At 73.7% G+C, this 57671-nt stretch carries 34 protein-coding genes (2 of these 34 cut by a window edge); 21 read left to right on the top strand and 13 right to left on the bottom strand.

The genetic code is table 11. The features are described from left to right. The 8 genes from AB0C21_RS26805 to AB0C21_RS26770 all read right to left on the bottom strand — a co-directional run. On the bottom strand, positions 1-24 hold the 5' portion of the coding sequence (locus AB0C21_RS26805) for a GMC oxidoreductase (protein ID WP_500207819.1). 2421 nt of this gene lie to the left of the window's left edge; 24 of the gene's 2445 nt are visible here — the first part of the coding sequence; the start codon lies at positions 22-24; its stop codon lies beyond the left edge, outside the window. A gap of 3 nt (positions 25-27) precedes the next feature. Then, positions 28-1122 (bottom strand): alpha/beta fold hydrolase, encoded by a 1095-nt coding sequence (locus AB0C21_RS26800; RefSeq protein ID WP_500207817.1) that lies wholly within the window; start codon positions 1120-1122, stop codon positions 28-30. Between the two features lie 133 nt (positions 1123-1255). After that, a complete protein-coding gene (locus AB0C21_RS26795) occupies positions 1256-4180 on the bottom strand; it encodes a helix-turn-helix transcriptional regulator (RefSeq protein ID WP_500207816.1) in 2925 nt (974 codons plus the stop codon). 265 nt (positions 4181-4445) lie between these two features. Next, on the bottom strand, positions 4446-5891 hold the full coding sequence (locus tag AB0C21_RS26790) for a rhamnulokinase (RefSeq protein ID WP_500207814.1): 1446 nt from the start codon (positions 5889-5891) through the stop codon (positions 4446-4448). 50 nt (positions 5892-5941) lie between these two features. Next, positions 5942-6562 carry a LutC/YkgG family protein gene (locus tag AB0C21_RS26785; RefSeq protein WP_500207813.1) on the bottom strand — a complete coding sequence of 207 codons (621 nt, stop codon included), beginning with the start codon at positions 6560-6562 and terminating at the stop codon, positions 5942-5944. Continuing rightward, positions 6559-7998, bottom strand: a complete 1440-nt coding sequence (locus AB0C21_RS26780) for a LutB/LldF family L-lactate oxidation iron-sulfur protein (protein WP_500207811.1) — start codon at positions 7996-7998, stop codon at positions 6559-6561. Before AB0C21_RS26780 ends, AB0C21_RS26785 begins: the two co-directional genes overlap by 4 nt. A 65-nt stretch (positions 7999-8063) precedes the next feature. Next, positions 8064-8777: a (Fe-S)-binding protein gene (locus AB0C21_RS26775; protein ID WP_500207810.1), complete on the bottom strand. Its 714-nt coding sequence runs from the start codon at positions 8775-8777 to the stop codon at positions 8064-8066. A gap of 50 nt (positions 8778-8827) precedes the next feature. Next, positions 8828-9892, bottom strand: a complete 1065-nt coding sequence (locus AB0C21_RS26770) for a LacI family DNA-binding transcriptional regulator (protein ID WP_500207808.1) — start codon at positions 9890-9892, stop codon at positions 8828-8830. A gap of 300 nt (positions 9893-10192) precedes the next feature. Here AB0C21_RS26770 and AB0C21_RS26765 point away from each other — a divergent pair, with 300 nt between their 5' ends. The 18 genes from AB0C21_RS26765 to AB0C21_RS26680 all read left to right on the top strand — a co-directional run bounded on the left by AB0C21_RS26765 (position 10193) and on the right by AB0C21_RS26680 (position 47210). Then, positions 10193-11731 (top strand): sugar ABC transporter ATP-binding protein, encoded by a 1539-nt coding sequence (locus AB0C21_RS26765; RefSeq protein WP_500207807.1) that lies wholly within the window; start codon positions 10193-10195, stop codon positions 11729-11731. A 4-nt stretch (positions 11732-11735) separates the two neighbouring features. Next, positions 11736-12839, top strand: coding sequence for an ABC transporter permease (locus AB0C21_RS26760; RefSeq protein WP_500207806.1), 1104 nt, complete (start codon positions 11736-11738; stop codon positions 12837-12839). Then, positions 12836-13825, top strand: a complete 990-nt coding sequence (locus AB0C21_RS26755; RefSeq protein WP_500207805.1) for an ABC transporter permease — start codon at positions 12836-12838, stop codon at positions 13823-13825. The genes AB0C21_RS26760 and AB0C21_RS26755 overlap by 4 nt, the downstream gene beginning before the upstream one ends. Before the next feature lie 103 nt (positions 13826-13928). Then, entirely contained in the window at positions 13929-15014 is a 1086-nt protein-coding gene (gene rhaS / locus AB0C21_RS26750) for a rhamnose ABC transporter substrate-binding protein (RefSeq protein ID WP_149263819.1), read from the top strand. 58 nt (positions 15015-15072) lie between these two features. Beyond that, on the top strand, positions 15073-15402 hold the full coding sequence (locus AB0C21_RS26745; RefSeq protein ID WP_141584541.1) for an L-rhamnose mutarotase: 330 nt from the start codon (positions 15073-15075) through the stop codon (positions 15400-15402). Positions 15403-15431: 29 nt separating this feature from the next. Next, on the top strand, positions 15432-16646 hold the full coding sequence (rhaI, locus tag AB0C21_RS26740; protein ID WP_500207802.1) for an L-rhamnose isomerase: 1215 nt from the start codon (positions 15432-15434) through the stop codon (positions 16644-16646). Between the two features lie 2 nt (positions 16647-16648). Next, positions 16649-19921 (top strand): family 78 glycoside hydrolase catalytic domain, encoded by a 3273-nt coding sequence (locus AB0C21_RS26735; protein WP_500207801.1) that lies wholly within the window; start codon positions 16649-16651, stop codon positions 19919-19921. A gap of 64 nt (positions 19922-19985) precedes the next feature. After that, complete coding sequence (locus tag AB0C21_RS26730; RefSeq protein ID WP_500207799.1) at positions 19986-22037, top strand: bifunctional aldolase/short-chain dehydrogenase; 2052 nt, start codon at positions 19986-19988, stop codon at positions 22035-22037. 54 nt (positions 22038-22091) lie between these two features. Continuing rightward, complete coding sequence (locus AB0C21_RS26725; RefSeq protein WP_500207797.1) at positions 22092-23507, top strand: arabinose isomerase; 1416 nt, start codon at positions 22092-22094, stop codon at positions 23505-23507. 63 nt (positions 23508-23570) lie between these two features. Further along, a complete protein-coding gene (locus AB0C21_RS26720) occupies positions 23571-27530 on the top strand; it encodes a family 78 glycoside hydrolase catalytic domain (protein ID WP_500207796.1) in 3960 nt (1319 codons plus the stop codon). Further along, positions 27527-31249 (top strand): glycosyl hydrolase, encoded by a 3723-nt coding sequence (locus AB0C21_RS26715; protein WP_500207795.1) that lies wholly within the window; start codon positions 27527-27529, stop codon positions 31247-31249. The genes AB0C21_RS26720 and AB0C21_RS26715 overlap by 4 nt, the downstream gene beginning before the upstream one ends. A 102-nt stretch (positions 31250-31351) precedes the next feature. Beyond that, complete coding sequence (locus AB0C21_RS26710; protein WP_500207793.1) at positions 31352-34066, top strand: family 78 glycoside hydrolase catalytic domain; 2715 nt, start codon at positions 31352-31354, stop codon at positions 34064-34066. 11 nt (positions 34067-34077) lie between these two features. After that, positions 34078-37263, top strand: coding sequence for a family 78 glycoside hydrolase catalytic domain (locus AB0C21_RS26705; protein ID WP_500207791.1), 3186 nt, complete (start codon positions 34078-34080; stop codon positions 37261-37263). 2 nt (positions 37264-37265) lie between these two features. After that, positions 37266-40220: a glycosyl hydrolase gene (locus AB0C21_RS26700; protein ID WP_500207790.1), complete on the top strand. Its 2955-nt coding sequence runs from the start codon at positions 37266-37268 to the stop codon at positions 40218-40220. Positions 40221-40312: 92 nt separating this feature from the next. Then, positions 40313-42367, top strand: a complete 2055-nt coding sequence (locus tag AB0C21_RS26695) for an alpha-L-rhamnosidase-related protein (protein WP_500207788.1) — start codon at positions 40313-40315, stop codon at positions 42365-42367. A 177-nt stretch (positions 42368-42544) separates the two neighbouring features. Beyond that, positions 42545-45739, top strand: a complete 3195-nt coding sequence (locus AB0C21_RS26690; protein WP_500207786.1) for a family 78 glycoside hydrolase catalytic domain — start codon at positions 42545-42547, stop codon at positions 45737-45739. Between the two features lie 88 nt (positions 45740-45827). Next, on the top strand, positions 45828-46280 hold the full coding sequence (locus AB0C21_RS26685) for a MarR family winged helix-turn-helix transcriptional regulator (RefSeq protein ID WP_500207785.1): 453 nt from the start codon (positions 45828-45830) through the stop codon (positions 46278-46280). Positions 46281-46418: 138 nt separating this feature from the next. Next, a complete protein-coding gene (locus AB0C21_RS26680; RefSeq protein WP_500207966.1) occupies positions 46419-47210 on the top strand; it encodes an aldo/keto reductase in 792 nt (263 codons plus the stop codon). A 1-nt stretch (position 47211) separates the two neighbouring features. Here AB0C21_RS26680 and AB0C21_RS26675 read toward each other — a convergent pair whose 3' ends face one another. Further along, positions 47212-48030 carry an SAM-dependent methyltransferase gene (locus AB0C21_RS26675; protein WP_500207783.1) on the bottom strand — a complete coding sequence of 273 codons (819 nt, stop codon included), beginning with the start codon at positions 48028-48030 and terminating at the stop codon, positions 47212-47214. A gap of 117 nt (positions 48031-48147) precedes the next feature. Between AB0C21_RS26675 and AB0C21_RS26670 the strand changes: the two genes are divergently transcribed. Together AB0C21_RS26670 and AB0C21_RS26665 are read left to right on the top strand one after the other, a co-directional pair. Continuing rightward, complete coding sequence (locus AB0C21_RS26670; RefSeq protein WP_149263828.1) at positions 48148-48366, top strand: hypothetical protein; 219 nt, start codon at positions 48148-48150, stop codon at positions 48364-48366. Positions 48367-48408: 42 nt separating this feature from the next. Then, positions 48409-49314: a ribokinase gene (locus AB0C21_RS26665; RefSeq protein ID WP_500207781.1), complete on the top strand. Its 906-nt coding sequence runs from the start codon at positions 48409-48411 to the stop codon at positions 49312-49314. A gap of 1 nt (position 49315) precedes the next feature. On the opposite strand, the gene AB0C21_RS26660 is transcribed toward AB0C21_RS26665, so the two are convergent. Continuing rightward, a complete protein-coding gene (locus AB0C21_RS26660) occupies positions 49316-49744 on the bottom strand; it encodes a PH domain-containing protein (protein ID WP_500207779.1) in 429 nt (142 codons plus the stop codon). A gap of 65 nt (positions 49745-49809) precedes the next feature. Between AB0C21_RS26660 and AB0C21_RS26655 the strand changes: the two genes are divergently transcribed. Beyond that, positions 49810-50736, top strand: a complete 927-nt coding sequence (locus AB0C21_RS26655; protein WP_500207778.1) for a Ppx/GppA family phosphatase — start codon at positions 49810-49812, stop codon at positions 50734-50736. 30 nt (positions 50737-50766) lie between these two features. Here the strand turns inward: AB0C21_RS26655 and AB0C21_RS26650 are convergent, their stop codons facing one another. The 3 genes from AB0C21_RS26650 to AB0C21_RS26640 form a co-directional block, all read right to left on the bottom strand. Continuing rightward, on the bottom strand, positions 50767-52791 hold the full coding sequence (locus tag AB0C21_RS26650; RefSeq protein WP_500207776.1) for a protein kinase domain-containing protein: 2025 nt from the start codon (positions 52789-52791) through the stop codon (positions 50767-50769). Positions 52792-52919: 128 nt separating this feature from the next. Then, positions 52920-56189 (bottom strand): error-prone DNA polymerase, encoded by a 3270-nt coding sequence (locus AB0C21_RS26645; RefSeq protein WP_500207775.1) that lies wholly within the window; start codon positions 56187-56189, stop codon positions 52920-52922. 45 nt (positions 56190-56234) lie between these two features. Further along, positions 56235-57671: the 3' portion of a DNA polymerase Y family protein gene (locus AB0C21_RS26640; protein WP_500207773.1), read on the bottom strand. It continues 78 nt past the right edge of the window; 1437 of the gene's 1515 nt are visible here — the last part of the coding sequence; its start codon lies beyond the right edge, outside the window — the gene reads right to left on this strand; its stop codon occupies positions 56235-56237.

The raw sequence follows: 57671 nt of genomic DNA, 5'->3' as shown, positions 1-57671 counted from the left end.
GACGGCGCCGTTGCCTTCGCTCATCGCTCAGCCCGCCTTCCGCTTGAGGAAGTCCACGACCTGCGGGAAGACCTCGGCGTCGGCGGCGGCGCCCATGAACGGGTCCTGGTGGCCGTAGCCGGGCAGGACCGCCAGCTCGTGCAGACCGGGAGTGATCTTCTCCAGGGTGCGGTGGCAGACGATGTTGGAGTCGGTGAACACGTGGTTGCGGTCTCCGGTGAGGAACAGGATCGGCGTGGTGACCGTGGCGGCGCGCGACAGGTAGTCGTCCGGCAGCGCGGCGAGGCGCGGGTCGCGCGGGCGGTGCTTCACCGCGCGGCCGGCCTTCACCATCGTGTGCAGGTGCCGGTAGTAGTTGACGTTGCAGGCCCCGAACAGGTCGGGCAGCCGGCCGTGCGTGACCGGCGACATCTTCTCGTGCGTGAAGATCGGTTTCCCGCCGCCCCACATGAAGCTGAGCATGTGGCAGGCGGGCTCGCCGCACTCGCGGTGGAACGGGGCGACCGCCTTGGCGAGCATCCAGCCGCGCGTCAGCACCGGGGCGTAGCCGTACCGGGGGTCGAGGTGGCAGGGCCCGAGCACGTACTCCATCAGGGCCGGGCCGTAGCCCAGCTTGATCTTCGACCAGGTCGGGGTGCGCGGGGTGACCGAGACGCTGTTGCAGACCAGGCTGGCGACGCCGGTGACGGTGCCGGCGAACAGCGCCATCGAGAACGAGATCGCGCCCACGCAGTGCGTGATCACGTGGACCCGCCGGTCCCCGATGTGGCGCCGCAGCTCGGCGAGCGCCGCCGGGTGGTCGAGGAGCGCGATGGTGTCCAGGTCGTGGCGCGCGGTCTCGGCGTTGTAGGGGAACCGGCCGCTGATCCGCAGGTCGACCGCCCACACGTCGCCGAACCCGGCGTCGTGCAGGTAGTTCACCATGTTGGTGTGCTCCGGCATGATGTACATGTCGCTGGACGTCGTCAGCCCGTGCACCAGGAGGACGACGTCGTCGCAGTCGTCCCGGCGGAACCGGGTCAGGGTCAGGCCGAGGCCGTCGTCGGTCGCGAAGGGGTGCACGGACACCTCGGCGTCGGCGACGCCCGCGTGCGTGAAGCGCGCGATCCGCTGCTGATCCATGGCCATCTCCTCCGCTTCCTGACGGTCCAACCCTGCCAAACGCGGATATCGGCGCGGCATCGTGGAGAACCCGTACTTACGGGTGCGAGTCACCCGCCGGGTGTACGGGACGTACGTGAACTGAGAGTCGTGTCTACTCGGAACGGTTCATCGCCGTCGCGACGCCGACCCGGGAGGGCACGCCGATCTTGGCGAAGACGCGGGACAGGTGGGTCTCGACCGTCCGGACGCTGAGGTACAGCCGCTCGGCGATCTGCTGGTTGCTGTTGCCCTCCGCGACCAGCAGCGCGATCTCGTGCTCGCGCGGGGACAGCCCGAACGGCAGGTCCTTCCTGCCCTTGGCGGGCGTACCGGCGGTGGGGACCCGGACGCCGAGCCGGCGCTGCTCGCGGACGACCTGTGCCAGCAGCCCCCTCATCCCGCACGCCTCGAAGACCTCCGCGGCGGCGCGCAGCCGGTCCCGGGCCCGGGCGCGGTCGCCGGCGGCGGCGTGCGCGAGCCCGGCGGCCAGTTCGGCCCGGCCCGCCTCGGGCCGCCGGCCCGCCTTGGCGAGCAGATCGGCGGCCTCCGCCGCCAGCGCCGCGGACCTGGCGGGGTCGGCGGCGCGGAGCGCGTGCGCGCGGGTCAGCCTGGCCAGGCCGGCGTCACCGGTCAGCAGCGGGTCGGCGATCGCGTCGGCGATGTCGGCCCAGTTCGCGGCGTCGGCGGCGTCCTCCTGAGCGGCGCGGACCGACGCCAGCGCCTCCGCGCAGACCACCAGGGTGCTGAAGTCCAGGCCGAGGGTGCCGTCGCCGCAGGCGGCGACCAGCGCGGCGGCGCCCTCCTCCAGCCTTCCCTCGTTGACCACCGCGATGGCGCGGGCGACGTGCGCCATGTGCGTCCACCACTCGCCCGACCCGGTGTCGTTGGCGACGGCCTCGTCCCCGGCGCGCAGCGCCCGCTCGTGGTCGCCCATCAGGTACGCGGTCAGGCACTGCTGGATCAGCCCGTAGGCCAGCACCTCCTGCGAGCGCAGGTCGCGGCCGACCGCGGTGGCCTCGTCGGCGACGGCGGCGGCCTCCTCCAGCCGCCCCAGCTGCGTCAGGACGCGCGACAGCCCGGACAGCATGTAGCCGAGGATGAACGTCTGCCCGGTCGTGCGGGTGATCGACACCAGCCGCTCGGCGTGCCGCAGCGCCTCGTCGTACATGCCGAGGAACGACTCGGCGAACACCAGCCAGGCGAAGCAGTCCAGGCAGTCGGCGAAGTCGTTGTCGGACGCCGAGGAGAACAGCCGGTCGGCGGTCTGGGCGCGCTCGATCGCCTCCGCGATCTCGCCGCGCCCGTAGGCGACCATCGGGCGCATCGCCGCGACCGCCGCCGTCAGCCCGGGGGTCCACCCGGGGGCGCTGTCGGGGATGGTCTCCAGGATGGCGTGCGAGCCGCGGGTGTCGATCCGCTGGATCCGGTCGGCGACGAGCCGGATCCGCAGCAGCACCGCCTCGGGGGTCTGCCGGTCGGTGATGCGGCGCAGCTCGTCCAGGACGAGGGCGCGGGCCTCGTGGATCCGGCCGAGCTGCCGCTCCATGATCGCGCACATGTGCACGGTGCGGGCGCGGCGGACCGTGTCGTCGGCGGGCAGCAGCCGCAGCAGCGTGCGGGCGGTCTCGCGGCCCTCCTCGGCGTGGCCGCTGAACGCCTGCACCTGGGCCAGCTCGACCAGCAGCTCCACCCGGTCGGGGTAGGCGTCGTCGGCGGTGCCGGGCATCAGTTCCAGCGCGGCCTGCAGCCAGTACGCGGCGGTGGCGGGCGCCTGCTGCGCGACGGCGCGGGCGGCCTCCACCAGCGTCCGGATGGCCTCGGCGTCGCCGAACCGCGCCGACCGCACCACGTGGTGGGCGCGCACGGCCGCCGGGGCGCCGAGGTCGGCCAGCCGCTCCGACACCCGCGAGTGCGCGGCGATCCGCCAGCCCGCCGCCGTCGAGGCGTAGGCGACGTGCCGCACCAGGGGATGCCGGAACCGGAACCGGCCGCCCGGCGCGGGGCGCACCACGTCGTGGCCGGTCAGCACGTCCAGGGCGGTGAGCGCGGCGTCCCGCTCCATCTCCGCCGCGACCGACGCGAGCGCGGGCTCGAACACGTCAGCGGCCACGGCGGCGCCCTGCGCCATCAGCAGCGCCTGCGGCGGCAGCGCGCTCAGCTCGACCTGCAGCGCCGCCCGCACCGCGGGGGGCACCTCGGTCAGGTTCGCGACGCCCTTCTCCCACTGCCGGTCCAGGCCGGGGCCGGCCTGGGGCGCGGCCCCGCCCGCCATCTTGGCCAGCGCTTCGAGGTAGAAGGGGTTGCCGCCGCTGGCCTTGAACAATGCCTCGCACCGCGCGTGGCCGACGTCCGGGCCGAGGAACTCGCGGACCTCGCTCTGGGAGAGCGGGTCGACCGTCACCCGCACGCCCTGCTGGCCCGCCGCGTCCACCAGCGCCGCCAGCCGCGGCGACGCCTGCGCCGGCCGGTAGGCGACCGCCAGCAGCACCCGGGCCCGGGGCGGATGCCGGACCAGGTGGTCCAGCAGCTCGATCGTCGCGTCGTCGGCCCAGTGCAGGTCGTCGAGGATCAGCACCAGCCCGGACGGCTCGGCCAGCGCCTCCAGCAGGTGCCGGACGGTGCGGTGCAGCTGGTAGCGCGCCACCCGCGACTCCGGCGAGGCGGCGGGCGGGTCGCCGGACAGGTCGGCGAGCGCCGGGAACACGGTGCCGAGCAGCCGCAGCGCGCCCGGCGGCAGGTCGAGGGCGTGCTCCTCGAGGCGGTCGTCGAGCGCGTCGACCACGGCGCCGAACGGCATCTCCTGCTCGAACTCGGCCGCGCGCCCGGCGACGTACGGCAGCTTGCGGGCGCTCGCGCCGTCGGCGAGCTCGTTCAGCAGCCGCGTCTTGCCGGCGCCGGGCTCGCCGACCAGCGCGACGAAGCCGTAGCCGTCCTCGACCGCGTCGAGAGCCCGGTCGATCCGCCGCAGCGCGTCCCGTCGCCCCACCAGCGGAGCATTGCCGGAACCTCCGGCGGCGCGGGCCGCACGACCCTCCATGTCCACACCCCAACAGCGACAGGCGGCCGAGACGCCGTGACCATGCTTCTTGTTGTGGTTCCTCTGAACGAGCGGGATTCACCCTATCGGGTGGAACGTCAATAAGGCAGGACAACACACCCTGCCTGCGTCTGGTCCACTCGCGGCGGCGTCCTCCTGACCGTATGTACATAGCCATGAACGGCCCTCGCCCGCCCCATGTCAACCTCGGGAGGGTAAACCGTCCCGCGACCGTGACATCCCGACGCCCGGACGACCCGCCGGGTCAGGACTCCAGGCCGAGGCGGGCGGCGGCCTCCCGCCAGCGGGCCTCGTCGCCGGACGGCTCGTAGCGGCAGAGGTCCTGGGTGGCGGCGACCAGGGCGCGGGCCTCGGCCAGGCCGGCGACGACCCCGTGCGCACGCGCCTGGGTCAGGACGTTGCCGAGCGCCGTCGCCTCGACCGGCCCGGCCACGACCGGCAGGCCGCTGGCGTCGGCGGTCAGCCGGCACAGCAGGTCATTGCGGCTGCCGCCGCCCACCAGGTGGACGACCTCGATCTCGCGCCCGGACAGCCGGGACGCCTGGCGGAGGGTGACGCGGTGCGCGAGGGCGAGGCTGTCCACGACGCAGCGGACGGTCTCGGCGCGCGTGGCGGGCTCGGGGAACCCGCGGCGGCGGCAGTGCGCGGCGATGCGGGCGGGCATGTCGCCGGGCGGCAGGAACTCCGGGTCGTCGGGGTCGATGAGCGAGCGCAGCCCGGGGAGCCGCGCGGCCTCGGCGAGCAGCGCGGGCAGGTCGGGGTCGCCCCAGGTCCGCAGCGACTCCTGGAGCAGCCACAGGCCCATCACGTTGCGCAGGTAGCGGACGGTCCCGTCGATGCCGCCCTCGTTGGTGAAGTTGGCCTTGCGGCTCTCCTCGGTCAGCACGGGGGCGTCCAGTTCCACGCCGACCAGCGACCAGGTGCCGCAGGAGATGTAGCCGAACCGCTCGGTGGCGGCGGGCACGGCGGCGACCGCGGACGCGGTGTCGTGCGAGCCGACCGCCGTGACCTGGAGGGCGCCGTGGCCGGTCTCGGCCATCACGTCCGGGCGGAGGGTCCCGATGGCCGAGCCCGGCTCACGGAGCGGCGGGAGGATCTTCGCGGGGAGGTCCAGCCTGTCCAGGAGGTCCCGCGACCAGGTGCCGTCGCGGACGTCCAGCAGACCGGTCGTGGAGGCGTTGGTGCGCTCGGCGCCGGCCTCGCCCGTCAGCCAGTAGGCCAGCAGGTCCGGGACGAGCAGCAGCGTGGCGGCCCGGGACAGGTCGTCCGCCGCGAGCTGGTAGATCGTGTTGAACGGCAGGAACTGCAACCCCGACGTCCGGTAGAGGAGGTCGTCGCCCAGCTCGGTGCGGACCCGCTCCATCACGCCGTCGGTGCGTGCGTCGCGGTAGTGGACGGGGTTGCCGAGCAGCCTGCCCTCCGCGTCGAGGAGCCCGTAGTCGACCGCCCACGAGTCGATGCCGATCGACGCCAGCCCGGGCGGCGCGGCGCGCAGGCCGTCCAGGACGTTGCCGTAGAGGCCGAGGATGTCCCAGTACAGGGTCCCGCTGACCTGGACGGGGCGGTTCGGGAAACGGCGGATCTCCTCCAGGGCGAGGGTGCCCGCGCCGACGCGCCCGGCCATGACCCGCCCGCTGGACGCCCCGAGATCGACGGCCGCGAACGTCGCGGCATTCATCGCTTCACTCATGCTGTGTCCCTGTGGGGGGACGACCCCCCACACCCCCCGGTTCGCTCCGCTCATTTGATGACCAATACCTCCAGGGTCCGGGGCCCGTGCACGCCTTCCACACGGGACAACTCGATGTCGCTCGTCGCGGACGGGCCCGACACGAACGTGAGCGGACGGCCCGGATCGAGCCGTTCGAGCGCCTCCGGCACGTCGGCGGCGACCTGGTCGGCGAGGACGACGATCAGGTGGTAGTCGGGCACGAGCGACAGGGCGCGCGGCCCTTGGGCGGCGCCGTGGTCCAGCACGATGGTCCCCGTCTCGGCGACCGCGGCCGCGCAGCCGGTGACCGCTCCGGCGAGACCGTCGAGCGAGGCGACCGACGGGTCGCGCACGAGCGCCGCGCCGGTCGCGGACGTCCACTCCGGCGGCAGGTCGGACGGGACCCCGTACGCGCCGGGGCGCGCCGCGAGCCGTTCGGCGACGGCCGCGGCGACCTCGGACGCGGCGACGCGCAGGACGTTCGCGCGGTAGTCGGCGACCCGCTCGGCGAACAGGTCGAGGATCCCGTCCTCGTGGTGGCGGCGCAGATAACCGCGGTCGATCCGGTCGTAGGAGGCCGCGACCTCGGCGGCGGGCCGGGTCGGCGCCGCCTTCTCGATCCGGCGCAGGATCTCCTCGCGCGCGTTCACCGGTCCTCCTCCTCGCGTCCGCCGCCGGTCCGGGCCCACCAGGCGCGGAACGACTCGGGCGGCGGCGCGGGCGCGTCCCGCGTCTCGGTCCACGCGCCCAGCGGCCCGGGCAGCCGCCGGATCCGGCCGCCGCGCGCCACGACGCGGCGGCTCGCGGACGCGGCGCGCTGCGCGAGCGCGAGCCGGGTGGGGGAGCGCAGCGTCCACCCGGCCGCCGTCATCGCCACCCGCTCCAGCGGATGGCGCGGCCCCTTCTCGACGGCGCGGGCCCGCAGGTGCACGAGCACCTCCGGGATGTCGATGGCGACCGGGCACGCCTCGAAGCAGGCCCCGCACAGCGACGACGCGTACGGCAGCGACGCGTCCACCTCCGACCCGATCCCCCTGATCTGCGGGGACAGGATCGCGCCGATCGGCCCGGGGTAGGGCGACCCGTAGGCGTGGCCGCCCGCGCGCTGGTAGACCGGGCACACGTTCAGGCACGCCGAGCAGCGGATGCAGCGCAGCGCCTGCCGGCCCACCTCGTCGGCCAGGGTGTCGGTGCGGCCGTTGTCCAGGAGGACGAGGTGGAAGTCGCGCGGGCCGTCGCCGGGGGAGACGCCCGTCCAGGTGGAGGTGTAGGGGTTCATCCGCTCGGCCGTGGACGAGCGGGGCAGCAGCTGCAGGAACACCTCCAGGTCCCGCCAGCTCGGCACGATCTTCTCCACGCCCATCACCGAGATGAGCGTCTCCGGGAGCGTCAGGCACATCCGGCCGTTGCCCTCCGACTCCAGCACGACGAGCGTGCCGGTGTCGGCGACCGCGAAGTTCACCCCCGACACCCCGACCTTCGCCGACAGGAACTTGGCGCGCAGGTGCCGCCGGGCCGCCTCGGCCAGCTCGGCGGGCGCGTCCGTCAGCCCCTCGGGTGCGTCGTCCATCGTGCGCAGGAAGATGTCGCGGATGTCGGACCGGTTGCGGTGGATGGCCGGAACGAGGATGTGCGACGGCCGGTCGTCGCCGAGCTGGACGATCAGCTCCGCCAGGTCGGTCTCGTAGGCGGTGATGCCCTCCTCGGCGAGGAACTCGTTGAGGCCGATCTCCTGCGTCGCCATCGACTTGACCTTGACGACCTCGGTCTCGCCGGTGGCCTTCACCAGGTCGGCGACGATCCGGTTGGCCTCCGCCGCGTCGCGCGCCCAGTGCACCGTCCCGCCGGCCTCGGTGACCTTCTCCTCCAGCAGCGGCAGGTAGTGGCCGAGGTTCGCCAGGACGTGGTCCTTGATCTGCTTGCCGGCCTCGCGGAGCGCGTCCCAGTCGTCCAGCTCCGCCACCGCGGCGGCGCGACGCCCCCGGATCGTGGTGGTGGCGTGCGCGAGGTTGCCGCGCAGCCGCGCGTCCCCCACCGCGCGGCGCGCAGCCTCCGGGAACGACGGCATCCCGAGATAGGTCGGCATCGCCTGAGCGGAGCGAACCGGGGGGTGTGGGGGGTCGCCCCCCCACAGGCCACGCGCTGGCGAGGTCATGCGGGGTCCTCCTCTGTCGAGGCGAGGATCTCGGCCAGGTGGACGGTCCGCACCCCGGCGCGGGTGCGGGTGAGCGCGCCGCCGATGTGCATCAGGCAGGAGTTGTCCGCGGCGCACAGCGCCTCGGCCCCGGTCGCGCGGACGGCGGTGACCTTGTCGGCGCACATCGCGGCCGACACCTCGGAGTTCTTCAGCGCGAACGTCCCGCCGAACCCGCAGCACTCCGCCGCGTCCGGGAGCTCGACCAGGTCGATGCCGCGGACCTCGCGCAGCAGCCGCAGCGGGCGGTCGCCGACGCGCAGCATCCGCAGCGAGTGGCACGTCGGGTGGTAGGTGACGCGGTGCGGGAAGTAGGCGCCGACGTCGGTGACGCCGAGGACGTCCACCAGGAACTCCGTCAGCTCGTACACGCGGGAGGCGACCCCGGCGGTGCGCGGCGCGAGCCTCGGGTGCCAGTCGCGGATCATCGCCGCGCAGGACGCGGACGGCGTCACCACCGCGTCGTAGGGCTCGAACGTCTCCGCGAACCCCTTCACCATGGGCAGCGCCTGCCGGCGGTAGCCGGTGTTGAGGTGCATCTGCCCGCAGCAGGTCTGCGACTCGGGGAACTCGACGTCGTGGCCGAGGCGCCGCAGCAGCTTCACCACCGCCTTGCCCGTCCCCGGGAACATCGTGTCGTTGACGCAGGTGAGGAACAGCGCGACTTTCATGCGTGTGTTCTGCGGGGGGACGACCCCCCACGCCCCCCGGCTCGCTTCGCTCATTTGAGGTCTCCCAGGACCGACCGGCTCGACTCGCGGACGACGAGCTCGGGCTGGAACATGACCTGCTGGTGGGCGTGCCCGGCCGTCCCGTCGCACTCCTCCAGCAGCAGCTCGGTCGCGATCCGGCCGAGCTGGTAGGTGGGCTGCCGCACCGAGCTGAGCGGGACGGCGGCCGCGGCCGAGAACTCGATGTCGTCGTACCCGATCAGCGCGACGTCACCCGGCACCTTGACCCCGGCCTGGAGCAGGACGCGCAGCACGCCGAGCGCGAGCAGGTCGTTCGCGCAGAAGATCGCGTCGGGCAGCGGGGGACCGGCCTCCAGCAGCCGCCGGGCCGCCTCCTGCCCGGACCGCGCGTTCATCGCCCCGACGGCGACCTCGCGCATGGCGTCGCGGCCGAGCCCGGCGGCGCGCAGCGCCCGCAGCGCGCCGGTGCGCCGGTCGGCGCACTGGCGCAGCACCGTCGGGCCGGTGACGAACGCCAGCGTCCGGGCGCCCGCGTCCAGCAGTTCGGCGACCGCGAGCTCGCCGCCCGCGACGTCGTCCACGGCGACCGAGCACTGGTTGGCGCGCGGCGTCGGATGGTCGAGGAGCACGACCGGGACGCCGCGCTCGCGCAGCTGGCCGGCCGCCTCGCCGTCGTCGCCGACCGGGGTCAGCAGGACGCCCCGGACCCGCTGCTCGGCGAACACCCGCAGGTTGCGCAGCTCCCGCTCCTCCGACTCGCTGGAGGAGGACAGGATCACCGCGTAGCCGCGCTCGCTGGCGATGTCCTCCACGCCGCGCGCCACGTCGGTGAAGAACGGGTTGGCGAGGTCGAGGACCATCAGCCCGATCGTGCTGCTGTGCCCGGCGCGCAGCGTGGACGCCGAGCCGTTGCGCACGAAGCCGAGGGCGCGGATCGCCTCCTCGACGCGGATCCGGGTCGCCTCGGCGACCCGTTCGGGCCGGTTGAGCACGTTGGACACGGTGCCCGGAGACACCCCGGCGTGCGCCGCGACCTGCTTGATCCCGACCGTCCGGCCCGGCGGCGCGGAGCGGCCGGTCTGGTCTGCGCCCAATCTGTGTGCCCCCGAGTCGTCCGCTGGTGTGTCGCCGCTCACTGTGAATCATCTGATTAAAACGTGTCAACCCGAAACCGGGAACCGGGGCCGCGAAACCCGGTCGGCCGGTCCCGGCCGGAGCGACCTCGAAAACTCGTCCTGCCCCTGCGAGTACGGGCTTCTCGGCACGTCGGGCGGGAGCGGCCGGGATGTGACCCCTTGACGGGTGCTCCGGGTCACATCTAGCGTCCTCCGCAACATCTCGTTAAAACGTTTTTCATCTATACGTCACAGACGTCCCCCGCGAGGAGGGCCGCGATGGGTGCACCGGGCCGGTCGGCGCCGCCGACATTGGCACTGGTCAACGTGAGTAAGTCGTTCGGTGCGGTACGCGCCCTGCAGGGCGTCACCCTGGAGCTGCACGCGGGCGAGGTGCACGCGCTGGCGGGAGAGAACGGGGCCGGCAAGTCCACGGTCGTAAAAACGTTCGCAGGCGTGCACCGCCCCGACGCGGGCGAGGTGCGGGTGGACGGCGAGCCGGTGGCCTTCAACAGCCCCGCCGACGCGCAGGCCGCCGGCGTCGCGGTCATCTACCAGGAGCCCACGCTGTTCCCCGACCTGTCGGTCGCCGAGAACATCTTCATGGGCCGCCAGCCGCGCGGCGCGCTCGGCCGCATCGACCGCCGCGCCATGCACGCCGAGACGGCGCGGCTGTTCGAGCGGCTCGGCGTCGCGCTGGACCCGCAGCAGCCCGCCCGCGGCCTGTCGATCGCCGACCAGCAGGTCGTCGAGATCGCCAAGGCCATCTCCCGGGACGCGCGGGTGCTCATCATGGACGAGCCGACCGCGGCGCTCACCGGCCAGGAGGTCGCCCGCCTGTTCGCGGTCACCCGCAGCCTCCAGGAGCACGGCTGCGCGGTGCTGTTCATCTCGCACCGGCTGGAGGAGATCTTCGAGATCTGCCGGCGGGTGACGACGCTGCGCGACGGCGCCTACGTCGGCACCGACATGGTCGCCGACATCACGCCCGACGACCTCGTCCGCCGCATGGTCGGCCGCGACCTCGACGCGCTCTACCCCAAGCAGGACGTGGCGCCCGGCGAGGTCGCGCTGAAGGTGCGCCGGCTGACCCGCGAGGGGGCCTTCACCGACGTCTCCTTCGAGGTCCGCCGCGGCGAGATCGTCGCGCTGGCCGGGCTGGTCGGCGCCGGCCGCAGCGAGGTCGCCCGCGCCGTCTTCGGCGTGGACCGCTGGGACGCCGGGTCCGTCGAGGTCGGCGGCCGCGAACTCCCCCCGGGCAGCCCCACCGCCGCGATGTCGGCCGGGCTGGCGCTCGTCCCCGAGGACCGCCGCCAGCAGGGACTGGTCATGGACATGTCGATCGAGCGGAACATGGGCCTCACCCAGCTGAGGACGCTGCGCCGCGAGACCGGGCGCGGGGGCCTGATCTCCCGGAAGGTGGAGCGCAGCCGCGCCGCCGACTGGGGCCTGCGCCTCCAGCTGAAGTACTCCAAGCTCACCGACGTCGTCGGCGTCCTGTCGGGCGGCAACCAGCAGAAGGTCGTGCTCGCCAAGTGGCTGGCCACCGAGCCCGACGTGCTCATCGTGGACGAGCCCACCCGCGGCATCGACGTCGGCACCAAGGCCGAGGTGCACCGGCTGCTGTCGGAACTCGCCGCGCAGGACCTCGCGGTGCTGATGATCTCCTCCGACCTGCCGGAGGTGCTCGGCATGGCCGACCGCATCCTCGTCATGCACGAGGGCCGGCTGACCGCCGAGATCGCCCGCGCCGACGCGACCGAAGAGAGCGTGATGGCCGCCGCGACCGGCCGCCCCGGCACCGGAAAGGCGGCCTGACCCCATGACCGTCCTCACCCAGTCACCGGCCAGGCCGGAGTCGGGCGGCCCGCCGGGCGGCGGACGGCGCCTCGTCGAGATGGTGCTGCGCGCCCGCGAGCTGAGCATCCTCGGCGCGCTGGTCCTGCTCGTCCTCGGCACGACGATCGCGAACCCGCGGTTCATGTCCGGCCAGGGCCTCAAGGACATCTTCCTCAACGCCTCGATCCTCGTCCTGCTCGCCGTCGGGCAGAGCATGGTCGTCGTCACCCGCAACATCGACCTGTCGGTCGGGTCCGTCGTCGGGCTCGTCGCCTTCACCGCGGGGAAGTACGCCTCCGGCGGGGACCGCAACGTCGTGCTGGTCGTGCTGGTGGGCGTCGGGATCGGCCTGCTGTGCGGCCTGGTGAACGGGCTGCTGGTCAGCTTCTGCCGCGTCCCCGCCCTCGTCGTCACCCTCGGCACCCTGTACGTGATCCAGGGGCTGGACTACCGCATCGCGCACGGCCGGCAGATCGGCGCCGCCGACCTGCCGGCCTCGCTGCTGAGCCTCGGCAACGACGGGATCCTCGGCGTCCCCTACCTGCCGATCATCACCGTGCTCGTGATGCTGGCGGTCGGCTACTACCTGCGCTCCTACTCCTCCGGGCGCGAGTACTACGCGATCGGGTCCAGCCCGGAGGCCGCGATGCTCGCCGGCGTGCCGATCCGCCGCCGCGTCCTCACCGCCTACCTGGTCAGCGGCGCCCTCGCCGGGCTCGCCGGGGTGCTGTGGCTCGCCCGGTTCGGCACCGTCGTCGCCGACGCCGCGAACGGCTGGGAGCTGAAGGTCGTCAGCGCCGTCGTCGTCGGCGGCGTCGCCATCACCGGCGGCGTCGGCACCGTCTACGGGGCGGCGCTCGGCGCGCTGCTGCTCACCACCATCGGCAGCGTGCTGGTGGTGCTCAAGGTCAACTCGTTCTGGCAGGACGCGATCACCGGCGTGCTGCTGCTGCTGGCCATCAGCGTCGACCGGCTGCTGGCGCTGCGCGTCACCCGGGCGCTGAAACAGCGGTCGCTGGCCTCCGCCGCGCACCGCGCCGCCGCCCCGGAGAGCGGCGCCCGCAAGAACAGGGAGGGACGGTCATGAGCCGCCTGATGCGGTGGGAGACCGCCGTCACCGCGCTGCTGGTCCTGGTCTTCGCGGGCGGCGCCGGGTTCTCGCCCGACTTCGCGAACAACGACAACCTGTCGTTCGCGCTGGACGACCTCAGCGAGATCGCGCTGATCGCGCTGCCGATGACGCTGCTGGTCGTGTGCGGGCAGGTGGACCTGTCGGTCGCCTCCATCCTCGGGCTGTGCAGCGCCCTCACCGGCAAGCTGTGGGACGGCGGCATGGCCATCGAGACGATCATCCCGGTGGTGCTGGTCGTCGGCGTCGTCTGCGGGCTGGTGAACGGCCTGCTCGTGACCAGGCTCGGGCTGCCGTCGCTCGCCGTCACCATCGGCACGCTGACCCTCTACCGGGGCCTGGCGTACGTGACGCTCGGCACCGGGGCGATCTCGGAGTTCCCCACCGCCTACACCGACCTCGCGACGTCCTCCATCCCGGGCACGCCGATCCCGTACCCGGTCGCGCTGTTCGTCGTGCTCGCCGCCGTCACCGGCATCGTCCTGCACGCCACCGGCATCGGGCGGTCGCTGTTCGCGATCGGGTCCCAGGAGGACGCGGCGTACTTCGCCGGCATCCGGGTCAAGCGCATCAAGCTGATCCTGTTCGCGGTGTCCGGCCTCGTCGCCGGGTTCGCCGGGATCGTCTACACGCTCCGCTACGGCAGCGCCCGCGCCGACAACGGCATCGGCCTGGAACTCGCCGTCATCGCGGCGGTGCTGCTCGGCGGCATCGACTTCGACGGCGGCAAGGGCACCCTCGGCGGCGTCATCGCGGCCGTGCTGCTCATCGGCCTCCTCCGCAACCTGCTGATGCTCAGGGACGTGTCCACCGAGGTCCAGTCCATCGTCACCGGGCTGCTGCTCATCATCAGCGTCCTCACCCCGCGGCTGATCGCCGTGGTGCGCGAGGCCCGAGAACGGCGGCGGGGCGCGAGACCCGCGGTCCCCGCCGCCGCGCCCTGACCACCACCGCGCCCTGACCACCACCGCACACCCACCCCACCCCGGCCCCCCGCCGCACACCCACCCACCTCAAGCACGACCCCGAACTGTGAAAGGCACCCTGATGACCATTCGTTTGCGCGCCCCGCGCCGGCTGCTGGCCGCCGCCACGGCGAGCGCCCTGGCCCTCAGCCTGGCCGCCTGCGGCGGGACCACCAAGGACTCCGCGTCCGACTCGGGGGACGCCAAGGCCGGGGGCAACGCGTCCGCGAACCCGAACGCGCCGCTGAAGAAGGGCCTGAAGCTGGCCTTCCTCCCCAAGCAGGTCAACAACCCCTACGAGACGATCGTCGACAACGCCGGCATCGCGGCGGCCAAGGAGTTCGGCGGCGAGGCCAAGGAGGTCGGCCCGTCCGACGCGTCCGCGTCCTCGCAGGTCTCCTACATCAACACCCTGGTCCAGCAGCGGCACGACGCGATCCTCATCGCCGCCAACGACGAGAACGCGGTGTGCGGCCCGCTCAAGCAGGCGCGGGCCAAGAAGATCAAGATCGTGGCCTACGACTCCGACACCAACCCCGACTGCCGGGACGTGTTCATCAACCAGGCCAGCTCCGAGGAGATCGGCCGCAGCGAGGTCAAGCTGCTGGCCGAGCAGATCGGTAGCGAGGGCGAGATCGCGATCCTGTCGGCGACCGCGAACGCCACGAACCAGAACACCTGGATCAAGTTCATGCAGGACGAGCTCAAGAAGCCCGAGTACTCGAAGATGAAGCTCGTCAAGGTGGCCTACGGCGACGACGACGACCAGAAGTCGTTCCAGCAGACCCAGGGCCTGCTGCAGGCGTACCCGAACCTGAAGGGCATCATCTCGCCCACCACGGTCGGCATCGCCGCCGCCGCCCGCTACATCTCCGGCTCCAAGTACAAGGGCAAGGTCGCGCTGACCGGCCTCGGCACCCCCGACCAGATGCGCAAGTTCGTCAAGGACGGCACGGTCAAGGGGTTCGAGCTCTGGGACCCGAAGAACCTCGGCTACCTCGCCGCGTACGCGGCGGCGGCCCTGTCGTCCGGCCAGATCACCGGCGCGGAGGGCGAGAAGTTCAAGGCGGGCAAGCTCGGCGAGCGCACGATCGGCGCCAACGGCGAGGTGATCCTCGGCCCGCCGACGGTGTTCGACGCCAAGAACATCGACCAGTACCACTTCTGACCCTGAGCGACGCGAACCGGGGGGCGGGGGGCTTCGCCCCCCACAAGGAGACGCCCCTATGTCCGGACGCACGAAGCGCGTCTGCTTCCTGCTGAAGGTCAGGCAGGACCGCCTGGAGGAGTACAAGCTGCGCCACCAGGCGGTCTGGCCCGACATGCTCAACGCTCTGCGCGACACCGGCTGGCACAACTACTCGCTGTTCCTGCGCGAGGACGGCCTCCTCGTCGGCTACCTGGAGACCGACGACTTCGAGGCGGCCCAGGAGGCGATGGCCCGCACCGAGGTGAACGCGCGGTGGCAGGCGGAGATGGCGCAGTTTTTCGAGGACCTCGACGGCCGCCCCGACGAGGGGATGCGGCCGCTCACCGAGGTCTTCCACCTGGACTAGCCGGTGACCGGATAGGAGAGAGGCAAACCGTGAACGACACCAGCGCGGTGAAGGACGCCCTGCGCCGCCAGCAGATCGAGACTCCCTCGTGGGCGTACGGGAACTCGGGGACCCGGTTCAAGGTCTTCGCCCAGCGGGGCGTGCCGCGCACCCCGCAGGAGAAGATCGACGACGCCGCGCAGGTGCACCGGTTCACCGGCGTCGCGCCCAGCGTGGCGGTCCACATCCCCTGGGACCGGGTGGACGACTACGCCGCGCTGGCCGCCCACGCCAAGGAGCGGGGCGTGCGGATCGGGGCGGTGAACACCAACGTCTTCCAGGACGACGACTACATGCTCGGCAGCGTCACCAACCCCGACCCCGCCGTCCGCCGCAAGGCCCTCGACCACCTGCTCGAGGCGGTCGACATCATGGACGCGACCGGCTCCCGCGACCTGAAGCTGTGGTTCTCCGACGGCACGAACTACCCGGGGCAGGACGACATCCGCACCCGGCAGGACCGGATGGCCGAGGCCCTCGCCGCCGTCTACGAGCGGCTCGGCGACGACCAGCGGTTCCTGCTGGAGTACAAGCTGTTCGAGCCGGCGTTCTACATGACCGACCTGCCGGACTGGGGCGCCTCCTACGCGCACTGCCTGAAGCTCGGCCCGAAGGCGCAGGTCGTGGTCGACACCGGCCACCACGCGCCCGGCACCAACATCGAGTTCATCGTCGCGTTCCTGCTGCGCGAGGGGAAGCTCGGCGGGTTCGACTTCAACTCCCGCTTCTACGCCGACGACGACCTCATGGTGGGCTCGGCCGACCCGTTCCAGCTGTTCCGCATCATGTACGAGGTGGTGCGCGGCGGCGGCTACGACGCGTATCCCGGTGGGGGGACGACCCCCCACGCCCCCCGGCAAGAGAGCGGTGGAGCGGGCGTGGCTTTCATGCTCGACCAGTGCCACAACATCGAGCCGAAGATCCAGGGCCAGATCCGCTCGGTGATGAACGTCCAGGAGGCCACCGCGAAGGCCCTGCTGGTGGACGCCGACGCCCTGCGCTCGGCGCAGGAGTCCGGTGACGTCCTGGAGGCGAACGCCGTGTTCATGGACGCCTACAACACCGACGTCCGGCCGCTGCTCGCCGAACTGCGCGAGGAGATGGGCCTGCACCCGGACCCGGTCGCCGCCTACAAGGCGTCCGGCTACTACGAGCGGATCGTCGAGGAGCGCAAGGACGGCCAGGCGGCCGGCTGGGGGGCCTGAGCATGGCCGCCGCGCCCGCCGCGCCGTCCGGCAGAACCCGCACGGCGCCCCGCCGCCCCGTCGTCATCGCCGCCGTCGCCGGCCTCGTCCTGGCCGCGGCCGTTCCGGCGCACGCGCTGGAGGAGGCTGCCCTGAGCGTCGGCGGCCTGGAGACCGAGCACGCCACGACCCCGAACGCCGTCTCGGCCGCGAAGCCGAGGTTCGGATGGCTGCTGAACGCACGCGAGCGCGGCCAGCGGCAGACCGCCTACCGCGTCTCCGTCGCCACCGCCGACGGGGGCCGCACCGTCTGGGACTCGGGCGCGGTCGACTCGGCCCGCGGCTACGACGTCCGCTACGGGGGCCCGGCGCTCGAGCCCGCCACCCGCTACACCTGGCGGGTCAAGGTCGCCGACGCCCGCGGGCACTGGACGCGCTGGAGCGCGGCCACCTGGTTCGAGACCGCGCTCGGCGCGGACGGCTGGCGCGGCTCGTGGATCGGCGCCCCCGAGAACGCCGCGTCCACCCCGGACCTGCGGGGCACCAGCTGGATCTGGTACCCCGAGGGCGACCCCAAGACGCAGGCGCCGGCGGGCTCGCGCTACCTGCGCGGCGCGTTCGACCTGGCCGCGGTGCCCGCGGGCGCCCGCCTGGTCATGACGGCCGACGACGGCTTCACCGCCTGGGTGAACGGCGCCGAGGTCGGCGGGCGCGACCCCGACCCGGTGGCCGAGAACTGGCGGCGCCCGATCGTCGTCGACGTCACCGCCCACCTGCGGACGGGCCGCAACGTCGTCGCCGTCAAGGCGACCAACGGCAAGGCCAGCCCGGCCGGGCTCCTCGGGCGCCTCGAACTGCCCGGCCAGGACCCGAAGCAGTTCGACACCGGCGCGGCCTGGCGGGCCGCGAACGAGGAGCCCGCCGGGGACTGGAAGGCCGCCGGCTACGACGACGCGGCCTGGCCGCAGGCGAAGGTGCTGGCGCCCTGGGGCGGCGCTCCCTGGGGCGAGGTGAACCCCGAGAAGCCCACCCTCCCCGAGCCGCTCCTGCGCCGCGACTTCGACGTCGCCGGCAAGAAGATCGCCAAGGCGCGGCTGTACGCGGCGGCCGGCGGCTACGTCGAGCTGAGCCTGAACGGCAGGCGCGTCGGCGACGAGGTGCTCCAGCCCGGGTTCGTCCGCTACGACAAGCGCGTCGAGTACGTCACCCGCGACGTGACCCGCATGCTGCGGCACGGCGGCAACGTGATCGGGGCGCGCCTCGGCCGCGGCTTCTACGGGATGACCCAGAAGAACACCTGGAACTGGCATGCCACGCCGTGGACGGGCGAGCCGCGGCTGCTGGCCCAGCTCGTCGTGACCTACGACGACGGCAGCACCCAGACGGTCGCGACCGACGGGCAGTGGCGCTACGCCGAGGGCCCCGTCCGCTACGACTCCCTCTACGGCGGCGAGACCTACGACGCCCGCGAGGAGAAGCCCGGCTGGGACCGTCCCGGCTTCGACGCCTCCTCCTGGCGGCAGGCGGCGGCCGTGCAGGCCCCGACCGCCACCGTGGTGCCCGAGGAGCACGAGCCGATCAAGGTCGCGCGCACCCTGCGGCCCGTCGCGGTCACCAACCCCAAGCCCGGCGTCTACGTGTTCAAAATGCCCCACAACACCGCCGGATGGGCCCGCATCCGGACCAGCGGGCCGAAGGGCGCGACCGTCAGCCTGAAGTACGGCGAGCGGCTCAACTCCGACGGCACCGTCCAGGCCGGCAACGGTCTGGTCACCGGGCGCTTCCAGACCGACGAGTACGTCCTGGCCGGGCGCGGGACGACCGAGACGTGGGAGGCCCGCTACAGCTACAAGGGCTTCCAGTACGTCCAGGTGACCGGCTGGCCGGGGGAGCCGCCCACCGCCGACGACCTCGACGGCCGCGAGGTGCACAGCGCCCTGCGCTCCAACGGCTCGTTCCGCAGCTCCAACGACCTGTTCAACACGGTGGAGACCGCCACCCGGCAGACCGTCGTCAACAACTGGCACGGCATCCCGACCGACACCCCGATGTACGAGAAGAACGGGTGGACCGGCGACGCCCAGCTCATGGCCGAGATGGAGATGGGCCGGTTCGACCTGCGCCGGCTGTTCGCCAAGTGGATGACCGACCACCGCGACAGCCAGGGCTCCGACGGCGTCATCCCGGGGATCGTGCCCGACAACGGCTGGGGCCTCGGCTCCTACGGCCAGGCGCCGCCGTGGCACGCCTCCTTCACCGAGATCCCCTGGCAGATGTACCAGCGGTACGGCGACCGCGACGTCCTCGCCGCGAACTACCCGGCGATGCAGGCCTACCTGGACGGGTGGCTCAAGCGCGCGGACGGCGAGGGGCTCTACCCGAGCAGCCTCAACGACTACCTCGCCCCCGGGTACAACGGCAACACCCCCGAGGACAGGCGCCTGCACGGCACCGCCTACACCTACTCCAACGCGCTGATCATCGCCGGCGCGGCGGAGGTCCTCGGCCGCGGCGACGACGCCGCCCGCTACCGGGCCGCCGCCGCCCGCATCAAGGACGCGTTCAACGAGGCCTTCCTGCGCGGCGACGCCTACGTCACCCGGTCCGACCCCGGCTACCGGCAGACCAACGCGCTGCTCGCCCTGGCCCTCGGCCTGGCGCCGGAGGAGTCGCAGAAGGCCGTCACCGACCGGCTCGTCCGGGACGTGGAGGAGCGCGGCGACCACCTCAACACCGGGGCGCTCGGCACCAAGTACCTGCTGACCGAGCTGACGAAGCGCGGCCACGGCGACCTCGCCTACCGCGTCGCCGACCAGCGCACCTACCCGAGCTGGGGGTACTGGACCGCCAACGGCGCGACCACGCTGTGGGAGCGCTGGGACCTGGACTCGCGGTCCCGCGACCACGTGTTCCTCGGCGGCGCCATCGGCGAGTGGTTCACCGAGGACCTCGCCGGCATCACGCCCGCCGCGCCCGGGTTCGACCGGATCAGGGTCGCGCCGCAGCCGCTCGGCGACCTGGGCTCGGTGGACGCCTCCACGCCCACCCCGCACGGCCCGGTCACCGTCCGCTGGACGAGGTCCGGTGCCGGGTTCGACCTGCGCGTGCGCGTCCCCGTCGGCGCCACCGCCGAGATCGAGCTGCCCGCCGCGGCCGCGGACCGGGTGACCGAGAGCGGGAGGCCGCTGACCGCCGCCGAGGGCGTGCGCGTCCTCGGCACCGGGCAGGGCGCCAACGGCGACGTCGTCCGGGTGGAGGCCGGCTCCGGCACCTACACCTTCCACGCACGCCCATGAAGCCGCGCACGCACATGAAGCCCCGCACGCACACGACGCAGCACACCCACATGAGGAGAATCCGATGACCGCCACTCCACCCGAGGTGGAGCAGCTGCTGGAACGCGCCAACACCCTCGGCTCGGACCCGCGCAACACCAACTACGCCGGCGGCAACGCGTCCGCGAAGGGCACCGTCACCGACCCCGTGACGGCCCGCGACGTCGAGCTGATGTGGGTGAAGGGCTCGGGCGGCGACCTCGGCACCCTCACCGAGAAGGGCCTGGCCGTGCTGCGGCTGGACCGGATGCGCGCCCTCGTGGACGTCTACCCGGGCGTCGAGCGCGAGGACGAGATGGTCGCCGCGTTCGACTACTGCCTGCACGGCAAGGGCGGCGCCGCGCCGTCCATCGACACCGCCATGCACGGGCTGGTGGAGGCCGCGCACGTCGACCACCTCCACCCCGACTCCGGCATCGCGATCGCGACGGCCGCCGACGGCGAGGAGCTGACGCGGCGAATCTTCGGCGACCGGGTCGCGTGGGTGCCGTGGCGGCGCCCCGGCTTCCAGCTCGGCCTGGACATCGCCGAGATCAAGCGCGCCAACCCCGGCGCCATCGGGGTGGTCCTCGGCGGGCACGGCATCACCGCGTGGGGCGAGACGAGCGAGGAGTGCAAGGCCAACTCGCTCGACATCATCCGCACCGCGGAGGCCTACATCGCCGAGCACGGCAAGGCCGACCCGTTCGGCGAGGTCGTCCACCCGGCGCTGCCCGAGGACGAGCGGCACGCGCGCGCCGCCGCGCTCTTCCCGCTGATCCGGGGCCTGGCGTCCACGGACCGCCCGCAGGTGGGGCACTACACCGACAGCGAGCCGGTCCTGGACTTCGTGTCGCGCGCCGAGCACCCCCGGCTCGCCGCGCTCGGCACGTCCTGCCCGGACCACTTCCTGCGCACCAAGGTCGCGCCGATGGTGCTGGACCTGCCGCCGGACGCCCCGCTCGACGAGGCCAAGGCGCGCCTGAAGGAGCTGCACGCCGCCTACCGCGAGGAGTACGCCGCCTACTACGACCGGCACGCCGGCCCGGACTCGCCGCCGATGCGCGGCGCGGACCCGGCGATCGTGCTGGTCCCGGGCGTCGGGATGTTCTCCTTCGGGGCGAACAAGCAGACCGCGCGGGTCGCCGGCGAGTTCTACGTCAACGCGATCAACGTGATGCGCGGCGCGGAGGCGCTGTCGTCGTACGCGCCGATCGACGAGGCGGAGAAGTTCCGCATCGAGTACTGGGAGCTGGAGGAGGCCAAGCTCCGCCGGATGCCGGCGCCGAAGCCGCTCGCCTCCCGGGTCGCGCTCGTCACCGGCGGCGGCTCCGGCATCGGCGCGGCCACCGCCCGCCGCCTCGCCGCCGAGGGCGCCTGCGTCGTCGTCGCCGACCGGGACCTCGCGGCGGCCGAGAAGGTCGCGGCCGAGATCGGCGCCACCGCGCTGCGCGCCGCCGACGCCGCCGTCGCCGCCGGCGCGGACGTGACCTCCGAGGACGAGATCATCGCGGCCGTCCGGGACGCGGTCCTGGCGTTCGGCGGCGTGGACCTCGTCGTCAACAACGCGGGCCTGTCCATCTCCAAGCCGCTCCTGGACACGACCACCGCCGACTGGGACCTCCAGCACGACGTCATGGCGCGCGGCTCGTTCCTGGTCTCCCGCGAGACCGCCCGCGTCATGGTGGAGCAGGGGATGGGCGGCGACATCGTCTACATCTCGTCCAAGAACGGGGTGTTCGCCGGGCCGAACAACATCGCCTACGGCGCGACCAAGGCCGACCAGGCGCACCAGGTGCGGCTGCTGGCCGCCGAGCTCGGCGAGCACGGCATCCGCGTCAACGGGGTCAACCCGGACGGCGTCGTCCGCGGCTCCGGGATCTTCGCCGGCGGGTGGGGCGCGAAGCGCGCCGCCGTGTACGGCGTCGAGGAGGAGCGGCTCGGCGAGTTCTACGCCCAGCGGACGCTGCTCAAGCGCGAGGTGCTGCCCGAGCACGTCGCCGCCGCCGTCTTCGCCCTCACCGGCGGGGACCTGACCCACACCACCGGACTGCACATCCCCGTGGACGCCGGCGTCGCCGCCGCGTTCCTGCGCTGAAGAGGACCGCCCCCGGGCACCACACCCTCACCGCCTGTTAGGAGAGGACAAGCAATGGCAGACACGACAACGCCGCCGGTGAAGGTCGGCCTGGTCGCCGGGGGCCTCGGCGCCTACTGGCCGCAGTTCCCCGACCTGCTGCCGCAGCTCAAGCGGTCCGCCGAGCGCGTCTCGGAGCGGATGCGCGGGCTCGGCGCCGAGGTCGTCGACGTCGGGTTCATCTCCGACGCGCAGGAGGGCGCGGCCGCGGCCGAGCGCCTGCGCGCCGCGGGCTGCGACATCATCGTCGGCTTCCTCACCACCTACATGACCGCGACGATGCTGGTCCCGGTCGCGCAGCGGGCGGACGCGCCCGTCCTGCTGATCAACCTGCAGCCGACCGAGTCGATGGACCACGCGACCTTCGACACCGGGCAGTGGCTCGCCTACTGCGGCGCCTGCCCGCTGCCGGAGATGGCGAACGCGTTCGCGCGCTGCGGCGTCCCGTTCCGGTCGGTGTCGGGGTACCTGGAGGACGAGCGCGCCTGGGCGAAGATCGGCCGCTGGGTGCGGGCCGCCGGGGTCCGCGCGGCGCTGCGGCGGGGCAGGCACGGGCTGATGGGCCACCTGTACCCGGGCATGCTCGACGTCTCCACCGACCTCACGCTCGTCAGCGCCAACTTCGGCGGGCACGTGGAGGTGCTGGAGTTCGACGACCTGCGCGTCCGGGTCGAGAAGGTCACCGAGGCCGAGACGGCCGCCAAGAAGGCCGAGGCCGAGAAGATCTTCGAGCTGGACGCCTCCGTCAACGACGACGACCTGGCCTGGGCGGCCCGCGTCTCGGTCGGCCTGGACCGCCTCGTCGAGGACTTCGAGCTGGACAGCCTCGCCTACTACCACCGGGGCCTGGACGGCGAGATCCACGAGCGGCTCGGCGCCGGGATGATCCTCGGCGCGTCGCTGCTCACCGCGCGGGGGATCCCGGCGGCCGGGGAGTACGAGCTGCGCACCTCCCTGGCGATGCTGATCGCCGACCGGCTCGGCGCCGGCGGCTCGTTCACCGAGCTGCAGGCGCTGGACTTCCACCGCGGCCACGTCGAGATGGGCCACGACGGGCCCGCGCACCTGGCGATCAGCGCACGCCGGCCGCTGCTGCGCGGCCTCGGCGTCTACCACGGCAAGCGCGGCTACGGCGTGTCCGTCGAGTTCGACGTCAAGCACGGCCCGGTCACCGCGTTCGGCGTCATCCAGCGCCGCGACGGCCGGTTCGCGTTCGTCGCGTCCGAGGGCGAGACCGTGGACGGGCCGCTGCTGCAGATCGGCAACACCACCTCGCGAGTCGACTTCGGCTGCGACCCCGGTGAGTGGACCGACGCGTGGTCGGCCACCGGGATCTCCCACCACTGGGCCCTCGGCACCGGCCACCGCGTCGCCGACCTGAAGGCCCTCGCCGACCTCCTGGAGATCGAGCTCGTCCAAGTGAATCCCTGACGGAACGACACCGGCGCGACGCCGTCCCCCCACCCCCTGCGCAGCTCCGAAGGATGTTTCGTCATGCGCAAAATCCCCCCACTCCGCGGTGCCGCGTGCGGCGTCGCCCTGTGCCTGGCGCTCACCGCCGCCACCGCCCTGCCCGCCCGCGCGGACGCCGGCCTGCACGCCACCGGGCTGCGGACCGACGCGCTCGACGAGCCCCTCGGAATCGACGACACGGCGCCCACCCTGAGCTGGCGCCTGGCCGCCCCCGGCCGCGGCTCCGCCCAGACCGCCTACCAGGTCGTCGCGGCGACCTCCCGCGACCGGCTCGGCAGCGCCGACCTGTGGGACTCCGGCAAGGTGTCCTCCGGTGCCGCGAGCGCCGTCTACCGGGGCACGGCGCTCACCTCCCGCCGCCAGGTGTGGTGGCGGGTCCGGGTCTGGGACGGCGCGGGGCGCGCGTCGGACTGGAGCACGCCCGCCCGGTTCGAGACCGGCCTGCTCGGCGAGGACGACTGGTCCGCCAAGTGGATCAGTGACGAGCGCTGGCTGAACCGGGCGCCGACCCCGGCCACCGTCCCGATGCCCGCCGGGACGAAGGCCCGCTATCTGCGGCTGGACGTGACGAAGCTCGGCCTCCCGGTCAAGGAGGGCGGCTCGCTGCTGTCCCGCCTCCAGCTCGCCGAGATCGAGGCGCTCGACCCGTCCGGGGCGAACGTCGCGAAGGGCGCGAAGGTCACCGCGTCGGAGGTGCGCGAGTACCCCGGCAAGTGGATGCCGGAGTTCGTCACCGACGGGTCGCTCACCACGCAGAAGGCGCCGTTCGGCTACACCAGCCCCGCCTACGGCACGCAGGACCCCGGCCACCACATCTGGCTCCAGCTCGACCTCGGCGCCGCCAAGGACCTCGCCTCGGTCAAGCTGTACCCGCGCACGGACCTGATGACGAGCGACGGCAAGACGCCGAACTTCCCCGTCGACTACACCCTGCAGACCTCCGACTCGGCGGACGGCCCGTTCGCGACCGCCAAGACCGTCACCGGCCAGGAGCCGCCGCCCGCCTACCAGACGGACCTGCCCCGGCTGCCCCTGCTCGCCCGGCAGTTCTCGCTGAAGGACGAGGTGCGGTCCGCCCGGCTCTACATCACCGCGCTCGGCATCTACGACGCCACCGTCAACGGCCGCCCGGTCAGCGACGCCGTCCTGGAACCGCCGAACACCGACTACCGCAAGCGCGCCGAGTACGCCGCCTACGACGTCACGAAGCTGCTGCGGCGCGGCGGCAACGCGATCGGCGTGCGGCTCGGCAACGGCACCTACAACGTCACCTCCACCAGCGACCGCTACACCAAGTACGTCGGGGCGCAGGGAGCGCCGAAGCTGCTCGCCCAGCTGGAGGTCACGCTCGCGGACGGGACGACCGCGCGGGTCGCGACCGACTCGTCTTGGCGCACCGACCTCGGCCCGACCACGTTCACGCACTGGTACGGCGGCGAGGACGAGGACGCCCGGCTCGCGCGCGAGGGCTGGGACGGGCCGTCTGCGGACCTGGCGTCCTGGCGCCCCGCCGCCGAGGCCCCCGACCCCGGCATCGCGCTCACCGCGCGCATGTCGCCCGCGATCGTGCCCGTCGGCCGCCGCAGGACGGTGAAGGTCACGCGGCCGGAGAAGGGCACTTATGTCTTCGACCTCGGCGAGAACGTCGCGGGCTGGCCGCAGATCCGGGTCGACGGCCCGCGCGGCACGCGACTGGCGCTCAAGCCGGGGGAGCGGCTCGGCGCGGACGGCCTCGTCGAGCAGGGCACGATGATCGCCGGCGGCGCGCGGCGTCCGCCGATCGAGGACCACTACACCCTCGCCGGCGGCGGCACCGAGACCTGGCACCCCCGGTTCGTCTACCACGGCTTCCGCTACCTCCAGGTCACGGGCCTGCCGTCCGCGCCGGACCCGGACACCGTCTCCGCCGTCGTGCTGCGCGCGGGCAACGCCTCCGCCGGCTCGTTCGAAAGCTCCGACCTGCTGCTGAACGGCATCCACCGGATCATCGACCGGTCGATCCAGGGCAACATGTTCAGCATCCTCACCGACTGCCCCGACCGGGAGAAGCTCGGCTGGCTGGAGGAGACCCAGCTCGTCCAGGGGTCGGTCACCCGCAACTACGACGTCGCGGCCTACTACCCGGCGCTGCTGCGCAACATGGCCGAGGCGCAGACCGCCGACGGGCTCGTCCCCGACATCGCGCCCGAGTACGTCCAGTTCTCCGGCGGCGTCCGCGACGACCCCAACTGGGGCAGCGCCATCATCATGGCGGCCTGGCAGCACTACCGCACCTACGGCGACGCCCGCCCGCTGCGCGACTTCTACCCGAACATGCAGCGCTACCTGGACTACCTGACCTCCAAGGCGAAGGGGAACCTGCTCGACTACGGCCTCGGCGACTGGGCCGCCGTCGACAAGACCACGCCGCGCGGGATCGCCGCGACCTACGGCTACCAGCGCAGCGCCGCCGCGCTCGCCTCCGTCGCCGGGCTGCTCGGCAAGGACGACGACGCCGCCCGCTACCGCAAGCTCGCCGACGACATCGCGGAGGCGTTCAACGCCAAGTACCTGGACGAGGAGCGGCACACCTACGGGTCGGGCAGCCAGGCCGGGGACGCGTTCGCACTCGACCTCGGCATCGTCCCGGAGTCGCAGCGGCAGGCCGTCCTCGACCACCTCGTCGCGTCCGTCAAGGGCAAGGGGTTCCACGTCACCACCGGTGAGATCGCCCTGCCCGCGCTGTTCCGCGTGCTGTCGGCGGCCGGGCGCGACGACGTGATCCTCGCCGTCGCGCAGCAGGTCACCGACCCCAGCTACGGCTACCAGGTCGTGCACGGCGCGACCGCGCTCACCGAGTACTGGGACGGCCCGACCGGCTACGGCTCGCAGAACCACTTCATGCTCGGCGCGATCGACGAGTGGTTCGGCGCCGGGCTCGCCGGGATCGGCCAGGCCGGAGACTCGGTCGCCTTCGGCGAGCTCGTCGTCCGGCCCGCCGTGGTCGGCGACCTGACCCGCGCGGCCTCCACCTACCGCACGCCGCGCGGCACGGTGTCCAGCGAGTGGCGCCGCTCCGGGCACGACCTCCGGCTGGACGTGACCGTCCCGCCCGGCGCCCCCGCGCGCGTCGAGGTGCCGCTGCTCGGCGCGTCCGCCGCGACCGCCCCGGCGGGCGCCCGGTCCCTGGGCGTCCAGGGCGGCCGGGCCGTGTACGAGGTCGGATCGGGCTCCTGGACGTTCAACGTCCGCACCCCCGAGGCCGTGCAGCAGGACCGCACCCAGCTCGCCGTCGAACCGCCGTTCGGCGTCGACATCCCGGTGCTCGACGGGAAGACCACCGACGCCCGGTTCCGCGTCACCAACCTTGAGCGGCACGCCGTCACGGTCCCGGTGAAGGCCGCCGCGTCGGACGGCTTCACCGCCGAGGCCGGCGCCCGGGTCACGATCCCCGCGGGCGGCTCCGCCCACGTCCCGGTCGAGATCGGGCATTCCGGCGGCGCGACGGACGGCACCGTCACCGTCACCGTCGACGACGAGAGCGTGCAGGCCCCGGTCCGCGTCACCGGCAACCTCGTGCGCCTCGCCGAGATGTCGGCGTCCAGCGTGCACAGCGGCTCCTCGCCCGCGTGGACCAACGACGGCGGCACCGACTCCGGCGTCTGGCTGAACGGCGTCGGCGGCTGGAACGACGACACCGCCGGCGACTTCCCCGACACCCTCACCGCCACCTGGGACGAGCCGCAGCGCATCGGCCGCGTGAAGGTCTTCACGCTCGACGACCCCGCGCACCCGGCCGCCAAGTCCGGGATCCGGGACTTCGACGTCCAGGCGCGGGTGGACGGGACGTGGACGACCGTCGCGACCGTCGCCGGCAGCACCGCCGGCACGGTCGAGAAGACCTTCGACCCCGTCCCGGCGTCGGCCCTCCGGCTCCTGGTCCACGACTCCAACGACCACAACTACAGCCGCGTCATCGAGCTGGAGGGCTACGCCTCATGATCCGCTCAAAGACGCGGCTGCTCGCGGTGCCGGCCGCCGCGCTCCTGGCCCTGACCGGGCTCGCGGCCGCCGGGGCGGCCGAGACCGCTCCGCCGTCCGGGCCGGACGTCCCGGCCCTGACCCGCGGGACCTTCGCCGACCCTCCGGCGTCCGTGCGGCCCAAGTACCGCTGGTGGCAGCCGCTGGCCCACACCGACGACGCGGAACTGGCCGCGGAGCTCGAACAGATCAGGAAGGCGGGCGGCGGCGGCGCCGAGGTGGCCCCCTTCAGCGTGGAGGGCGCCGGGAACAACTCCCCGGAGTTCCTGAAGACCTACGGCTGGGGCACGCCGCTGTGGGCGCGGAAGACCCGGACGATGCTGGCCGCCGCCCAGGAGAAGGGCCTCGGCCTGGACTTCACCATCGGGCCGCGCTGGCCCGCGACCGTCCCCACCGTGAACGACGTCAACGATCCGAGCGCGCAGCAGCAGGTCGTCTTCTCCCACGAGTTCCACAAGGGCGGCACCAGCAGGTCCGGTGAGCTGCCGACCAACTTCAACGTCGCGCCGCCCGCGGGGGCGAAGAGGACGCTCATCGCGGCGCTCGTCGCCAAGTGCTCCGACGCGGACTGCGCCTCTTCCGGCGCGCCGCGGATGCTGGACCGCGACGGCGTCACCGACGTCACCTCGAAGGTGGACGCGCAGGGCGGCCTCACGGTCGACTTCCCCGGCGACGGCGAGAGCACCTACGCGCTGATCGCCTTCTACCAGACGCCCAGCGGGCAGTCCCTGTCCGGCTACACCGCGACCGGCGCCAACTACGCCCTCGACCCGTTCAGCCAGGCCGGCGCGAAGGCCACCACGGACTTCTACGACGAGCACATCCTCACCCCCGACGTGCGGAGGCTGCTCGCCCAGATGGGCGAGAGCGACCTGTTCGAGGACTCGCTCGAACTGGGCACCACCCAGAAGTGGACGTCCGAGCTGGTCGGCCAGTGGACGAAGCTGCGCGGCTACTCCCCGGTCGAGGTGCTGCCCGCCCTGGCCGGCGCCGGCGACCAGGGCATCACCGACCGGCCGTTCTTCGACTTCGGCGGCGGCGTCGGCGCCCGGGTCCGCACCGACTACCGGCAGACCCTCAGCGACCTCTACATCCGCAACCGGCTCGACGTGCTGCGCGAGTGGGCCCACAAGCACCGCATCAGCACCCGTATCCAGCCCTACGGCATCCCGGTGGACGTCTCGGAGGCCGCCTCGCACGTCGACGTGCCCGAGGGCGAGTCCCTGGCGTTCGGGCAGTCGGTCGGCGCCTACAGCAACGTGCAGGACTACCGGGTCGTCGCGACGGGCGCGCACGTGTCCGGGCGGCCGGTGGTGTCCGACGAGTGCTGCGCCTTCTCCGGCTCGGTGTGGGGCTCGACGGCCGGCGCCGGGTCGGACGCCTCGAACCTCCAGGCCGTCTACCGGGGCTTCGCCGGCGGCGTGAACCAGGTCGTCTGGCACGGCTTTCCGTACCTGAGCAGGGGCCCCCAGGGCGCCGGGCCGCAGTCGGTCTGGCCCGGCATGACCTACGGCGGCAACACCTCCTACTCGGAGGCGTTCGGCGACAAGGGCGGCCCGAACTGGGCCGACTACCGCGCGGTCAACGACAACCTGGCCCGGATGCAGCTCGTGCTGCGGCAGGGCAAGCCGCGGTTCGACCTGGCCGTGTACTGGCAGGACTTCGGCATGAACGGCACCGGCACCACCGGGAGCGGGTCGAACAAGCTGATCCAGAGCTCCTCGGCGCTGGCGTCGGCCGGATACACCTACGAGTACCTCAGCCCGGCGCTGCTCCGGCGAAAGGACGCCGCCTACTCCCGCGGCGCCCTGTTCGGCGACCGCTCCGCCTACCACGCGGTGCTGCTGAACGACCAGAAGACGATGCCGGTGGACGCCGCGGAGAAGCTGCTGCGCCTGGCGCGGCAGGGGCTGCCCGTCGTCATCGTCGGGGACGTGCCGAGCGCGGTGCCCGGACACGGCGACGCCGCGCGCCAGGACGCGCGGCTGAAGTCGGTGGTCTCCGAACTCCTCCGGCAGCGCGGCGTGGTCCGGGTGGCGAGCGAGGTGGACGCGCCGGACGCGCTGCGGCGCCTGAACGTCGCACCGGCCGCCGTGCCGCACGACGGCTCGGGCGCGATCCTCGACGTGCGCCGCCAGGACGGCCCCACCAACTACTACTACCTGTACAACCAGACGAACACCGCGAACGCGCAGAACATCACCCTGACCGGCGACGGCGTCCCCTACCGGCTGGACACCTGGACCGGCGAGATCACCCCGATCCGCGAGTACACGTCCGGCCGGGGCACCGTCACCGTCCCGGTCCGGCTGGCCGCGAACGACGCCACCGTCATCGCGGTCACGCCGCGGCACGACGGCACCTTCACCGGCCGCCCGAACGGCACCGGCAAGCCGGGTGAGCGGGGCACGGCGGCCGTGCCGCAGCCGGTGAAGCTCGACGAGTGGTCGCTGGCGGTGGACGCCTGGGGCCCCGGGCCCTCCGGCAAGCCCGGCGACACCGCGCACAAGGCGCTCGGCCCGGTCACGGTGAAGGCCGGGGCGGACGGCGCGCTGCCCGCCTGGTCGGCCATCACCCCCGCCAACGGCTACCCCGTGGACCTCGCGGACGTCTCGGGCGTGGGCACCTACACCGCGAACGTCACCCTGGACGGCGGCTGGAAGGGCATCGACAGGGCGCGGCTCGACCTCGGCACACCGGTGGACACCGTCCGTGTGAACGTCAACGGGCACGACCTCCCGCCGCTGGACCAGGCCGACCTGCGGCACGTCGAGGTGGGCCGGTACCTGCGGCCCGGAGCCAACACGATCACCGTGCGGGTCGCCTCCACGCTGCTCAACGCGGTCCGCACCGCCCCGGGCACCGGAGCCTCGTCGCGGGCGCCGATGGACTACGGGCTGTTCGGCCCCGCCGTCCTCACCCCGGCCGGCGGCGACCGGCCGGTGCTGGCCGTCGAAGCGCTCGAACCGGAGCTGCCGCTGGCGGACGGCGGCTACAACCGCGCGACCGTCCTGGTCACCAACGCCTCCGGGCGCGCGGCGAACGTCACGGTCGCCGCGTCCGCCGCCGAGGGGGTCGGCGCCGAGCCGGAGCGGGACCGCGTCACGGTGCCCGCCGGCGGCTCGGTGACGGTGCCCGTCGGGCTGCGCGGCAAGGGCACGGCGTCCGGCACGAGCACCCTGAAGGTGACCGCGCGCAGCGATGCCGGGCCGTCCGCCGCCGCGGAGGTGACCCTGCGGCACTCCGGCGACCTCGCCCTCAACCCGGGCGGCACGCCGTTCCCGCGGGTCGTCGCCGACGCCGGCCAGGACCGGTACCCGGCCAAGCTCGCCGTGGACGGCTCCGCGAGCACGTTCTGGGTGTCGTGGGGACGCGCCGCCGGCCAGGGGCCGACCCCCGCCGACCCGGTGCGCTACGGCGTCGACTTCGGCGCGCCGGTCGAGTTCGGCTCGGTCGTCGTGGGCGGGCGCTCCAACTACGGGCCGCGCGACTACGGCGTCCAGGTCTCCTCGGACGGCCGGACCTGGCGCACCGTTGCCACCGCCGCGGACACCCCGAAGGCGGGCGGGACGACGGCCTTCCCCAAGGTCAGCGCCCGCTACGTACGACTCGACATCACCAGGAGCTGGGACGGCATCGGTGCGAACGTGCAGATGAGCGGGTTCTCCGTAAGGCCGTAGGCCGGAACGGGCCGGGGGCGGACGCCCCCGCGGGCGCGATCCGCCCCCGGCCCGTCCGGCGCATGACGCAAGCCGCAGCAACGAACTGGAGGGCCACTCCTCATGATCCGTTCCAAGACGTTCCGCGTCGTCGCCGCGGCAGGGTTGTCGGCCGCCGTCGTGGCACTCCCCGGGACCGCGCAGGCCGCGCTGAGGGCCGGGCACGCGCCGCAGGCGCCGGCCGGGCTGACCGTGGGGGACCAGTCCCGCCCCCTGAACGTGGAAGGGGCGCCGCTGTTCGGCTGGACGCCCCGCGACCGCGACCCCGGGGAGGTGCAGAGCGCGTACGAGATCGTCGTGCGGGACGCCTCAGGCAAGGCGGTCTGGGACAGCGGGCGCGTCCGGTCGGGGAGCCAGGAGTACGTGAAGTACGCCGGGCCGGCGCTCGCGCCGGAGACGTCCTTCACATGGACGGTCCGGACCTGGGACGTCTCCGGAAAGCGCTCTCCGTGGGCGCGGCCCGCCGCGTTCGACACCGGGCTGTCCGACCCGGACTGGCAGGCCGCCTGGATCCGGCGCACCACCGCGGAGGCCGACGACTACACGCTCGCCCGCAAGGACTTCACGGTCGGCGCGTCGAAGGTCGTGCGGGCCCGCGTGCACATCGCGGCCGGGCAGCAGTACGCGCTGCACCTGAACGGCGAGACCGTCGACCACGGCCCCGCCTTCGAGTACGCCGACGACGGCTTCTACAAGACCGTCGACGTCACCTCGAAGGTGAAGGCCGGGCAGCCCGCCACGATCGGCGCGCTCTACCACTGGTACGGGTCGGGGCAGGGGCGGCCGAAGGGCGAGCCGGGCCTGCTCGTCCGGATGGTCATCGACCACGCCGACGGGACGCGGCAGGTCGTCGTCACCGACGGGACGTGGAAGGTGGCGCGCGCCCCCTGGAAGAAGGCGCCCAAGCGCAACGGCGACGGCGGCGACTACGTCGAGGACATCGACGGGACCGCCGTGCAGGCCGGGTGGGACGAGCCCGGCTTCGACGCCTCCTCCTGGCAGGACCCGGTGGTCGTCGGCGTCCATCCCGCGTCCGGCTTCAAGCACCTGCACGGGCAGGAGACTGCGCTCGCGTACCGGGCCGTCCGGCCGGTGAAGGTCACGCGGCTGGACTCGGGCGCGCTGGTCGCCGACTTCGGGAAGGTGATCCCGGCCGTGCCGGTGGTGCGGTTCCGGGACGGCGTCGCCGGGCGGCACGTCGACATGCACGCCTCCTACGTCCTCAACGCCGACGGGACGGTCTCCCGCTCCAAGGACGACAACCAGGACACCGACCTCAGCTACGGCTACACCCAGCGCGACGGCGACCAGACCTTCCGGCCGCTCACCTATGTCGGGTTCCGCTATCTGGAGATCGCGCCCGGCTCGGGCGCCGAGGCGGACGACATCTCCGCCGTCGTCCAGCACAACGAGGTGACCCGCAAGGGCGACCTCCGCACGTCCGACGCGGGAGTGAACGCGGCCTACGACCTGATGGCGCGGTCGGCGCTGTACGGGGCGCAGTCGCAGTTCCTCGACACGCCAACCCGGGAGAAGGGGCAGTTCCTCGGCGACTCGGTCGACACGTCGATCGCCATGATGGGCGCCTACGGGGAGCGGCGCCTGACCCGGCAGGCGATCCGCGAGTTCATGGCGTCGCAGGCGCGGTACTGGCCGGACGGACGCCTCAACGCCGTCTACCCGAACGGCGACGGCAAGCGCGACATCCCCGACTACACCGAGATGTTCCCCGGCTGGGTCTGGGACTACTACCAGCAGTCCGGCGACGCGTCCACGCTCGCGGAGGCCTACCCGGTGATGAGCGCGGTCGCCGGCTACGTCCGCCGCTACATCGCGGACGGGACGGGCCTGGTCACCAACCTGGAGGGCGGCTCCGGGGCCTACAAGTACGGCATCATCGACTGGCCCGCGACCATGCGGTACGGGCACGACATGGACACCGCCGCCCGCACGGTCATCAACGTGCTCGGCGTGGACGTCCTGAACGCCACCGCCCGCGCCGCCGAGGTGCTCGGCAGGACCGGCGACGCGGAGGCGCTGCGCAAGGACGCCGGGACGCTCACCGGCAACATCAACGCCAGGCTCCGCCGCCCTGACGGCGTCTACATCGACGGCCTGAAGAGCGACGGCGCGCAGAGCACGCACGCCTCGCAGATCGCCAACGCCTACGCGCTCGCCTACGGCGTCGCTCCCGCCGCGGACCGGGCCGAGGTCGAGTCGCACATCGCCGGGCTCGGCATGCAGATGGGGCCGATGACCGCGCACCGGCTCCTGGAGGCGCTCGCGGGACGCCCGGCGGACGTCGTGGCCCGCCTGACCGACAAGGACGGGCCGGGCTGGGGCAACATCCTCGCCCGCGGCGGCACGTTCACGTGGGAGTCGTGGGACGCGCCGGAGACCGGGCAGAGCCACTCCCACCCGTGGGGCGCGACGTCGCTGGTCGAGGTGCAGCGGACCCTCCTCGGCGTCACCGCGACGGCCCCGGCCTCGGCAGCCGTCCGGATCAGGCCGCCGCTGACCGGGCTGGACCGCGCGTCCGGGACCGTCCCGCTGCAGCGCGGGGACGTCGGCGTCGCGTGGAAGCGGGCCGGCGGCGGGTTCTCCCTCGACGCGGACATCCCGGTCAACGTCCGCGCCGAGATCCACGTCCCCGCCCGTTCGGCCGGTGACGTGCACGTCTCCGGGCCGGGCGGCGCCCGCTTCATCGGCATGAAGGACGGCTACGCCGTCTTCGAGGCCGGCTCCGGGCACCTCGCCTTCCGTTCGAACCACCTCTGAGGAGCCCGGTCATGACCGAACGATCGAGAAGCGGGATGAGCAGGCGGCACTTCCTCGGCGCGTCGGTCGCCGGGGTGGCGGGCACGGTCGTCCTCAGCTCCGCCGGGGGCGCCGCGTCGGCGTCCCCGGCCGCCGCGGCGGCCCGCACGCCGTCCGGGCTGCTGACCTCCCTGCTGCCCGACGGGCTCGGCGTCACCGCGGCTCGGCCTCGGCTGAGCTGGCGGCTCGCCGACCTCGGCCCGGGGACGAAGCAGACGCACTACCAGGTGCAGTTCGCCACCACCCCGGCCCGCCTGGAGCACGGCCCGTACGTGTGGGACAGCGGCAGGGCCGCGTCGTCGGCGTCCGTCGCCGTGCCGTACGGCGGCCCGGCGCTGTCGCCGCGGACGCCGTACTGGTGGCGGGTGCGGACGTTCGACGGGCCCAAGGCGTCCCGCTGGTCCGAGCCCGCGCTGCTGGCCACGGGCGTCGAGGAGTGGTCGGCCGAACCGGTCTGGACGGCGGCCGCGCAGGCGCCCGGCGACGGCGTCCTCACGGCCCGGGTGCAGATCACCTCGGTCGCGGCGAGCCTCTGGTTCCGGGCGTCCGGGACGAGCGCCAACTACCTGTGGCAGCTGCGCGCCGGATCTCCGGGCGTCCTGAAGAAGCACGTCTGCGTGAACGGCGCCTACCAGGTGCTGGAGGAGAAGCGGCTGGCGTTCCCCGTCGAGACGGGCCGCTGGTACGACGTGGCGGTCGAGATGGCGGGCTCCACGTTCCGGACGTCCATCGACGGGGCGGAGGTCGACACCACCACCGACGCCACGTACCGGACGGGGACGGTCGGGATGCGCAACGGCTCCAGCGAGGCCAACGTGTGGGACCGCGTCACCTTCACCGGCGCGGACGGCAAGGCGGTCATCGACGAGGACTTCACCGACGGCCGCGGCACCTTCGGCGCCGGCACGGTCGCGGGCGGCGCACTGACCCTCGCCAAGGGGCAGTCGACGCTGTCCTCGGCCGGGTCGCCCGACGACAGCTGGGCGCTGCTGCGCACCGAGTTCACCCCGGAGCGCAAGCCGATCGCGGCCGCCGTGCTCCACGTCGCCGCCCAGTCCCCGGCGCCCAGCCGCCAGTACCCCGCCAAGATCTGGGTGAACGGCGAGGTGGCCGGCTTCGCCTCCATGCGGGGCGGGACGGGGGCGCCAAAGTACCACTCCTTCGACGTCACCGAGGCGCTGGAGCCGGGCCGGCCCAACGCGCTCGCCGCCCTCGCGTTCACCACCGAGGACAAGCGGTTCCTCGCCGAACTCGTCGTCACCTACGCCGACGGGACGTCCACCACCGTCAGGAGCGGCGCGGCATGGAAGGCGCGCCGCCAGGCAGGGATGCTGCGCGACGGCGGGACGATCGGCTCCAGCTTCTACCTGGGTCCCCAGGAGTACTGGGACATGCGGCAGGAGCCGGCCGGCTGGACGAGCCCCGGCTTCGACGACTCCGGCTGGGAGCCGGCGGTGGTGAAGCCGGCCATCGCCGGGCTGGAGCCCGCGCTCGTCGAACCGGTCGGACTGTACGACGTCCGGCCCGCGTCCGTGCGGAAGGCGTCGTCCGGCACCTGGATCGTCGATCTCGGGCGGGAGATCGCGGGCGGTCTGCGCCTGTCCGTGCGCGGCAAGGCCGGGCAGACCGTCGAGGTCCGGCTCGGCGAGGAGCTGAACGCCGACGGGACCGTCAGGCACGCGCTGCGCGCCGGCGTCACCTACCGGGAGGTCTGGACGCTCCGCGACGGCGACCAGACCATCGAGCACTGGGGCTACCGAGGGTTCCGGTACGCGCAGCTGGTCTGCGACGACGACCTCGACCTCTCGCAGGCCGCCACCGGGCGCGCCTGGCGGGCCGCCTGGCGCGACTCCGACGCGTCGTTCTCCAGCTCCAGCCCCGACCTCGACCGCGTGTACGAGCTGTGCCGGTACTCGATCGAGGCGACGCGCGGCGACCTCTACACCGACACGCCCACCCGCGAACGCGGCCCCTACGAGGGCGACGCGCTCGTCAACCAGGCGTCCGAATACGCCGTGCAGCGCTCGTTCGCGCTGGCCCGCGCGTCCGGCGCCTATCTGGCCCGCAACCCCACCTGGCCCACCGAGTACCGGCTGATGAGCGTCATGTCGGCCTGGCAGGACTACCTGCACACCGGTGACCCGGAGCAGCTCGCCGCGGACTACGACATCCTCGTCTCCAAGCACCTGACGCCGCACCTCGGCGAGGACGGGCTCGTCCACAAGAAGCCCGGCTCGCCCACTCAGGACCTGGTCGACTGGCCTGCGTCCAACCGGGACGGCTACGTGTTCACCGACGTCAACACGGTCGTGAACGCCTGCCAGTACGCCGCGTTCACCGCCATGGCCGACATCGCGGACGCGCTCGGCAAGACTGCCGACGCGAAGAGCTGGCGGGGGCGCGCCGACACGCTGGCCAAGGCGATGCGGGAACAGCTCCTCGACGCGTCCAACGGGCGGTTCTTCGACGGAGTGGGCACCACCCACAGCGCGCAGCACGCCACCGTGTACCCGGTCGCGCTCGGCGTGGCCGGGCCCGGCACGGTTCCCGACTCCGTCGTCCGAGCCTTGGGCGAGACCCTCGCCGACGGCGGCATGAAGGTCAGCGTCTACGGCGCGCAGTTCCTTCTGGACGCCCTGTTCGCCACCGGCCAGGCCAAGGCCGCGATCGGCCTGATGACGGCCACCGGCATGAGCTCCTGGCTCCACATGCTGGACGACCTGGGCGCGACCATCGTGGCCGAGGCCTGGGACCCGTCCCTCAAACCCAACATGACGTTCTCGCACGCCTGGGGCTCGGCGCCCGCGAACGTCATCCCGCGCCACGTCCTCGGTGTGCGGATCACCGCGCCGGGAGCGGCCGAGATCGAGGTGCGGCCGCGCCCGGGCGGGCTGGCCCGCGCCTCCGGCCGGGTTCCGACGATCCGCGGCCCGGTCTCCGTCGCGCTCGACCGCGGCGACGGCTACCGCCTGGACGTGGACGTGCCGCCCGGCATGTCCGCCCGCGTCGTCGTCGAGCTCGGCGACGACGATCCGCGCGCGTTCCGCCTCACCGGACCCCATGCCCGCGCCCCCCGCTCCACCAGCCAGGACGTCACCGGCCGGCTCCTCGCCCTCGGCCCGGTCGGCTCCGGCCGCAGCACAGTGATCAGGAGTTGACAGTGAACGACGAACGCATGGGCCAGGGCGTCACGCGCAGGCGCGCGCTCCAGATCGGCGCCGCCGCCGCCGTGGTGGCGGGCGCCGGCGCGGTCCTCGGGGGCGAGGCGGCGGCGCAGGCCGCGCCCGGCCTCCCCGCCGCGCCGGAGGCCGGCGGGTTCGCCGGCCCCGGCGCGGCGGTGCGGCCCCGGTTCCGCTGGTGGTGGCCGGACGGCCTGGTCGACCCGGCCGAGATCCGGCGCGAGATCGACCAGATCGCGGACGCCGGGTTCGGCGGCGCGGAGATCGTCGCCGTGCACCACAGCATCCGCGACAAGTCCGTCCTGGACCCGGCGGGCCACGGCTGGGGCACCCCGGCCTGGAACGCCGGCGTCGAGGCCGCACTCGACCAGGCCGCCCGGCGCGGCGTGACCGTCGACCTGACGATCGGCCCGGCCTGGCCCGCCGCCGTCCCGACGATCACGCCGGACGACGAGGCCGCCGTCCAGGAACTCGCGTACGGGACGGTGACCGTCGCGGGCGGCGCCACCCATGACGGCCCGGTCCCCGAACCGGTCGCTCCGCCCGAGAGCGGCGTGACCAGGCGCCACCTCGTCGCCGTCCACGCCGTCCGGCTCGACGCCGCGAACAACACCCGCAAGGAGACCGGCCTCGACCCCGCGTCGTTCACCGACCTGACCTCGAAGGCCGCGGGGGAGCGGATCACCTGGACGGCCCCCGAGGGCGGCGACTGGCTGCTGTTCTCCTACTGGCGGCGCGGCAGCGGGCAGCGGCCGGAGTCCGGTCCGCACTCGTCCCCGGACAGCTGCGTCGTCGACCACTTCAGCCGCGCCGGGACCCGGGCCGTCACCGCGTTCTGGGAGGCGCGCCTGCTCACCCGCGACATCCGCAAACTGATCAAGCGGGCGGGCGGGACGCTGTTCGAGGACTCGATCGAGCTGGAGACGGCGGCGCTCAACTGGACGCCCGACCTGCCCGCTGAGTTCCGGCGGCGCCGCGGCTACGACCTGATGCCGTACCTGCCGGTGATCGTCCGGCTCAAGGAGAACACCAAGTTCGCCTACGACGCGGCGACGACCGCCCACGTCCGGCACGACTTCTGGCAGACGGTCTCCGACCTGTTCAACGAGTTCCATTTCGCGGCGCTCGCGAAGTGGGCGCACTCGATCGGGCTGGAGTACCGCGCGCAGCCGTACGGGCTGGAGACCGACGCCATCCACACCGCCGCGATCCTGGACGTCCCGGAGGGCGAGTCGCTCGGGTTCAAGAACCTGGACGACTACCGCGCGCTCGCCGGAGGCCGCGACATGGGCGGACGGAAGGTCCTCTCCTGCGAGGCGGGCGCCTACCAGGGCGGCGCCTACAACACCACCTGGGGCAAGTTCCTCCGCACCATGGGCGGCGCCTATGCGGCCGGCCTCAACCAGACCGTCTTGCACGGCTTCTCCTACGCCACCGCGCCCGGGGCGGCGTGGCCGGGCTTCGCGGCGTTCACCCCCTACAACGGCGGCATCGGGTTCTCCGAGTCGTGGGGGCCGCGCCAGCCGACGTGGCGGCACGTCCCCGACGTGGCCGCCTACCTTTCGCGCGTCCACCTGGCCATGCAGGCCGGCACGAGCCGCATCGACGTGGCCGTCTTCCGCCAGAAGGGCTACACCAAGACCGGCATCGGCGCGGGGTGGTTCACCAAGAGCGGCGTCCCGCTGGGCTGGACGCACCAGCTCATCAGCGCGCCGCTGCTCGACCTCCCGTCCGCGACCGTGTCCGGCGGGCGGCTCGCCCCCGACGGCCCCGCCTACAAGGTCGTGTTCGTCGAGGGCGACCGCTTCGGCGGCAACGAGTGCACGCTGCAGCTCGCCACGGCCCGCACCATGCTCAGGCTGACGAAGGAGGGCCTGCCGCTGCTGTTCCTCGGCGACTGGTCGGCCGCGACCGTGCCGGGCCTGGCCCGCGACGGCGAGAACGAGCAGCTGCGCGCCGTCCTCAAGCAGCTGTTCGCGCAGCCGCGCGTCCGCGTCGTCGCCGCGGAGGCCGACGTGCCCGGCGCGCTGGCCGACCTCGGCCTGCGCCCGACGGTCTCCTACGCGGAGGCGTCGACGCTCCTCACCGGCCACCGGCGGGACGGCCGCGCCGACTACTTCTACCTGTGCAACGGCAAGCACACCGAGACCGTCAAGCCGCCGGTCGCCGCGATCGACCACGAAGTCACGTTCACCCGGTCCGACCGCAAGGCCGTCCCGTACCGGCTGAACCTGTGGACGGGCGAGACCGAGCGGATCGCCGTCTACCGCGAGGACGGCGACACGATCACGCTGCGGGTCGCGCTGCAGCCCTCCGAGGCCACCGTGATCATCCTGGCGCGCGGCGGCGAGGCCCCGTCCGCGACCGCGTCGCAGGCCGAGCTCCGCGTCGACCGGCAGCGCCTGATCGCCCGCGCGAAGGCCGCCGGCAGCTACTCCACCACGCTGCCCGACGGCCGCACCGTGCGGACGGAGATCGGCGCGGTGCCCGAGGCGCAGACGCTCACGTCCTGGCGGCTCCAGGTGGAGGACATGACGCCGGACGGCGTGAAGCGGCACGACCTGGAGCTCGACGGCCTCAAGGCGTGGCCGGACATCCCCGAGCTCGCGGACGTCTCCGGCATCGGCACCTACACCACCACCGTGGACTGGGCGGGCGGCGGCGCGCTGCTGGAGCTCGGCGAGGTCTTCGACACCTGCCGCGTCACCGTCAACGGCCACCGGCTCCCGGTGAGCGTGATCGTCCCGGTCGTGGACATCGGCCCCTGGCTGCGGCGCGGCGCGAACACGGTCGAGGTCGAGGTCGCCACGACGCTGAACAACCGGCTCCGCGTCTCCGACCCGGGCGTCTACGGGAACGCGTCGCGCCAGCGGTACGGGCTGATCGGGCCCGTCCGGCTCGTCCCCTACGCCGAGGCGGTGGTCCCCACCCGCTGAGCCCCGAACGTGCGGGAGGGCGTTGGCCCGCCCTCCCGCACGGTGGACCCCTCATCCCAAGCCCTCTTCAAGACCGGAATAGCGAGGAATCCATGCACACCAGCGTATCCAGGCGCCGCCGCGGCGCCATCGCGGTCGCTCTCGGACTGTCCGCCCTGACCGCCGTCCAGGCGGCTCCGCTCGGTTCCGCCTACGCCGAGCCGGGCCGCGAGCCGGGCCGCGAGTCGGCCCCCTGGGAGCGGTACAACTTCTCCCCGTCGTCGCGGACGCTCCACCCGGTGTCGGTCTTCAAGACCACCGGCACTGTGGCGGACCAGGACGCCGTCCTGAAGGGCGGTGCGACCGGCCTGACCGGCGCCGGATCGTCCGTCACGCTCGACTTCGGCAAGGAGGTCAGCGGGCTCACCACGCTGCGCTTCGCCGGGTCGGACGGCCCGCAGAAGGTCGGCGTCGCGTTCTCCGAATCGTCCACCTACGTGGACACGACGAGCGACGCCTCCACCGGCGGCCCCCGCAGCCGCGACGGCGCCCTCTCCGTGGACGTCGACGGCGCCACGTCCTACACCACGCCCGCCGAGCTGCTCCGCGGCGGCTTCCGCTACCTGACGATCTTCATGCAGTCCGGCGGCCGGGTCGACCTGGACAAGGTGTCGCTGCACTACACCCCCGCGCCGACGATGAAGGACCCGTCGAAGTACGCCAACTACTTCTACTCGAGCGACGACCTGCTCAACCGCATCTGGTACGCGGGCGCCTACACCGTCCAGCTCAACACGATCTCGCCGAAGACCGGCCGGGTCTGGGAGCCCCCGGCGGCCCTGTGGGACAGCACCGGCGACATCGGCGTCGGCGACACCATCCTCGTGGACGGCGCCAAGCGCGACCGGACCGTCTGGCCCGGCGACCTCGGCATCGAGATCCCGAGCGCCTACGCGGCGTTCAACGACACCGAGTCGGCCCGGAACGCGCTCACCACCGTCTACCAGGCCCAGCGCGACACCGGCGAGCTGCCCTACGCCGGGCCCGAGCTGAACAAGTGGGGCTCGGACACCTACCACCTGTGGACCCTCGCCGCGAGCTGGGACTACTACCACTACACCGGCGACGCGGGCTGGCTGTCCGGCGTCTGGGGCCGGTACCAGAAGGGCGTCGACTTCATCGCCCGGAAGATGGACGACAAGGGCCTGGTGTCCATCACCGGGACGTCCGACTCCGTCCGGATCCTGGCCAAGGGCGAGAACCTCATCGCGAACGTGCTGATGTGGCGCGTCCTCGACAGGGGCTCGCAGCTCGCCAAGGCGCAGGGCGACGACACCCTGGCCGCGTCCTACGCCGAGCGGGCCGCCGCGCTCCGCACCGCCATCAACGCGAACTTCTGGGACGAGGCCGCCGGCGCGTACAAGTTCTACCCGAACTCGCCGATCCACCCGCAGGCGGACAACTCCCTCGCCGTCTGGTACGGCCTCGCCGACCAGCGGCAGGCGCGCCGCATCAGCGAGTCCCTCAAGGGCAACTGGAACGAGATCACCTCGACCGCGCCCGAGAACAAGGGCAACCCTGGCGTGTTCTCCGGATCGATGGAGGTGAACGCCCACTTCGCGGCGGGCGGCCAGGCCGCCGACCAGGCCGGCGTGGACATCATCCGCCGCCAGTGGGGCTACATGCTCGACCACCCGCAGGGGACCGGCAGCACCTTCTGGGAGTCGTTCCGCAACCCGGGGGACGGGTGCGTCTTCTGCAGCTCCTACGTCAGCCTCGCGCACGCCTGGGCGACGGGCCCGACACCGGCCCTCACGTTCTCCGTCCTCGGCCTGAATCCCACCGGGACGGGCGGACGGTCGTTCGACTTCGTCCCGCACCCGGCCGACCTGACGTTCGCGCAGGGCCGGATCACCACGACGGTCGGCGCGGTCGACGCCTCCTGGAAGGTCTCCGACGGAACGTACACCGCGCACCTGAAGGCTCCGGGCACCACCGTCGGCCGCGCCGGCGTGCCGACGTTCGGCGCCCGTATCGAGGTCCGGGTCGACGGACGCCTCGTCTGGGACGGCACCCGCGCACGAGCCGCAGGCGTCCACAGCGACGGCGAGTACGTGTACATCGAGGGCCTGCGCGGCTCGCACCGCCTCCAGAGCGACCGCGCATGACCGCCCTTCCAGGAGGCTCGGGTGCCGCCGAGCCCGCCACCGTCGGCTCCGGCTCCGGCTCCCACACCTTCCACGGCACCGTCTCCTGACGCACCGTCCGGTGGGCCGCGCCCTGCGGCCCACCGGACCGGCGCCTGCCCTTCACCTCCCGCTCCACCCACCCCTGAGGAGCCATGCATGAACGAGTTGTCGCGGAGAAGGTTCGTCCAGGCCGGCGGGGTCGCCGCCGCCGCGGTCACGGCGAGCGGCGCGGTCGCGGCGCCCGCCCTCGCGGCGCCCGCGGCCGCCCCGCACCGGACCCTGCGCCCCACCGACCTGCGGGTCGACCACCTGCCGTCCCCTCTCGGCATCGACGACACGGCGCCGACCCTCGGCTGGCGCTTCGCCGCCGGGCCCCGCGACGCGGTCCAGTCCGCCTACCAGGTGCGGGTGGCGAGCACGGACGCCCGCCTGGCCCGCCCCGACCTGTGGGACTCCGGCAAGGTCGGCGGGGACGCCGTCTCGGCCGTGTACGCGGGACGCGCGCTGAAGTCCCGGCAGCGGGCGTCGTGGCAGGTACGCGTCTGGGACGGGCAGGGCCGCGCGTCCGCGTGGAGCGAGCCGTCCCACTTCGAGATGGGCCTGCTCGCCCCCTCCGACTGGACGGCCGGGTGGATCGGGAACGCCGTGTGGTCGGCCGACCCGGAGCCCGCGCCCGCGACGGTCGCGTTCCCCGCCCGCACCGCCCGGTACGTCCGGCTGAACGTGACCCGGCTGGGGCTGCCGATCAAGGAGGGCTGGCCCTACAAGGTGTCGAGGCTCCAACTCGCCGAGGTCCAGGTGCTGGACGGGGAGTCGGGCCCCGACCTGGCGGCGAAGGCGCCGGTCACCGCGTCGGAGAGCTACACCGTCGGGGGGCAGTGGGAGCCGAAGGCCGTCACGGACGGCAAGCTCACCAGTGACACCGCGCCCTTCGGCTACACGAGCCTGGAGCGCAAGGACCAGGACCTCGCCGCGCCCATCTGGGTCCAGATCGACCTCGGAAAGGAGCAGCGGTTCGACCGGATCCTGCTCTATCCGCGCACCGACGAGACGACCGACGACGGCAGGACGCCCAACTTCCCCGAGGACTTCACGATCCAGACCTCGGGCGACGGCACGTCCTTCGACACGGCCGCGACCGTCAAGGGCCAGGAGGCGCCGCCGCCGCTGCGCCGCCAGCCCGAGGCCCTTCCCGTCTTCAGGCGCGAGTTCACGATCGCCAGGCGCGTCCGCACGGCCCGGCTCTACGCCACCGCCCTGGGCGTCCTGGACATCACCGTGAACGGGCGGCCCGTCAGCGACGCCGTCCTCGAACCGCCCTACAGCAAGTACAAGGAGCGGATCGTCTACAGCGCCTACGACGTGACCAGGCTGCTCCGCCGCGGCGGCAACGCCGTCGAAGTCGAGCTCGGCACCGGCATGGCGCACGTGCCGCCGACGCCCGGCCGCTACGAGAAGCTGACCCGCTCGGACGGCAAGCCCGTCTTCCTCGGCCAGCTGGAGATCACCTACACCGACGGCTCGCGCGAGGTCGTCGCGTCCGACGCCTCCTGGCGCACGGCCCTCGGCGCGACCACGTTCACCAACTGGTACGGCGGCGAGGACCACGACGCGCGCCGCACCCGGCGGGACTGGACGGCCGCGGTGCGCGTCGCCGCGCCCACCGCCCGGCTCGCCGCCCGCATGTCGCCGCCGATCGTCCCCGTCGAGACGCTGCGCACCAAGAAGATCACGAGCCCGAGGGACGGCGTCCACGTCGTCGACCTCGGGGTCAACTTCGCGGGGTGGCCGCTGCTGCGGGTCAGCGGCCCGGCCGGGACGAAGGTGACGATGCGCCCCGGCGAGCTCCTCAACGCGGACGGGACCGTCAGCCAGCACACCACGGGCTCGCCCATCTGGGACACCTACACCCTCTCCGGCGACGGCACCGAGACGTGGCACCCCCGGTTCTGCTACCACGGCTTCCGCTACCTGCAGATCGAGGGGCTGCCGGGGGAGCCCGGCGACGACACCGTCACCGGGATCGTCCTGCGCGCGGGCAACGCGAGGGCGGGCACGTTCACCAGCTCGCACGGCCTCCTCAACGACATCCACAAGATCATTGACCGGGCCGTGCAGAGCAACATGTACTCCGTCCTCACCGACTGCCCGCACCGCGAGAAGCTCGGCTGGCTGGAGCAGGCCAACCTCGTCTTCCCCGCCGTCGCCCGCAACTACGACGTCACCGCCTACTACGGCGAACTCGTCCGCGACATCGCCGAGGCCCAGACCGAGGACGGGCTCGTCCCCGACATCGCACCCGAGTTCACGGTGTTCGGCGGCGGCTTCAGGGACGACCCCAACTGGGGCAACGTCATCGTCTTCGCGCCCTGGCAGATGTACCGGGCGTACGGCGACGAGGCGACGCTGCGCACCTACTACCCGAACATGGTCCGCTACGTGGACTACCTGTCCGCGAAGGCGGAGGGGCACCTGCTCGACTACGGGCTCGGCGACTGGATCACCTTCGACAACAGCACTCCGAAGGGGGTCACCGCGACCTTCGGCTACCACCGCGCCGTCACCGCCCTGGCGCGGATCGCCGAGGTCATCGGCAAGGACGCCGACGCCGCGCGGTACAAGGAGCTCGCGGGCGAGATCGGCTCGGCGTTCAACGGGAAGTACGCCACCGGCGACACCTACGGATCCGGCAGCCAGGCCTGCGACGCCCTCGCCCTCGACATGGGCGTCGTCCCGGCCGGCAGGCGGGACGCCGTCCTCGCGCACCTGGTGAGGAGCATCGAGGCGAAGGGCTACCACCTGACGGTCGGCGAGATCGCGCTGCCGTCGGTGTTCCACGTGCTGTCCGCCGCCGGGCGCGACGACGTGATCCACGCGGTCGCGACGCAGACCGGCAACCCCAGCTACGGCTACCAGGTCGTGCACGGCGCTACCTCGCTGACCGAGAACTGGGACGGGCCCACCTCGGGCAACTCGCAGAACCACTTCATGCTCGGCGCGATCGACGAGTGGTTCCACGCCGGTCTCGCGGGGCTCGGCCAGACCGACGACTCGATCGGGTACGCGACCCTCCTCGTGCGGCCCGCGGTCGTCGGGGACGTCACCCGCGCGTCCGCGACCTACGAGACGCCGCGCGGGCACGCGGCGTCCTCGTGGCGCCGCACCGGCAAGAAGCTCCGCCTGGACGTCACCGTCCCGCCGAACACGCGGGCCCGCGTGGAGTACCCGCTGCTCGGCGGGTCCGGGAGGCCGCAGGCGCCCGAGGAGGCCCGCTGGATCGGCGTCCAGAACGGCCGCGCCGTCTTCGAGGTCGGCTCGGGCGACTGGACGTTCGAGGGGAGCGGCTCCTGAAGGGCGGATGAGCCGGTCCGCCCCCCGATGCGCTACAGTCACGGTCATTGATAGTCAAGAAACATGACTGTAGAGCATCGGGGGGCGCGTGGACGCCGGACGAGGGGAGCCCGACCTGGGCATGCTGGCGGGCCAGTTGATGCGGGCGCTTCAGGAGGAGCTGTTCCACCGGCTCGCCGAGGAGGGGCACCCCGACGTCCGGCCGCGGCACGGAACCGTCCTCGCCTTCCTGGAGCCGGCGGGCGTGCGCGCGACCGAGCTGTCGGCCCGTTCGGGGCAGCACAAGCAGATCGTCGGCACGATCGTGGACGAGCTGGTGGAGCTCGGGTACGTCCGCCGCGAACCCGACCCCGCCGACCGCCGCGCCAAGCGGGTCGTCCCCACCGAGCGCGGCCTCGACGAGATCGCCAAGGCCCGCGCGATCCTCGCCGGCATCGAGGACCGCCACCGGCGCGCCCTCGGTGCGGAGCGCTACACCGTCTTCAAGGACGCGTTCCACGAGATCGCCCGGTCCCAGCGCGCCTGGGACCGGGACGCCTGACGCGGCCTCCGGGCCGGGGCGCGGTCGCCCCCGCCATGTTTGACGGCACGTCGCTGGGCAGGAGAGCGCACGGCACACAGTCGAGGAAGGAGGGACACCGTGACCGTACCGAAGGTGGATCTCATCGACGGGACCGCGATGCCGCAGCTCGGCTTCGGGGTCTTCCAGGTGGGGAACGACGAGGCCGAGAGCGCCGTGGCGACCGCCCTGCGGAACGGCTACCGCAGCATCGACACCGCGAGCGTCTACGGCAACGAGGACGGCGTCGGGCGCGCCCTGCGCGCGGCGGGGCTGCCGCGCGAGGAGCTGTTCGTCACCAGCAAGGTGTGGAACAGCGACCAGGGCTACGACGACACGATGCGCGCCTACGAGGCGAGCCTGTCCCGCCTCGGCCTGGAGTACCTGGACCTCTACCTCATCCACTGGCCGATGCCGGGCCGCGGCCTGTACCTGGAGACCTGGCGGGCGCTGGAGCGGCTGAAGCACGACGGCCGGGTCCGGTCGATCGGCGTCTCCAACTTCACGGTCGAGACGCTGCGCCGGATCATCGACGAGGCCGACGTCGTCCCCGCCGTCAACCAGATCGAGCTGCACCCGTACTTCCAGCAGGACGGGCTGCGCGCCTTCCACCGCGACCACGGCATCCGCACCGAGGCGTGGGCGCCGCTCGGGCAGGGCCACGGGCTCCTGGACGACCCCGCGCTCGACCGCATCGCCCAGGCCCGCGGCCGCACCCCCGCGCAGATCGCGCTCCGCTGGCAGCTGGAGATCGGGAACGTCGTGATCCCGAAGTCGGTGACGCCCTCCCGGATCGCCGAGAACATCGACGTGTTCGGCTTCGAGCTGACGACGGACGACATGAAGGCGATCGGCGAGATGGACAAGGGCGTCCGGTTCGGGCCCGACCCGGCGACCTTCGAGACGGACTAGCTCAGCCCGCGCCGGGCCGCGCCAGCTCCCCGACGCCGACGAGCCCGGCGAACTGCTCGCCGTCGGTCTTGACGCCCCCGTCCAGCCATTCGCGGGGACCGGTGAGCCCCGGGTGCAGCAGGTCGAAGCCGTCGAAGAACTCCAGGATGCGGGCGCGGGGACGGGCGCCGAGCCGCGCGCTGGCGTCCTTGTAGACGCGCTCGGCCTCGGCCATCCGCTCGGGGAAGGCGTCCGACGCCAGGTGCGAGAGGATCAGCCGGCTGCCGGGCGCCAGCGCGTCCCGGTAGCGGGCGACGAGCGCGTGCGGATCTTCGGCGTCGTCCACGAAGTGGAGCACCGAGACCAGCAGCAGCGCCACCGGCTCGGAGAAGTCGAGCAGGTCGGCCACGACCGGGTGGCCGAGGACGTCGTCCGGGCGGCGCAGGTCGGCCTCGGCGAACCCCACGTTCCCGGCGTCGGCGAGCAGCGCGCGGCCGTGCGCGCACACGACCGGGTCGTAGTCGACGTAGACGACCCGCGAGTCCGGGCGGGCCCGCGTCGCGGCCTCGTGCACGTTCTCCCGCGTGGGCAGCCCGGACCCGAGGTCGAGGAACTGCCGGATCCCGGCCTCGGCGGCGTCCCGCACCGCGCCGCCGAGGAAGGCGCGGTTGAGCCGGACGCCCCGCACCACCCGCCCCTCGGAGATCTCCACCACGCGCTGGGCGGCCTCCCGGTCGGCGGCGAAGTTGTCCTTGCCGCCGAGCCAGTAGTCGTACATCCGCGCCACGTTGGGCGAGGAGGCGTCGAGACCGGCGGAGGTCCCGCCCGAGAAGTCGGTCACCGGCTCATGATCGGGCAACGGCCCCCGGGCGGCAATACGAACGCCGCATCCGGCCCGGTGAACGCCTGGGAACCCACGTGGCCGTGGCTTTAAGTAGCGATACGTAACGTTCCGTGCATGGGGGAGGAGCAGGGGACGTGGACGGGGCCGGGCGGGTTGCGGGTGACGGCGGTGCGCCTCACCGGCGCGCACCGGGTGTGGGCGGACTTCGCGGGCGTGCGGGGCGCGACCGCGCTGCTGGTGACACGGGACGGCGTGCCCGTGGGCCGCGGGTACTACCCGTCGGTCGCGGAGCTCGCCGAGGTCGTCGACCTCGCGGAGCTGCGCTCCGGGTGAGCGGGTTGCGCGGACGGCCCCCGCGCGTGTAGTCGGTTACCCGTGGAAGAGCGCAGGTGGGACGTGGCCGTGGTCGGATCGCTCAACGCGGACCTCGTGGTGGGCGTGGAGCGGCGGCCCGCGCCGGGGGAGACGGTGCTCGGGTCCGACCTGGCCACGCATCCGGGCGGCAAGGGCGCGAACCAGGCGGTCGCGGCGGCGCGGCTCGGCGCCCGGACCGCGATCGTCGGCCGGGTCGGCGACGACGGGCACGGCGAACTGCTGCGCGCCGCCCTGGCCGCCGACGGCGTGGACCTCGCGCACCTGGTGACCACGCCGGGCGTCCCGACCGGCGTCGCGCTGATCACGGTCGGGCCGGACGGCGACAACAGCATCGTCGTCTCGCCCGGCGCCAACGCCCGGCTCGGCCCCGCCGACGTCGAGGCGGCCCGCGCGCTGATCGAGAGCGCGCCGGTGGTGTCCCTCCAGATGGAGGTGCCGCCGGCCGCGGTGGAGGCCGCCGCCGGAGTCGCCGCCGGGGCGGGCCGCCGGGTCGTGCTCAACCTCTCGCCGTCCGCGCCCGTCCCGGACGACCTGCTCGCCCTCTGCGACCCCCTCGTCGTCAACGAGCACGAGGCCGCCTTCCTGCTCGGCGGGAACGGCGACCCGGCGCGGATGGCGGCGGCGCTGGTCGAGTCCGGGGCGCGCTCGGCCGCCGTCACGGTCGGCGCCGGCGGCGTCGTCGTCGCGGACGGCCGGGGCACGGCCGCCGTCCCGTCCCCGCGGTCGGAGGCGGTCGACACCACCGGCGCCGGGGACGCCTTCACCGCCGCGCTGTGCCTGCGGCTCGCACGCGGCGACTCCCTGCGGGACGCGGCCCGCCTCGCCACCCGCGCGGGCGCCGCCGCCGTCCGCCGCCGCGGCGCGCAGAGCTCGTTCCCCACGCCGGACGAGCTGCCCGCCCTCTAGCTCAGCGGTCCGTCCGGGCGCGCAGCCGGTACAGCTCGTCGGCGGCGTCGTGGACGTCCGAGCCCAGGTCGAACGCGCTGAGCAGGTACAGGTCGTCGGCGGTCTCGATCTCCAGGATCCGCGTGTGCAGCAGGAGCCGGCGCCGCTCGTCGACCCGGATGGAGACCACCTGGTCCCAGCGGAGGCGGCGGCGCCCGGCGTAACCGGTCACGACGGTGAGGCCGTCGCCGTCGGCGGAGAGGCGGACGGGGGCGACCAGATCGCGCAGCGCGAGCGCGTTCAGCCCGATGGCGGCCGCGCCCGCGAGGAACAGGAACTGGGGGTCGTGGGAGTACAGGACGAGCAGCGCCGTGACGGCCGCCGCGGCGGCGCACTTGACCACCACGTGACCTGGCGGTACGCGCCACCGCCGCTCCTGACCCGGCTCCATGCCCGAGACCATAGCCGCACCCGGGGCCTGCCCGCGCATCGGACCGGTCCGATACCGTCGGGGCCATGCGACTCGGTGTGCTGGACGTGGGCTCGAACACGGTGCATCTCCTCGTGGTGGACGCCCATCAGGGCGCGCGCCCTCTCGCCGCGTACTCCCACAAGGCGGAACTCCGGCTCGCCGACCACCTGGACGGCGACCGGCTCTCCGAGGAGGGCGAGACGCTGCTGCGCGACTTCGTCGACGAGGCGCTGCAGGTCGCCGAGGACAAGGGCGTCGAGGACCTGGTCGCGTTCGCCACCTCCGCCGTCCGCGACGCCTCCAACGGCGACGAGGTGCTGGCGCGGATCCGCGAGGACAAGCAGATCGAGATCCGGGCGCTGTCCGGCGAGGAGGAGGCGCGGCTGACGTTCCTCGCCGTCCGCCGCTGGTTCGGCTGGTCCTCGGGGCGGCTGCTGGTGGTGGACATCGGCGGCGGCTCGCTGGAGGTCGCCTCCGGCATCGACGAGGAGCCGGACGTGGCGTTCTCCCTGCCGCTCGGCGCCGGCCGGCTCACCCGCGACCGGTTCACCGCCGACCCGCCGCCCGCCGAGGAGGTCCGCAACCTGCGCCGGCACGTCCGCACGGAGATCGCGCGCCGGGTCGGGGACGTCGCCCGGTACGGGCCCCCCGACCACGCGGTCGCCACGTCCAAGACGTTCAAGCAGCTCGCCCGGATCGGCGGCGCCGCCCCCACGGCCGACGGGCCCTACCAGCGGCGCGTCCTGTCCGGCGGTGACCTCACCGACTGGACGGACAAGCTCGCCGCGATGCCCTCCGCCGAGCGCGCCGAGCTGCCCGGGGTGTCCGAGCGGCGCGCCGCCCAGCTGCTCGCGGGCGCGATCGTCGCGGACGCCGCGATGGACCTGTTCGAGCTGCGGGAGCTGGAGATCTGCCCGTGGGCGCTGCGCGAGGGCGTCATCCTCCGCCGCCTCGACATGATCACCGGCTGAGCGCCGGCGCTCCGGGCACCGGGCCCGCCCTCACGACCAGTTCGGGTGGCCGATCACCGCGCCCTGGGGCGTGAGGACGCGGTCGGCGGAGCCGTCCGCGCGGATGGCGTGGATCACCGGGTCGGCGACGTCGCCGCGCACGTAGGCGAGCCACCGGCCGTCGGGCGACCACGCCGGGTCCATGTCGCGGTCGGTCCCGGACGTCAGCGCGTGCGCGCCGGACCCGTCGGCGTTCATCACCCAGATGTCGCTCCCGGTGGCCGGGCCCCGCACGTAGGCGATCTTGGAGCCGTCGGGGGACCACTCCGGGTCGACGGCGCGCTCGCCGTCGCGGGTCAGCCGCGTCCAGGCGCCGCCGGGGCGGTCGGCGTCCATCGTGTAGAGCTGCTCCACGTCGCCGTCGCGCTTGCTCCAGAACACGAGCTTGCCCTTGGCCGACCACATCGGGTCGTCCTTGAGCGAGTCGTCGGTGGTCAGCTGGGTGGCCGTGCCGCCGCCCAGGGGGAGGGAGAAGATCTGCCGGACGCCGTCCTTCTCGCCCATGTAGGCCAGGCGGGTGCCGTCGGGCGACCACGCGACGCGGGTGCCGCGCACGATGCCGGTCACCTTCCGGGCGCCGGACCCGTCGGCGTTCATCACCCACGCCTCGGCGCTCCGGACGCCCATCCTGGTGAACGCGACGTGCTTGCCGTCCGGTGACCGCTCGGGGAGGACGTCGCAGCCGGGCCCGCCCATCAGCGTCTTCGCGGACGGGTCGCCGGGCTTGTAGACGCCGATGTCGGCCTTGCAGGACGTCGGCCACCCGGGCGCGGCGTCGATCCGGACGAACATCGGCGCGGTCGGGAAGGCCGCCGCGGCGGCCCCGGCGTTCCGCGCGCCGCCGGACGGCCGGCCGACGAGGTAGACGGCGCCCGCGATCCCGGCGACCAGCAGCCCCGCCGCGGCCGACGCGGCGAGCACGGTGCGCCGGGACGCCCCCCGGCGCGCGACCGGACGCTCCGGCAGCTCCCGCATGGTGGGCGGGTCGGTGCGGCGCTCGTACACGGGCTCGGTGCGCGGCTCCGGCTCCGGCCGCCGGGCCGGGACGTCCTGGTACGTGGCCCCCGGCCCGCCCTGGAACGGCGCACTCGGTCCTCCGGCGGCCGTTGCCGGCGGTCCGGCGGGCGAGGCCACCGGTCCGGCGGGAGGCGGGGACGTCCACGCCTCGCCCAGCTCGGTCGTCACGGCGGCCTCGCCGGACCCACCGACCAGCGCCAGCAGCAGGTCGCGGGCGGTCGGCCGCTGCGCGGGGTCCTTGCGCAGCGCGGCCTGGACGAGCCCGGACAGCGACGACGGCAGGTCGCCGACCTCGGGGTCGGCGTGCACGGCGCGGGCCGCCATGATCTGGAACGAGCCCTGCCCGAACGGGTTGCGCCCGCTGGCGGCGTACGCCACCAGGCAGCCCCAGGCGAACACGTCCACGGCCGGGGTGACCTCCTGCGTGGTGATCTGCTCGGGCGCGATCCAGCCGGGCGTGCCGACGACCTGCCCGGTCCGGGTGTGGGAGGAGGCCATGTCCAGCGCGCGGGCGATGCCGAAGTCGATCACCCGCGGGCCGGAGATGGACAGCAGCACGTTGCTGGGCTTGAGGTCGCGGTGCACGAGGCCGGCGCTGTGGATGGCGACGAGCGCGGCGGCGACCCCGACCGCGACGCCGTGCAGCATCCCCGGCGAGAGCGCGCCCTTCGCGCTGACGTGCTGGAGCAGCGAGGGCCCGTCGATGTACTCGGTGACCATGTAGGCCAGGCCGAGGTCCTCGCCGTGCTCCAGGACCTGCGCCGTGCAGAACGACGCGACGCGCTGCGCGTTGGCGGCCTCGTCGTGGAAGCGCGCGAGGAACGTCCGGTCGCCCGCCAGCTCGGCCCGGACGACCTTGACCGCCACCGCGCGGCCGTCGGGATCGCGGCCGAGGTAGACGGCGCCCATCCCGCCCTCGCCGATCTTGGCCTCGATCCGGTACCGGCCGATCCGGGTGGGGTCGTCCGGGCGCAGCTCACCCAGGGTGGTCGCGTCCATGGAGTTTCACCTTCCGCCCCCATGGAGCCACGTCTTGGCGACCGCCCCACGGCGGCACGCGGCCCCAACGCCTCCATACGATGTCAGAGGACGCGGTGAGGTTCTAGCGCGGGCGCCCCGATCTCGTTTCAGTGGAAGTTGCGGGCCCGGACCCGGCCGGGCACCGGGAGCCGCCGCAACCGCGTCGCGCGCACGTTGGCGACCCCGTCCGCGCGCTCCAGACGGCCGCTGACCAGCAGCGCCTGCGAGTCGACCGCGAGGCCGCGGAACCGCTGGAACACCTGCGGCGGGCACACCACGTTGATGATGCCGGTCTCGTCCTCCAGGGTCATGAACACGATGCCGCCGGCCGTCGGCGGGCGCTGCCGGTGGGTGACGAGCCCCGCGACGACGACGTTGGTCTCGCCGGGCGTCTCGGCGAGGCGCGCCGACGACAGGGCGCCGAGCTCGTCCAGCGCGTCCCGGACGTGCGCGACCGGATGGGTGTGGGAGACGCCGGTCGCCCACAGGTCGGCGAGGGTCTCCTCGATCGGCGTCATCGCCGGCAGGGCGGGGGCCGCCGCGCCCGGCGTGACGCCTTCCAGCCGTCCGGGCCCGGAGCCCGCCAGCGCGCCCGCCGCCCAGAGCGCCTCGCGCCGCGACAGGCCGAACCGGTCGAACGCGCCCGCGGTGGCGAGCGCCTCCAGCGCGCCCGCCGACAGCGGCACGCGGCGGGCGAGGTCCTCCATGTCCGTGTAGGGGCGGCCCGCCGCGATGGCCTCGGCGGTGTCGTCCCCGAGGTTGCGGATGCCCGCCAGCCCCAGCCGGATCGCGGGCTGCGGCGCGGCGGGCGCGTGGGGATGGTCGGAGTCGACCTCGACGGGCTCCTCCAGGGCCGGGTGGACGCCGCTGGCGTTGATGTCCACGCCCCGGACGACGACGCCGTGCCGCCTGGCGTCGGCCAGGAGGCTCTGCGGGCTGTAGAACCCCATCGGCTGGTTGCGCACCAGGGCGGCGGTGAAGGCGGCGGGGTGGTGGCGCTTCAGCCAGGCGCTCGCGTACACCAGATGGGCGAAGCTCTGCGCGTGCGACTCCGGGAACCCGAACCCGGTGAAGCCGAGGATCTTCTCGTACACGCTCTCCGCGACGGGGGCCGGGATGCCGCGCTCGGCCATCCCGTCCAGCAGCCGCCGCTTCAGCCGCTCGACGCGCTCGGGCGCGCGCTTCGCGCCCATCGCCTGCCTGAGCTGGTCGGACTCGGCCGGGGTGAAGCCCGCGCAGTCGACGGCGAGCTGCATCATCTGCTCCTGGAACAGCGGGACGCCGAGCGTCCGGGACAGGGCCGGCTCCATCAGCGGATGAGGGCATTCGGCGGGTTCCAGGCCCTTGCGCCGCCGCAGGTAGGGGTGCACGGACCCGCCCTGGATCGGCCCCGGCCTGATCAGCGCGACCTCCACGACCAGGTCGTAGAACTCGCGGGGCTTGAGGCGGGGCAGCGTCGCCATCTGCGCCCGCGACTCGACCTGGAACACCCCGACCGTGTCGGCGTCGCACAGCATGTCGTAGACCTCGGGGTCGTCCGGCGGGATCGACTGGAGGTCGTAGCGGCGCCCGTGGTGCTCGGCCACCAGGTCGAAGCAGTCGTGCAGCGCCGCGAGCATCCCGAGGCCGAGCAGGTCGAACTTGACCAGGCCCGCCGCCGCGCAGTCGTCCTTGTCCCACTGCAGGACGCTGCGGCCCGGCATCGTCGCCCACTCGATCGGGCAGATCTCCCCGACGGGCCGGTCTGCGATGACCATGCCGCCGGAGTGGATTCCTAGGTGGCGGGGGAGTTTCAGCATCCGCTCGGCGAGGTCCATCACCGGCGCCGGGATGTCGGTCTCGGACCCGACCGGGTCGCGGGGGTCGATGCTCTTCGACCACGCGTCCTGCTGGCCGGGGGAGAAGCCGAGCGCGCGGGCCGCGTCCCGGACGGCCATGCGCGGGCGGTAGCTGATGACGTTCGCGACCTGCGCGGTGCACTCGCGCCCGTACTTGCCGTAGACGTACTGGATGGCCTCCTCGCGGCGCCGGTGCTCGATGTCGAGGTCGATGTCGGGCGGGCCGTCGCGGCCGGGCGACAGGAACCGCTCGAACAGCAGGCCGTGCCGGACGGCGTCGACCCCGGTGATGCCGAGCGCGTAGCAGACCGCCGAGTTGGCCGCCGACCCCCGCCCCTGGCACAGGATGCCCCTGCTCCGGCAGAACTCGACGATGTCGTGCACGATCAGGAAGTAGCCGGGGAAGCGGAGCTGCTCGATGACGTCCAGCTCCCGGGCGATCTGCTCGTACGCGCCGGTGACCCGCTCCCGCTCGGGCGGCCCGTACCGCTTGAGCGCGCCCTCCTTCACCAGGCGCCGCAGCCAGCTCGCCTCGTCGTGCCCGTCGGGGACGGGCCAGTCGGGCAGCCGGGGCGCGACGACGTCGAAGTCGAACCGGCACTCCTCGGCCAGCGCGACCGTCCGCTCCCGGACGCCGGGGAAGCGCGCCAGCCGCCGCGCCATCTCCGCGCCGCTCCGCAGGTGCGCGGTGCCGCTCGCCGGAAGCCACCCGACCATGTCGTCCAGGCCGCGGCGGGCCCGGACGGCGGCCATCGCCTGCGCCAGCCGCGCGTCGGCGCCGGGCGCGGCGAAGTGCACGTTGTTGGACGCCACCACGTCCACCCCGGTCCGGCGCGCCAGCGCGAACAGGGCGTCGTTGCGCAGGTCGTCGTCGGGCTGGTCGTGGTCGATCAGCTCGACGAACACGTTCTCGCGGCCGAACATGCCGACCAGCCCGCGCAGCTCCCGCTCCGCCGCGTCCGGCCCGCCCGACTCCAGCGCCGCCGGGACCGCGCCCTTCCGGCAGCCGGTGAGGACGGCCCAGTGGCCGTCGTGCGCACCGGCCAGCGCGTCGACGTCGTAGACGGGACGGCCCTTCTGCCCGCCCGCGAGCTGCGCGGACGTGATCGCCGAGCACAGCCGCGCGTAGCCGGGGGCGCCCCGGGCGAGGACCAGCAGGTGCCGGCCCGCCGGGTCGGGTTCGCCGGTCCGGGGCCCCGGCAGGCCGAGGCCCAGCTCCGCGCCGAACACGGTGCCGATCCCGGCCTCGGCCGCGGCCTGCGCGAACTGCACCGCCCCGTACATGCCGTCGTGGTCGGTGACCGCCATCGCCCGCACGCCGAGCCGCGCCGCCTCGGCGACGAGCGCGCCGGGGTCGCTCGCCCCGTCCAGGAAGCTGAACGAGGAGTGGACGTGCAGTTCCGCCCACGGCACCTCCCCTTCGGCGCGGCGGGGGACGCCGGCCGGCTCCGGCGGCGGCTCGGGCGCCCGCTCGCCGGGCCGCCACGACAGCCGCCCCTCGAACTCCTTCCAGGAGATCGGCGGGTTGTGCCATCCCATCAGCCGGAGCGCCCCTCGATCACAGACGGCTCGGTCATGGACGCCTCAGTCATAGACGGCCTCGACGTGCCAGCGCCCGCCCTCGACGGCGAGCAGGTAGGCGGCGCCGTCGTCGGTGGTGACCTGGAACCGGGCGCGGCGGCGTGCGGCGTCCGGGTCCCACCAGCGCTCGTCCGCGGGCCACGGGCCCGTCCAGCCGGTCACGGCGGCGGGACGCCCGCGCACGGACAGTGTCGCGGGCGGCGCGGACACCTCGCACCGCGCCGACACCACGACCGCCGCGCCGGACGCGTCGGCCAGCTCGGCGGGCGCCGGGGTGACCGGGACGACCGCCGGCGCGGGCCCGGACACGCTCCCGGGCCACGGCCCCTCCGGCACTCCGGCGGGCGGCAGGTCGCCGACCGGGACGCGGACCACCCGCTCGCCCGGCCCGCGCCCGCCCACCAGCACGGGCCGCGCGATGCCGTGGTGGCCGAGGAGCGACTGGATCCGGTCGGCGGCCCGCGCGATCCGGTCGGTGACGGTGGTGCGCCCCCATAGGCCCTCCTGCCGCCCGACGTCGGGGACGAGCTGGTCGGGCGCCAGCTCGACCCACGTCACGCCGCCCCAGACGGTGTCACCGCTCCCGTCCGGCCGGTGGGCCGACAGCTGCCAGCGGACCCGCTCGGCCACGGCCAGCGCCGACAGCCCGTCGTGCCGCCACAGCCGCCGCAGGACGTGCCCGTCGGCGAACCCGACCGCGGCCTCCAGCCGGACGCACGCCAGCCCGGCCGCGGCGAGGGCCTCGTGCAGCTCGGCCGCGAGCCGCTTCGCCGCGAACACGACCCGCTCCGCCTGCTCGGCGGGCGGGTCGAAGCCGGCGCGCACCGACAGGTCGGCCGCGGCGCGGACCGGCGCGAGCGGGCGCGGCTCCTCGCCCCGCGCCAGCCGGTGCGCGAGCGCCCCGCCGGCCCCGAACCGGCCGGCGACGTGCCCGGACGGCAGCGCCGCGAAGTCGCCGAGGGTCTTGATCCCGAGCCGCCGCAGCAGGTCGGCCAGCTCCGGCCGGTCGAGCACCGACAGCGGGTACGGCGCGAGGAACGCCGCCGCGCCGCCCTCGGGCACCACGACGCCGCCCTGGCCCGCGCGCGCCGCCAGCTCGGCCGCGAACAGGCCGTCCGCGACGCCCGTCCCGCAGTCGTGCCCGGCCTCGACGACGGTGTCCTGCACGAGGACGCGCAGGGCCTCCTCGCCCCCGTAGAACCGGGCCGGGCCGCGCGCCGGCATCGCGCACAGCCCCGGCCGCACCACCTCCACGCGCGGCGTCAGCTCCGCGACCGCCTCCGCGACCGCCTCGAACCGGCGCCCCTCCGCGTCGGGGTCGCGCTCGCGCACCACCAGCCCGGGGCACCGCCGCTGGGCGTCCCGCAGCCGCTGCCCGCGCCGCACGCCCTCGGCCCGCGCCGCCGCCGAGCAGGCCGCGACCTGCCCCCGCACGACCAC

The sequence above is a fragment of the Spirillospora sp. NPDC049024 genome, from assembly GCF_040649235.1.
Taxonomy (GTDB): domain Bacteria; phylum Actinomycetota; class Actinomycetes; order Streptosporangiales; family Streptosporangiaceae; genus Spirillospora.
Note: the sequence above shows the minus strand (reverse complement) of the source record. Positions and strands in the feature narration are given on the sequence as shown.

Excerpts from the sequence above, each read along its gene's own strand:
- AB0C21_RS26800 (WP_500207817.1), bottom strand. The coding sequence starts at position 1,122 with ATGGATCAGCAGCGGATCGCGCGCTTCACGCACGCGGGCGTCGCCGAC.
- AB0C21_RS26795 (WP_500207816.1), bottom strand. The coding sequence starts at position 4,180 with ATGGAGGGTCGTGCGGCCCGCGCCGCCGGAGGTTCCGGCAATGCTCCG.
- AB0C21_RS26790 (WP_500207814.1), bottom strand. The coding sequence starts at position 5,891 with ATGAGTGAAGCGATGAATGCCGCGACGTTCGCGGCCGTCGATCTCGGG.
- AB0C21_RS26780 (WP_500207811.1), bottom strand. The coding sequence starts at position 7,998 with ATGCCGACCTATCTCGGGATGCCGTCGTTCCCGGAGGCTGCGCGCCGC.
- AB0C21_RS26775 (WP_500207810.1), bottom strand. The coding sequence starts at position 8,777 with ATGAAAGTCGCGCTGTTCCTCACCTGCGTCAACGACACGATGTTCCCG.
- AB0C21_RS26765 (WP_500207807.1), top strand. The coding sequence starts at position 10,193 with ATGGGTGCACCGGGCCGGTCGGCGCCGCCGACATTGGCACTGGTCAAC.
- AB0C21_RS26760 (WP_500207806.1), top strand. The coding sequence starts at position 11,736 with ATGACCGTCCTCACCCAGTCACCGGCCAGGCCGGAGTCGGGCGGCCCG.
- AB0C21_RS26755 (WP_500207805.1), top strand. The coding sequence starts at position 12,836 with ATGAGCCGCCTGATGCGGTGGGAGACCGCCGTCACCGCGCTGCTGGTC.
- rhaS (WP_149263819.1), top strand. The coding sequence starts at position 13,929 with ATGACCATTCGTTTGCGCGCCCCGCGCCGGCTGCTGGCCGCCGCCACG.
- AB0C21_RS26745 (WP_141584541.1), top strand. The coding sequence starts at position 15,073 with ATGTCCGGACGCACGAAGCGCGTCTGCTTCCTGCTGAAGGTCAGGCAG.
- AB0C21_RS26735 (WP_500207801.1), top strand. The coding sequence starts at position 16,649 with ATGGCCGCCGCGCCCGCCGCGCCGTCCGGCAGAACCCGCACGGCGCCC.
- AB0C21_RS26730 (WP_500207799.1), top strand. The coding sequence starts at position 19,986 with ATGACCGCCACTCCACCCGAGGTGGAGCAGCTGCTGGAACGCGCCAAC.
- AB0C21_RS26725 (WP_500207797.1), top strand. The coding sequence starts at position 22,092 with ATGGCAGACACGACAACGCCGCCGGTGAAGGTCGGCCTGGTCGCCGGG.
- AB0C21_RS26720 (WP_500207796.1), top strand. The coding sequence starts at position 23,571 with ATGCGCAAAATCCCCCCACTCCGCGGTGCCGCGTGCGGCGTCGCCCTG.
- AB0C21_RS26715 (WP_500207795.1), top strand. The coding sequence starts at position 27,527 with ATGATCCGCTCAAAGACGCGGCTGCTCGCGGTGCCGGCCGCCGCGCTC.
- AB0C21_RS26710 (WP_500207793.1), top strand. The coding sequence starts at position 31,352 with ATGATCCGTTCCAAGACGTTCCGCGTCGTCGCCGCGGCAGGGTTGTCG.
- AB0C21_RS26705 (WP_500207791.1), top strand. The coding sequence starts at position 34,078 with ATGACCGAACGATCGAGAAGCGGGATGAGCAGGCGGCACTTCCTCGGC.
- AB0C21_RS26695 (WP_500207788.1), top strand. The coding sequence starts at position 40,313 with ATGCACACCAGCGTATCCAGGCGCCGCCGCGGCGCCATCGCGGTCGCT.
- AB0C21_RS26690 (WP_500207786.1), top strand. The coding sequence starts at position 42,545 with ATGAACGAGTTGTCGCGGAGAAGGTTCGTCCAGGCCGGCGGGGTCGCC.
- AB0C21_RS26680 (WP_500207966.1), top strand. The coding sequence starts at position 46,419 with ATGCCGCAGCTCGGCTTCGGGGTCTTCCAGGTGGGGAACGACGAGGCC.
- AB0C21_RS26670 (WP_149263828.1), top strand. The coding sequence starts at position 48,148 with ATGGGGGAGGAGCAGGGGACGTGGACGGGGCCGGGCGGGTTGCGGGTG.
- AB0C21_RS26660 (WP_500207779.1), bottom strand. The coding sequence starts at position 49,744 with ATGGAGCCGGGTCAGGAGCGGCGGTGGCGCGTACCGCCAGGTCACGTG.
- AB0C21_RS26655 (WP_500207778.1), top strand. The coding sequence starts at position 49,810 with ATGCGACTCGGTGTGCTGGACGTGGGCTCGAACACGGTGCATCTCCTC.
- AB0C21_RS26650 (WP_500207776.1), bottom strand. The coding sequence starts at position 52,791 with ATGGACGCGACCACCCTGGGTGAGCTGCGCCCGGACGACCCCACCCGG.
- AB0C21_RS26645 (WP_500207775.1), bottom strand. The coding sequence starts at position 56,189 with ATGGGATGGCACAACCCGCCGATCTCCTGGAAGGAGTTCGAGGGGCGG.